Source organism: Kitasatospora phosalacinea (genome assembly GCF_000716545.1).
Taxonomy (GTDB): domain Bacteria; phylum Actinomycetota; class Actinomycetes; order Streptomycetales; family Streptomycetaceae; genus Kitasatospora; species Kitasatospora phosalacinea.
In genome coordinates, this window is record NZ_JNWZ01000017.1 from 56,509 (window position 1) to 114,179 (window position 57,671).

Here is a 57,671-nt window from a genome sequence, read left to right on the forward strand (position 1 = left end):
CGCGGCGCCCTCGGCGCGCTCGTCCTGGTCGACACCCGCCGGCTCGCCGACGCCTTCGACGCGATGGACCTGGTCGAGGAGGCCGGCCTGCCCTACACCGTCGCGGTCAACCGCTTCCCCGACACCCCGCCGATCGCCCTCGACGCCGTCCGCGCCGCGCTCGACCTCGACCCCGCCACCCCGCTGGTCGAGGTCGACGCCCGGGAGCGCGAGGGCTGCGTCGACGCCCTGATCGCGCTCACCGAACACGTCCTGGACCGCCTGCCCCAGGAGACCGCCCCGTGACCGCCCGCACCGCCCTCTACGGGCCCCGGTTCGCCGCCGACCCGCACGCCCACTACGCCCGGCTGCGCGACCGGGGGCCGCTGGCCCCCGTCGAACTCGCCCCCGGCGTCGACGCCTGGCTGGTCACCGACTACCACGTCGCCCTCGAAGTCCTCCGCGACACCGACACCTGGACCCGCGACCCGCGCCGCTGGCAGGCCACCCAGCCCGCCGACTCCCCGCTGCTGCCGCTGTTCGGCTGGCGCCCCACCGCGCTGTTCTCCGACGGCCCCGCCCACACCCGCTACCGCCAGGTCATCACCGACAGCGTCGGCATCCTCGAACCCCACCTGCTGCAGCGCGACACCACCGCCGTCGCCGAGCAGCTCATCGCCGAGTTCGCCGGCACCGGCAGGGCCGACCTGCTCGCCGAGTACGCCTACCGGCTGCCGCTGCTCATCCTCACCTCCTGGTACGGCGTCCCCGACCCGGACATCGACCGGATCAGCACCGCGATGAACCGCGCCTTCGAGACCTCCTCCGGCGCCGCCGCCGCGTACGCCGACCTGGTCGCCGTCATCACCGAACAGGTCGCCGAACGCCGCGCCGCGCCCCGGCACGACCTGATCTCCGCCTTCCTCGGCCACCCCGCGCACCTCGCCGACGACGAGGTCGTCCGGCACATCACGCTCACCCTGATGGCCGGCCACGAACCCACCGCCAACCTGATCGCCAACGCGCTGCTGCGGATGCTCTCCGACGACCGCTACGCCGGCTCGCTGCACAGCGGCGCGATGACCGCGCACGACGCGGTCAACGAGGTGCTCTGGAACGACCCCCCGCTGTCCAACTTCTCCCCGCACTACCCCCGGCACGAGATCGTCTTCCACGGCACCCCGCTCACCCCCGAGCAGCCGGTGCTGGTCTCCTACGCCTCCGCCAACGCCCAGGCCGCGCTCACCCCCGCCGAGAGCGAGACCCTCGGCGGCTCCTACGCCCACCTCGCCTGGGGCGCCGGACCGCACCGCTGCCCGGCCCGCCAGCCGGCCGTCCTGATGGCCGTCACCGCCGTCGAGTACCTGATCAGCCGCCTCACCGACCTCCGGCTGGCCGTCCCGGTCGCGGACGTCCTGTGGCGCCCGGGCCCGATCCACCGCGCCCTCGTCTCCCTGCCGGTCGAGTTCACGGCGGTGTAGGACCGGGGGGCGCGGTTCCCCGCGCCCCCCGGTCCTACTACAGCCCGAAGCGGCGGCCGAGGTCGCCCAGGTTGCCCAGGTTGCCCAGCCCCGGGGCGCCGCCGTGCTGCTGGTGCGGGACGCCCGCGCCCGGGACGCCGGCCTCGGCCGCGACGACGCCGACCGAGCGGTCGGCCATCAGCGTCTCGGAGGACTGCATCAGCACCTGTCCCGCCCCGATGAACTCGAACTGGTGCTCCTCGCCGCTCGCGCCGCCGATCCCGGTCAGGTGCCGGAGGCCGCCGATGACGCCGTGCAGGTAGCTGTGGTCGTAGTGGTGGCAGGGCGCGGGGCAGTCCGCCCAGCCGACCAGGGCCTGCGGGTCGACCCGGATCGGCGGCTCGACGAAGTGCACCGGCCCGTTGGACGCGGCGACGAACTTGCCGGTGCCGATCAGGGTCAGGAAGCCCGGGATGATCGACTGCTTGAGCCGCAGCGTCGGTTCGAAGGCGAGCAGGTTGCCCGAGCGCACCGTCAGGTTGCCGTCCTCCAGGTCGTACGAGTTGAGGTCGTACGACCGGTCGGCGAGCAGCAGCTTGCCGCGTCCCTCGGCGACCACCCAGTCGGAGGCGTGCAGCGGGGAGTTGAAGTTCTGCTCCAGGACGCGGTCGAGGACACCGCGGCCGATCCCGGAGAAGCGCATCTCGCCGTAGTAGGCGATCATCTTGCCCTTCTGCAGGTAGTACGCGCCGTTCAGGTCGACCGAGAAGCAGTACGGGTTGACGTTGTCGTCGGCGGGCAGCGTGCCGGCGTCCCAGACCTGCGGGGCGTCGCCGCCGGGCGGCTGGAACACCGGCGCGCCGAACTGCCCGGCGGGGGACGCCTGGTAGGGCGGCGGCGGGACGTGCATCCCGGCCTGGGTGGCCTGGTGGGACTGCTCGTACTGGTGCTGGGAGTACCCGGACGGGGGCCCCTGCGGCGGGTACGGCGGCTGCTGGCCGTACGGCTGCTGCCCGTAGGGCGACTGCGGGGGCTGCGGGGGGTAGGACATCAGAGCTTCACCTCGCTGGCCTGGACGTACACGGCGCCCTGCCCGGACAGTTCGAGTTGGAACGCCTCGCCGGAGCCGCGGCCGACCATGTCGCGCCAGCCGAGGGCACTGGAGAGCTTGTTGGTGACCTCGCCCCGGTGGGCGACGTACGCCTGCGGGTCGACGTGGACGGGCTGGCCGGGGAAGATCGGCAGTTCGATCACGCCGCCGTGGGCCAGCACGGCGACGGCGCCCTTGCCGGTGAGCTTGGTGGTGAACAGTCCCTGGCCGGTGACCTGGCCGCGGACCACGCCCATCAGGCCGCCCTGCTGGCCCATGAACATGGTGGACTGCTGGAGGCTGCCCTCGAAGGCGAGCAGCCGGTCGGCCTCCACGTAGAGGGTGTCGCCGACCAGGTCGATCACGTGCACGTGGTGGCCGCCGTGGCCGAACATCACGGTGCCGTGGCCCTCGACGGTCATCAGCGGGGTGTCCTCGTTGGCGACCCGGCGGCCGATCATCGACATCACGCCGCCCTGGCCGCCCATCAGGTTGGGCTGGAAGGTGACCTCGCCGGTGTAGCCGAGCATCGAGCCGCGCTGGGAGAGGATCCGCTGCCCGGGCACGATCTGCGCGGAGATCATCTTGTTGTTGATCCTGGTGAAGGCCATCAGACCTCGCCCCCCAGCGTCATCCGCTCGGAGGGCTGGACGTAGACCAGGCCCTCGCCGGTGAACTCGACCTGCATCGCCTCGCCGCCTCCCTCGCCGATCAGCGTGGACCAGCCCGCCCCGGACTTGAGCGCCCGGTGCAGGTTGCCGGTGTGCGCGACGTACGCGCCGGGGTCGACCCGCAGCGGCAGGCCCTGGGCGACCCGGAGGATCACCGCCGGGCCGTTGGAGGTGACCGCCGCCCAGCCCTGGCCCTCGACCTTGGTGGTGAACAGCCCGTTGCCGCTCGCCATGCCGTTCAGGCCGGTGAAGGAGGTGCCGGTGCGCAGCGTCGCCTCGGTGCAGAGCAGGTTGTCGGATTCGACGAACAGCGTCTCGCCGTTCAGCCGGACGAGGTTGATCTCGGTGGCCTTGTCGGCGAAGTAGCAGGTGCCCTGCCCCTTCACCTCCATGACCTCCATGCGTTCGCCGGTGAGCCGGCGGGTGACCATGCCGCGCAGGCCGTCGCCGCCGCCGGAGAGCTTCTTGAAGCCCATCTGCCCGGTGTAGGCGACCATCGAGCCGTTGCGTGCCTTGACGGTGTCCCCGGCGAGATCGACGGCGAGGACTCTGGACCCCTGGAGTCGGAACTGTGCCACGTCCGGGAATCTAGCGGCCCCCTCCCCCGGGTGGGGAGGGGGCCGGGGGTGCTGGTACCCGTTCGGTACGAAACCCGTACACCGGACATACCGTCATTGGGGCATAACGGACAAAACGTCAGACCGCCTGCGGCAGCGCCCCCGCGGAGGCCTCCACCTCCAGCAGCGAGGCCGAGTGCCGCTCGGCCTCGAACGCGGCGCGGCCGCCGCGCAGGCCGAACAGGCGCTTGGAGAGCATGATCCAGAGCACCGCGGCGATGTTCAGCAGCAGCGTGCAGATCTTCAGCGCGCTGACGTGCTCGGTGAGCTCGTAGCCCTCCAGCGGGAGGAAGGCGGCGGTGGCGACCACGGTCAGGTACTCGGCCCAGCGGTGGCCCCACCACAGGCCGAACGCCTCGACGATCTCGATCAGCGCGTAGACCACCAGCGCCGCCGCCACGTAGACCAGGGTGGAGTGCTTGTAGTCGAAGGTCTTGCGGACGGTGTCGACGATCGGCGAGTGCTCCAGGTCGAAGTGGAAGTGCTCGGTGACGGGCTTGAAGACGGTCAGGTTCTCGTCGAAGATCCGGCGCACCGCGTCCTGGCTGTTGGAGAACTTCCACACGCCCCAGGCGATGACCACGATCAGCAGGCCGCGCAGGAACCGCTCGACGGCCAGGAAGCGCAGGATGAACAGGTCGCGCAGGGCCTTGCCGCGGGGCACCAGCGGCGCGTCCTGGGCCGGGCCGGAGCCGTGCGGCTCGCCGAGCGCGAAGTCGCCGCAGCGCAGGCAGCGCCAGACGGTGCCGACGGCGGTGGCGGCGTGCAGCCGTTCGCGCAGGCCGGGCTCGTCGGGCGCGTAGGTGATGTGGCCGCGTTTGGCGCAGGTGTGGCGGTCCCAGTCCCTCTTCAGCATGGTGCGCTCCCCCCGTGGGTCCGCGCGGTCCGACCGTCGGAGCGCGCGCAGCACAGCAGGATAGGGGGTCCCCGGTCGGCGGCGGCGTCGGGTCGGTGATAATGGGCACGGCTTGTGCATCCGTTCACAAGCCCAGCCGTCCGCCGTGCCCCCGTGAGGAATCCCCGTGAAGAGCGTCGCCGCCGTCCACCGCCTGCGCCTGGTCTCCGGCCCCGAGGGGCTGTCCTTCATCCTGCTGCTGGTCTGCTCGGTGCTCAAGCGCACCACCAGCTTCAACGGCGTGCCGGTGATGGGCACGGTGCACGGCGTGCTGTTCATCCTCTACCTGGTGTTCCTGGTGCAGGCGTACCAGGCCCGCCGCTGGGAGCCGAAGCGCGGCCTCGTGCTGTTCGTGCTGTCGGTGCTGCCCACCGGCGGCTTCTTCGCCGAGCGGATGCTCGCCAAGGAGGAGCGCGGCGAGCTGGACGCCCCCGCGCCGGCGGCCACCGCCTGACCCGCCCGGAACGTGGTGCGCGGCGGCCGGGCCTCCTCGTGGGAGGCCCGGCCGCCGCGGGCTTTCCGGCTACCGGGTGGGCGTCAGTTGACGTTCACCCCGGTCCACGCCGCCGCGACCGCGTTGTACTCGGCCGAACCGGAGCCGTACAGGTCCTTCGCCGCGTTCAGGGTCGCCGTGCGGGCGCCCTTGTAGTTGGTGGAGGAGGTCATGTAGACGGTCAGCGCCCGGTACCAGATCTGGGCGGCCTTGGCCCGGCCGACGCCGGTGACCGCCGCGCCGTTGTAGGTGGGCGAGTTGTAGCTGACGCCGTTGACGGTCTTGGCGCCGCTGCCCTCGGCCAGCAGGTAGAAGAAGTGGTTGGCGACGCCCGAGGAGTAGTGGACGTCCTTGTTGCCGACGGTGGAGGACCAGTAGTCGGCGGACGCGCCGTCCTTGGAGGGCTTGTCCATGTAGCGCAGCGGCGTGCCGTTGCCGTTGATGTTGATCAGCTCGCCGATCAGGTAGTCCGGGTTGTCCTTCGGCAGGTTGGCGTAGAACTCGACCAGGGTGCCGAAGATGTCGCTGGTGGCCTCGTTGAGGCCGCCGGACTCGCCGGAGTAGTTCAGGCCCGCCGTGTTGGACGTGACGCCGTGGCTCATCTCGTGGCCGGAGACGTCGAGTTCGGTCAGCGGGTGGGTGTTGGAGGCGCCGTCGCCGTAGGTCATGCAGAAGCAGCTGTCGTCCCAGAACGCGTTGACGTAGTTGCTGCCCGTGGTGGTGTACTGGCCGCCGCGGGTGGCGTCCTTCAACTGGTACGCCGAGCCGGTGTAGTTGGTGGTCAGCGAGACGCTGCCGACGAAGACGCCGTTGCCGGAGCCGGTCGCGTTGGAGGTCTGGATCTCCTCGTGGCTGGAGAGCACCGCGCCGCTGTCGGCGTCGGTGACCAGCAGCTGGCGGCTCGGGGTGCCGTCGGCCCGGACGCCCTCCACGGTGGTGCGGTAGGCCAGCCGCGGGGCGCCGTCGGCGGCCCAGATCACCAGCTGGGCGTCGCCGCTCGCGCCGGAGACCGAGGTGAGGGCGGCCTCGTCGGCGTCCTTGCTGATGCCGACGGTGGCCTGCACCGCGCCGGTCGCCTTCGAGGCGGCCTGGCCGGCCGACAGCTTCGGGCTCAGCGAGGCGGGGGCCAGGCTGCCGGACGCGGCCTTGTCGCTGGACTTGACCTTGCCGTTGGCGGCCTGGTGCACGACCAGGTCGCCGCCGAGCACCGGCAGGCCGCCGTAGGTGCGCTCGTAGCGGAAGTGGCGGGTGCCGTCGGCGTCGACGACGGCGTCCTTGACGACCAGCTTCTCCTGGGCGCCCAGGCCCAGGGCCTTGGCGGCGGCGGGCGCCTGGGCGGCGGCCAGGGCGAGCTGGTCGGCCCGGCCGAGGGCGGTCGGGTTGGGGGCGGCGTACGCCAGGCCGGCGCTCACCTGGATCGCACCGGCCAGCAGGGCCGAGGCAGAGAGAACGGCTCCGACAGCGAGCTTTCGCTTCACGTACGGGTTCCTTCCGGATCAACCGCGTGTGTGCGGTCGCACCTCGCTCCGGGGCACCGGGGTCAGTGCCTGCTGGGGCGGAACGGGTGCTGACGTGCAGCTCCGTGCGGTCAGGCGACAGCAGCCGGTGGGGTGGGGCCGGCGGTGTCGAACGGGGCTGGCCAGAAGCATGACGAGGACACGACGACCGGGAAAAGCGGTTCGGCAACTATTGGCAAACTCTCGCCAGCGGTGCGGTAACGGGAGGCCCGGGAAATCGGAGGTTTCGCTGCGAACCATGCCGTGCGGGCTGCGCGGAGGCCCAACTCCGGTGCAATCACTGAATATTGCCGGAATATGCACGGTAAAGAGCCGCCGCCGGGCCGTTCTCGTCTGTTTGGCGTGATCCCGCCAAGTGGGGTGGCTTGTCCACCATCGTGGACACCTGCTACCCCCGCCCGCCCCCGCGGGTACGGTGGGGGCGTGCCCAAGCCCCTCGCCCTCGACTTCGACCCGATCGCCCGCGCCGACGAGCTCTGGACCCGCCGCTGGGGCAAGGTGCCGTCCATGGTGGCGATCACCTCGGTGATGCGCGCCCACCAGATCCTGCTGTCCCGGGTCGACGCGGTGGTCAAGCCCTACGGCCTCACCTTCGCCCGCTACGAGGCCCTGGTGCTGCTCACCTTCAGCCGCTCCGGCGAACTCCCGCTCTCCAAGATCGGCGAGCGCCTGATGGTCCACCCCACCAGCGTCACCAACACCGTCGACCGCCTGGAACGGGCCGGCCTGGTCACCCGCCGCCCCAACCCGCTGGACGGCCGCGGCGTCCTCGCCGCCATCACCGACCGCGGCCGCCAGGTCGTCGAACAGGCCACCCGCGAACTCGTCGCCGTCGAGTTCGGCCTGGACGGCTACGACGCCGACGCCTGCGCCGAGGTCTTCGAACTGCTCCGCCCGCTGCGGATCGCCGCCGGCGACTTCGCGGCGCCCGCCGACGAGGGGCCCGACCGGGAGCGGGCGTAGGGGCGGTTACCCTCGACTGCATGAAGCAGAGTGTGCTGACCCGCTACCGCACCATGGCCTACGTCACCGGTGTGCTCCTGATCCTGCTCACCCTCGGGGTGGTCGCCAAGTACGTCCTCGACATCTCGGGCGCGTCCGGCTTCACCACCGCCGTCGGCATCGCGCACGGCTGGCTGTACGTGGTCTACCTGGTGTTCGCCTTCGACCTGGGCACCAAGGCCAAGTGGCCGATGGGCAAGCTCGCCTGGACGCTGCTGGCCGGCACCGTCCCCACCGCCGTGTTCTTCGTCGAGCGCCGGGTCAGCCGCGAGGTCGCCCCGCTGATCACCGCTCCGGAGCCCGTCGCCGCCTGACCGCGCCCGCACCAGCGCTCTGCCGGGGCGCCCCTTCCGCCGGAAGGGGCGCCCTTCGCGCGTCCGGGGGTCCGGCGTCGACAGGTACTAGGACGTCCGAGTAAATTAGTAGGACATCCAAGCAGTTCTTCCGCCGCCCCACGAGGACGGCCGCACGGAGCGGGAGTCGGAGCCGATGGACGCCGAGCAGATCGAGGCCGGACGGCAGCGCTGGCAGCAGCGGTACGACGCGGCGCGCAAGCGCGACGCCGACTTCACCACCCTCAGCGGCGAGGAGGTCGACCCGGTCTACGGCCCGCCGCCCGGCCAGGACGTCGAGGGCTTCGAACGGATCGGCTGGCCCGGCGAGTACCCCTACACCCGCGGCCTGCACCCCACCGGCTACCGCGGCCGGGCCTGGACCATCCGCCAGTTCGCCGGCTTCGGCAACGCCGAGCAGACCAACGAGCGCTACCGGATGATCCTGGAGGCCGGCGGCGGCGGCCTCTCGGTCGCCTTCGACATGCCGACCCTGATGGGCTACGACTCCGACGACGCCCGCTCGCTCGGCGAGGTCGGCCACTGCGGCGTCGCCATCGACTCCGCCGCCGACATGGAGGTGCTGTTCCGCGGCATCCCGCTCGGCGAGGTCACCACCTCGATGACCATCAGCGGCCCCGCCGTCCCGGTCTTCTGCATGTACCTGGTGGCCGCCGAGCGCCAGGGCGTCGACCCGGCCGTCCTCAACGGCACCCTGCAGACCGACATCTTCAAGGAGTACATCGCGCAGAAGGAGTGGCTCTTCGCCCCCGAGCCCCACCTGCGCCTGATCGGCGACCTGATGGAGCACTGCGCGGCCGGCATCCCCGCCTACAAGCCGCTCTCGGTCTCCGGCTACCACATCCGCGAGGCCGGGGCCACGGCCGCCCAGGAACTCGCCTACACCCTCGCCGACGGCCTGGCCTACGTCGAGCTCGGCCTCTCCCGCGGCCTGGACGTCGACGTGTTCGCGCCCGGCCTGTCCTTCTTCTTCGACGCCCACCTCGACTTCTTCGAGGAGATCGCCAAGTTCCGCGCCGCCCGCCGGATCTGGGCCCGCTGGATGCGCGACCACTTCGGCGCGAAGACCGAGAAGGCGCAGTGGCTGCGCTTCCACACCCAGACCGCCGGCGTCTCGCTCACCGCCCAGCAGCCGTACAACAACGTGGTCCGCACCGCCGTCGAGGCGCTCTCCGCCGTCCTGGGCGGCACCAACTCGCTGCACACCAACGCCCTCGACGAGACGCTCGCCCTGCCCAGCGAGCAGGCCGCCGAGATCGCCCTGCGCACCCAGCAGGTGATCATGGAGGAGACCGGCGTCACCAACGTCGCCGACCCGCTCGGCGGCTCCTGGTACGTGGAGGCGCTCACCGACCGGATCGAGGCCCAGGTCGAGGCGGTCTTCCGGCAGATCCTGGACAAGGGCGGCGCCGAGCACCCGATCGGCCCGATGACCTCCGGCATCCTGCGCGGCATCGAGGAGGGCTGGTTCACCGGCGAGATCGCCGAGGCCGCCTTCCGCTACCAGCAGGGCGTCGAGAAGGGCGACAAGCGGGTGGTCGGCGTCAACTGCCACCCCCGCAGCGTCACCCCCGAACTGGAGATCCTCCGGGTCAGCCACGAAGTCGAACGCGAGCAGGTCCGCGTCCTGCGCGAGCGCAAGGCGCGGCGCGACGAGAGCGCCGTCCGGGCCGGCCTGGACGGGATGCTCGCGGCGGCCCGCTCCGGCGCCAACATGATCGAGCCGATGCTGCGGGCCGTCCGGGCCGAGGCCACCCTCGGCGAGATCTGCCACGCCCTGCGCGAGGAGTGGGGCACCTACCGGGAGAACGCCAGCTTCTAGGCGGCGGAGGTCGGGAGCAGGGGCCCGGGAAGGACGGCGGGAGGCACCACCAGGGGCCGCCGTTCCCCCGGGCCCCCGATTCAGGCCCCCTCACCGCCCCGCGAGGAAGTCCTCCCGGGTGCGGGTGGCGCGCACCGCGCCCGCAACGGCGCGGCGGCCGAGGGCGCCGATGCGGCCGGTGCCGCCGGTGACGAGGACGTTCATGACGCGTGCCCCGTTCCGACTGCCGGGATGATCGTCCGGCCTGCCACAGTGGGGGTCTGCCGTGTTGACCCCGACGGGGAAAGGGATGTGACGGATGAGCGGGGGAACTCTTCTCGCCGAACGCTTCGAGGCGCACCGGCCCAGGCTGCGGGCGGTGGCGTACCGGATGCTGGGCTCGCTCGGCGAGGCCGACGACGTGGTGCAGGAGACCTGGCTGCGGCTGGACCGGCACGCCGAGGAGGTGGACAACCTCGGCGGCTGGCTGACCACCGTCGCCTCCCGGGTGTGCCTGAACGAGCTGCGCGGCCGTCAGCGGCGGCGCGAGGAGGAGCTGGACACCTCGGTGCCCGACCCGGTGCTGGCCGCGCCGGAGCGGGACGACCCGGAGGCGGCGGCGCTGCTGGGCGACCGGGTGGGGACGGCGCTGCAGGTGGTGCTGGGCACGCTGGGCCCGGCGGAGCGGCTGGCGTTCGTGCTGCACGACCTGTTCGCGGTGCCGCTGGAGGACATCGCGCCACTGCTGGACAAGTCCCCGGCGGCGGTGCGCCAGCTGGCGAGCCGGGCCCGCAAGCGGGTCAAGGAGCGGGCGCCGGAGCCGGACCGCGACCCGGCGGCGCAGCGGGCCGCCGTGGAGGCCTTCCTCGCGGCGTCCCGGGACGGCGACTTCGAGGGCCTGGTGGCGGTGCTGGCCCCGGACGCGGTGCTGCGGGCGGACGGCGGGACGGCCATGGCGGCGCTCAGCAAGGTGATCCGGGGCAACACGGTGATCGCGTCCTCGGCGCGGCAGGCCCGCAAGCTGGCGCCGTTCGGCCGCCTGGTGCTGGTGAACGGCGCCTACGGGGTGCTGACGGTGATCGACGGCAAGCCGGTGTCGGTGATGGCGTTCACCGTGGTGGACGGCCTGGTCGCGCAGATCGACGTGCTGGTCGACCCGGACCGGCTGGCGGCGCTGCCCCTGCCGTACTGAGGGCTCAGCGCAGCAGCCCCGGGAGGGGCCCCAGCAGCAGCGTGGTGAAGCGGCGGATCCAGTCCGCGGTGACGGGTTCGCCGCTCACCAGCAGCCGGTGCTCGACGGTGCCGGCGATGGTGTCGAAGATGATCCCGATCTCCTCGTCGGCGGTGGCCGGGTCGAGGTCGGGGTCCATCTCGCCGCGGGCCTGGGCGTTGGCCCGGCCGTGTTCGACCAGCACCTTCTGCGGCTGGACGATGCGCTCCCGGATCCGCCGGCGCAGCTGCGGGTCGCGGGAGCCCTCGGCGAACAGGGCGAGCAGCGCGGTCTGGGTCTCGGGCAGGGTGAGCAGTTCGGCGAAGCGGGCGACCACGGCCTCGATGTCGGCCTGCAGGCTGCCGCGGTCGGCGCACTCCAGCTGGTCGAAGAGGCTGGCGATGGCGTCGACGACGAGTTCGCTCTTGGACGGCCAGCGCCGGTAGAGGGTGGTCTTGGCGACGCCGGCCCGCTGGGCGACGTGGCCCATGGTGAGCCCGCCCCAGCCGAGTTCGGCGAGCGCCTCGCGGGTGGCGTCCAGGATGGCCTGGTCGGCGGTGGCGCTGCGGGGGCGGCCCTTGCCGCGGACGAGCGGGGTCTTGCCGGCCGGCGGGTCCGGGTGCTCGGCGGGCTGCCGGGTGGTGGGGGCCACCTCGCCTCCAGACTGTTTACTCAGAAGTAACTTTGCGGTCCCACGGTAGCGACCGGGTGCCCGGACCGGCACCCGCCCGGTGGCGGAAAGTGGGACAGCTCACGCTCCCGGAGGGGGTGTGGGGCTTGCGGGGGGAGCCCGGGAGGCAGATACGCTACGACCAGTAGCGAAAGAGCGACGACCAATCGCGCCCCGCCCTCTGGGATCGGGCGGGCGCACGGCACCGGTGGGGACCGGTGCCGAACGGTTCGGCCCCCGCCGGGGAGGCGGGCGGCTCGCTCCGGTTTTTTCCGGGCGGATGGCGCCCGGCACCGGCTCCGGCGGGGGAGGATAGAGCCATGCAGTCACGGAATTCGCGTCTCAACAGCTCCGCCCTGCGCGGTGCGGTGGACCTCGCCGCGGTGAAGGCGGCCGGAGAGGCCGCCCAGAAGGCCGAGCAGGCCCGGGCCGAGCGGGCCCGGCAGGCGGCGGCGGGCGACGGCCCGGCGCTCGCGGACCACCCCCTGGTGCTGGACGTCACCGAGGAGACCTTCGAGTCCGAGGTGGTCCAGCGCTCGGCCGAGGTCCCGGTGGTGGTGGACTTCTGGGCCGAGTGGTGCGGCCCCTGCAAGCAGCTCAGCCCGGTGCTGGAGCGCCTCGCCGAGGAGTACGCGGGCCGGATCGTGCTCGCCAAGATCGACGTGGACGCCAACCCGCTGATCGCCCAGCAGTTCGGGATCCAGGGGATCCCGGCCGTGATGGCGGTGGTGGCGGGCCAGTTGGTGCCGCTGTTCCAGGGTGCCGAGAACGAGGCCAACGTCCGCAAGATCCTGGACCAGCTGATCGCGGTGGCCGAGCAGCGCTTCGGCATCGTCGGCGGCGCGGCGGGCGGCGGCGAGGCCGCGGCGGCCGAGCCGCGGGTGCCGGCCGACCCGGCGCTGGAGGCGGCCCACGACGCGCTCGACCGGGGCGACCTGGCCGGCGCGGTGCGGGCGTACCAGAACGTGCTGAGCGACCGGCCCGGGCACGTCGAGGCCAAGCTCGGCCTGGCCCAGGCCCAGCTGCTGCAGCGGGTGGAGCAGCTCGACCCGCAGCAGGTGCGCGCCGACGCGGCGGCCGACCCGAAGGACGTGCCGGCCCAGCTCCGCGCCGCCGACCTGGACCTGGTCGGCGGGCACGTGGAGGACGCCTTCGGCCGCCTGGTGGACACCGTCGCCCGGACGTTCGGGGACGACCGGGACACCGCCCGGCTGCGGCTGCTGGAGCTGTTCGAGGTGATCGGCCCGGAGGACCCGCGCACCGTGGCGGCCCGCCAGGCGCTGGCCCGGGTGCTGTTCTGACGCACCGCCCGGCGGTGTCCGGAGGCACCCGGTGACACCTCGGGTGACCTGCGGTGTCGTCGGTGATTTGACGACTTTCGGGTGCCTTCGGGGCACGTTTACCAAATCTTGACATCACCCCTCCCTCCTCACCGTATGTGAGGGCGGAGGGGTGTTTCGTTGGTGTTTCCGCGGGTGAAAATCAGCCGGACATGCGATTTCGGTCACCCTCCGTTGCGGAGCCTCTGATTCCATGATCAGCCCTGGTTGCTGTTGGATTACCCGTCAGTAACGGACCTCTTGTGCTCAGCCCTGGATTGGACCACGATCGGCGACGCCCGGTCCCTCGGCGACGAGGGGTCCCCGCCGGGTTGAGGGCAGGGGGGTAACCGCAGATCCCACGCGGCGGTTCCTGGCCTCGCAACGGCCGCGCAGCCCGCGCGGCCGCGGTTGTCGCTCGGGGGGACCGCCGCCGCCGTCCCCACGGCGCAGGCGCTCTCCGCTACCGAGGACGTAGCTCTCTCCCATCCCGGGCCGGACCGCGTGCGGGACGCACCGGAACGGCCGGAGATGTACGTCCTAGAAGGAGGACACGCATGTCCCAGTCCTACGGCAAGATCCGCTGGAAGCGCTTCGCCCTGGTGATGGTGCCCAGCCTCGCGGCCACCGCCGCGATCGGCGTCTCGATGGCCAACTCCGTGCTGGCGGCCTCGTTCTCGATCTCCGGCCAGCAGTTCAAGGTCACCGTCGACGACCTGAGGGGCGACCGCTTCTCGCAGTTCGGCGGCGTCGACGCCGAGTCGAACAAGACCCCGCACCCGGTGGCCATCTCGGCCTTCGACACCGCCCACCTGAAGGGCCTGTGCCAGTCGGTGGTCACCGACCTCGGCCCGCTCGGCAAGTGGACCCTGGTGCTCAAGGCCGGCGACAGCACCGACGTGGACAAGCAGGTCTACGCGGAGAACCTGCTGATCGACCTGAACCAGCTGAACGCGGACGCCGAGTTCACGAACATCAACATCGGCCAGGACGCCAACACCCTGCAGGGCAGCGCGCTGGACGACCTGCGCAAGGCCAACGCGCTGCCGAGCGGCGCGCACGGCTTCTCGCAGACCGCCGAGAAGGCCCACCTGAGCAACGTCCAGCAGACCGCCTGGGCCACCTCGGCGGGCACCTTCAAGCTCCCCGGTCTGAAGCTCAGCCTCAACCACCAGGAAGACGGCAAGTCCTACGAGTGCTACTGATCCGCGCCTGAGGGCCCGACCACCGGGCCCGACCGCGGACCGGCGGTCCGGGGGAGCGGCGGCCCGCCGCCCCCTCGGACCGCACCCCGGCATCCCCGGGGCCATCCGTCTTCCTCCCCTCGGACCCACCATCGAGGAGTCGCACCATGTCCAGCGCAACCGTCGAGGCCGGGCCCGTGGGCCCGACCGCTCTGGTCAGCCGCATCCGGCGGGGGTTCCGCGCGTGGCGGCGCACCCGCCCGTTCTGGGGCGGGCTGTTCGCGATCGCCGCCAGCGTGCCGATCCTGTACCTCCCGTACGGCAACATCAGCCTGGGCGGTCTGACGATCGCGCTGGCCACCACCGCCGGAGCCGGCTCGCTGATCATCGGCCTGATGCTGATCGCGCTGGGCCTGACCGCCTGGTTCCAGCCGATGGTGCGGGTCTTCTGCGGGGTGGCGACCACCGTCCTGGCGCTGGTCTCCCTCCCGATCTCCAACTTCGGCGGTCTCGGCCTGGGCCTGGTGCTCGGCCTGCTCGCCGGCGGGATGCTGGTCTCCTGGGCGCCGCTGCAGGCGGAGCCCGAGACGGCCGAGGCCACCGCCACCGCCGCCGAGGGCGACGCGCCCACCGCCCAACTGCCCGCGCAGGCCGCCCCCGAGCAGCCGCTCCAGTACGGCGCCGTCCCGAGGCCCTCCGCCGAGGAGGAGCAGCGGTGACCGGCCCCGAGCAGCCGGCCGTCCCGGGCCCCCGGCACGCGGCGCCCCGGGAGGGCGTGCGGGCCCGGCTGCGCGGACGGGCGCTGGCGATCGCCGCCGTGCCGACCGCGCTGCTGGTCGGCGCGGCCTACGCGCCGACGCTGGCGGTCGCCGCCGACCCGCAGGCCGGCAACTGCGCCCCGGACACGGTGCTCGAGGAGACGCCCGTCCCGAAGAGCGAGATCAAGGTGCTGCCGGACTCCTCGGTCTCCCGGGCCTCGGCCGCCGGGCGGGCGCCCGCGGGCAGTGCCGCCGCCGTCCCCGCGACGCTCGCCGGCACCGGTGCCGGCACCGTGCGGTCCGCCGTGTACACCGTGCCGAAGGCGGGCGCGGCGGCCCCCGCCGGGGTCCAGCAGGCCGGGTCGATCGAGGACTGGTGGGACGGCCTGTTCCACCCGAGCCCCTCGCCGACCCCGACCCCCACCCCGTCCGCGAAGCCGGGCCCGTCCGCCGACGCCGCGCCGTCCCCCTCGGCGACGCCCGCCCCGCCCGCCGCCACGCCCCCGGCCGCCGCCACGCCCCCGGCCCCGAAGAGCACCGCCCCGCAGGGCACCGCCCCGAAGAGCGGTGCGCCCAAGGGCGGCGCCTCCCCGTCCGCTTCGGCCTCCGCGTCCGCGTCCGCCTCCGCTTCGGCCTCGGCGGACCCGAACTGCCTGGTGAGCACCAAGGGCCTGAGCGCCAAGGCGGCCCCGTCGGGCCACGTGGTGCCGGACCAGAACTGGGTGCTGCACTCGACCCGGCTGGCGCTGCACGGCTCGGTCTTCAACGGCGTCTACGACGTCACCACGGCGAGCGGCACCAAGCGGGTGCTGAAGTTCACCACCGCCAGCGTCGACATCGAGAACCTGGACATGTCGACCATCCAGATCCCCGGCCTGACCTTCCACGTGAAGAGCCGTCAGGGCTCGACCTCCACGATGCGCAACGGCCCGATCACCATGTACGTGGAGAGCCTGTCGGGCGACCTGGCGGCGGTCTACGGCCTGCCGATCCCGATCGACCTGGGCCGGATCACGCTCACCCCGGACACCCTGCCCAAGTGGCTGTGGGACCTGCTGGGCGCGGTGCCGATCCCGCTGGACCTGACCCTGACCGACGCCAAGGCGGTCCAGGCGGGCCAGTTCGGCGGCGACCTGACCATCCCCGGCATGCGGCTGTTCAACGACAAGGAGCCGTACGACGGCTGACCGGCCGCCACCGAACGCCGCAGGGGCGGGACCCGGTCCTCGGGTCCCGCCCCTGCGGCGTTCGGGCGTTCAGGCGTTCGTGCGGGGTGCTCAGCTCTCCGAGCGGGCGCCCAGGTGGTGCACCTGCACCATGTTGGTGGTGCCCGGGATGCCGACCGGCACGCCGGCCGTGACGATCACGGTGTCGCCCTCGGCGAGGCGGCCCATCTTGAGCAGCTCGCGGTCGACCTGCTCGACCATCTCGTCGGTGGTGGCGACCTGCTCCGAGACGTACGCCTCGACGCCCCAGCTCAGCGAGAGCTGGTTGCGGGTGGCGACGTCCGGGGTGAAGGCGATCACCGGGATCGGCGAGCGGTAGCGGGACAGGCGGCGGGCGGTGTCACCGGACTTGGTGAACGCGACCAGCGCCTTGCCGTCGAGGAAGTCGCCGAGCTCGCACGCGGCGCGGGCGACCGAGCCGCCCTGGGTGCGCGGCTTGCGGCCCGGGTTGAGCGGCTGGAGGCCCTGCGAGAGCAGCTCCTCCTCGGCCTTCTCGGCGATCCGGCTCATGGTCTTGACGGTCTCGACCGGGTACTTGCCGACGCTCGACTCGGCGGACAGCATGACCGCGTCCGTGCCGTCCAGGATGGCGTTGGCGACGTCGGAGACCTCGGCGCGGGTCGGGCGCGAGGCGTGGATCATCGACTCCATCATCTGGGTGGCGACGATGACCGGCTTGGCGTTGCGGCGGGCCAGGGTGACCAGCTGCTTCTGGACCAGCGGCACCTTCTCCAGCGGGTACTCGACCGCGAGGTCGCCGCGGGCCACCATGATCGCGTCGAAGGCGAGGACGATCTCCTCCATGGCCTCGACGGCCTGCGGCTTCTCGATCTTGGCGATGACCGGCACACGAATGCCGACCTCGTCCATGACCTTGTGCACGTCGTCGATGTCCGCGGCGTTGCGGACGAAGGACAGCGCGACCATGTCGACGCCCAGCTGGAGGGCGAAGCGCAGGTCGTCCTTGTCCTTCTCGGACAGCGCGGGGACGTTGACCGCCGCGCCGGGCAGGTTGATGCCCTTGTTGTTGGAGAGCACACCGCCCTCGACCACCACGGTCTTCACCCGCGGGCCGTCGACGCTGACGACCTCCAGGGCGATGACGCCGTCGTTGATCAGGATCGGGTCGCCGGGCTTCACGTCGCCGGGCAGGCCCTTGTAGGTGGTGCCGCAGATGTGCTGGTCACCGGGGACGTCCTCGGTGGTGATGGTGAACGTGTCGCCGTTGTCAACGGTCACCGGGCCGTTGGCGAAGGTCGCCAGACGGATCTTGGGGCCCTGCAGGTCGGCCAGCACCCCGATGGTGCGGCCGGTGTCCTCCGAGACCTGGCGGACGCGGCGGTACCGGTCCTCGTGCTCGGCGTGGGAGCCGTGGCTCATGTTGAGGCGGGCGACGTTCATGCCCGCTTCGACGATGGCCTTCAGCTGTTCGTAGGAGTCCGTCGCGGGACCCAGGGTGCAGACAATTTTCGCTCGGCGCATATCCGTCAGTCTATCCGTTCGTGTTATCGGTGCATTCAGCTCGAATCGTCAGATATCGCCAACGAACATTCCGAGGGGTGGGATACTGACGGGTAGTCATCCCGCGCCGGGCCTACACCTCACGGACCAGCGCGAACGCCTGCTGGGCGATCTCCAGCTCCTCGTCGGTCGGCACCACGGCGACGGTGACCCGCGAGTAGGACGGCGAGACCGTCCGCGCCTCCCGGGAGCGCACCGCGTTCAGCTCCGGATCGACCGAAATGCCCAGCTCCTCCAGATTGGCACAGACCGCGGCCCGCACCTCGGCGGAGTTCTCCCCGACGCCCGCCGTGAACGCCACCGCGTCCACCCGCCCCAGCACCGCGTAGTACCCGCCCAGGTAGCGCCGGATCCGGTGCACGTACGAGTCGAACGCCAGCTTGGCGTCCTCCTCGCCGTCCTGGGCCCGGCGCACCACCTCGCGCATGTCGTTGTCCCCGCACAGGCCCAGCAGGCCGCTGCGCCGGTTCAGCAGGTCGTCGATCTCGTCGATGTCCATCCCGCCCACCCGGTGCAGGTGGAACACCAGGCCCGGGTCCACGTCGCCCGAACGGGTGCCCATCACCAGGCCCTCCAGCGGGGTGAGGCCCATCGAGGTCTCCACGCACACCCCGCCCGCCACCGCCGAGGCCGAGGCGCCGTTGCCCAGGTGCAGTACGATCACGTTCAGCTCCGCCGGGTCCCGGCCGAGCAGCCGGGCGGTGGCCCGCGAGACGTACCGGTGCGAGGTGCCGTGGAAGCCGTAGCGGCGCACCCGGTGCTCGTCGGCGGTCCTCCGGTCGATCGCGTAGCGGGCCGCGTGCTCGGGCAGCGTGGCGTGGAACGCGGTGTCGAACACCGCGACCTGCGGCAGGTCGGGGCGCAGCCGCCGGGCCACCTCGATGCCGGTGATGTTCGCCGGGTTGTGCAGCGGCGCGACCGGGATCAGCCGGCGGATCTCGGCCAGCACCGCGTCGGTGACCAGCGTCGGCCGGGTGAAGCGCAGCCCGCCGTGCACCACCCGGTGGCCGATCGCCGCCAGCTCCGGCGAGTCCAGGCCCATCAGGTCCTTCGCCAGCTCCTCCGCGACCGCCTCCAGCGCCACGTCGTGCCCGCCGAAGCGGCGCAGCGTCTCGCGCGGCTCCCCGGTCGGCGGCAGGTGCAGCAGCCGGCCGCGCTCCTCGCCGATCCGCTCCACCAGGCCGGACGCCAGCTTCGAACCGTCCAGCATGTCGATCAGCTGGTACTTCACCGAGGACGACCCGGCGTTCAGCACCAGGACTCGGGTACCTGTGGTCACTGGGCGCCTCCTGCGGCGGGGGTGTCGACGGCGGTCTGGGCCTGGATCGCGGTGATCGCCACGGTGCTCACGATGTCCTCCACCAGGGCGCCCCGGGACAGGTCGTTCACCGGCTTGTTCAGCCCTTGGAGCACCGGTCCGACCGCGATCGCCCCGGCCGAGCGCTGCACCGCCTTGTACGTGTTGTTGCCGGTGTTCAAGTCCGGGAAGACCAGCACGGTGGCCCGCCCGGCCACCTCCGAGCCCGGCAGCTTGGTCGCCGCGACGCGCGCGTCCACCGCCGCGTCGTACTGGATCGGCCCCTCCACCAGCAGGTCCGGGCGCAGCTCGCGGACCAGCTCGGTGGCCTTGCGGACCTTGTCCACGTCCGCGCCCGAGCCCGAGGCACCGGTCGAGTACGACAGCAGCGCCACCCGCGGCTCCACCCCGAACTGGGCCGCCGTCTCCGCCGACTGGATCGCGATGTCGGCCAGCTGCCGGGCGTCCGGGTCCGGGTTGACCGCGCAGTCGCCGTACACCAGCACCCTGTCGGCCAGGCACATGAAGAACACCGAGGAGACGATCGCCGCCCCCGGCGAGGTCTTGATCACCTCGAAGGCCGGGCGGATGGTCGCCGCCGTCGAGTGCACCGCGCCCGAGACCATGCCGTCCGCGATGCCCTCCTGCACCATCAGGGTGCCGAAGTACGAGACGTCGGTGACCACGTCCAGCGCCCGCTCCACCGTCATGCCCTTGTGCGCCCGGGCCTTCGCGTACAGCTCGGCGAAGTGCTGGCGCAGCGGGCTGGCCGCCGGGTCGACGATCCGGGCCTGCGCGCCCTCGTCGCCGGGCTGCGGGAACTCGATGCCCAGCGCGGCGATCCTGCGGTGCACCGCGTCCGGGTCACCGAGCAGGGTCAGGTCGCAGATGTTGCGGCGCAGCAGCACCTCGGCGGCGCGCAGCACCCGGTCCTCGGTGCCCTCCGGCAGCACGATGTGCCGGCGGTCCGCGCGGGCCCGCTCCAGCAGCGCGTGCTCGAACATCATCGGGGTCACCCGCTCGGACCGGCTCAGTTCGATCCGGCTGGTCAACTCGGCGGTGTCCACGTGCAGTTCGAACAGGCCGAGGGCGATCTCGGCCTTCCGCGGGCTGTTCGGGCCGATCCGGCCCTCCAGGTGGGTGAGCGCCGCCGCGGTCAGCCAGGAACCCTCCTCCACCTCCGCCACCGGCGTCCCCGGGGCCAGCCGGGAGGCCAGCGCCATCACGTTCGGGCCCGGGTGCTGACCGAGCGTCAGCAGCACGCCGGCGATCGGCGGGGAGCCCGCCGCGTGCGCCGCCAGCGCCCCGATCACCAGGTCCGCCCGGTCGCCCGGGGTCACCACCAGCGCCCCCTCGGTCAACGCGTTCAGGAAGGTCGGCAGCATCGCCCCGCCGAACACGAAGCTGCGCACGTCCCGGGAGAGCCCCGCCGCGTCGCCCAGCAGCACCTCCGCCCCGGTCGCCTCCACCAGCTGCGCCACCGTCGGCGCCGCCAGCGCCGGCTCCTCCGGGATCACGTACACCGGCACCGGCAGCTTCTCGGTCAGCGTCCGCTGCACCCGCTGCTTGGCGCCCGGGCGCACCCGGTTGGCCACCATCGCCAGGATCGAGCACCCCAGGTCCCGGTACGCCCGGTGCGCGTTGCGCACCTCCGCGACCACCGCCTGCGGGTCCTCGTGCCGGCCGCCGACCACCGGCAGCACGCCCGCCCCGAACTCGTTCGCCAGCCGGGCGTTGAAGGCCAGCTCGTCCGGGATGTTGGTCTCCGAGAAGTCGGTGCCCAGCACCAGCACCGCCTGGCAGCGCCGCTCCAGCTGGTGGAACCGGTCCACCAGGGCCGAGACCAGCTCGTCCTGCCCGTGGGCCGCCTGCAGCGCCGCCGCCTCGTCGTACGTCAGCCCGTACAGCTCCGACACCGGCAGGTCCAGCCGGTACCTGCCGCGCAGCAGCTCCACCACGTGGTCGCTGCCGCCGGCCCCGTCGCCGCCCGGCGCGTGCACCAGCGGACGGAACACGCCCACCCGGTCCACCTGGCGGGTGAGCAGTTCCATGACCCCGAGCTCCACGGCCTGCCGGCCGTCCCCCCGGTCGATCCCGGTCACGTACACGCTGCGCGCCACGGTGGAGCTCTCCGTCCGGTCGTCCCAGGCATCGGTCATACCGACCATACCTTCGGACGACACGGGGAACTCGCCGCGGGCGCCGCGGCTACCGCCGCACGGGTCGGTGCCGCGCGGCGGTGGCGCGGGGGCTCAACGGACCGGGCGGAGCCAGACGGTGGCCAGCGGGGGGAGGACCAGTTCGGCCGAGCGCGGCTGGGCGTTCCACTCCTCGGACTCGGACTTGATCGGGCTGGAGTTGGCCACCCCGCTGCCGCCGTACCGCTCGGCGTCGGTGTTGAGCGCCTCCTCCCACAGCTGCCCGGCGCCCTCCAGCCGGGGCAGGCCGACCCGGAAGCCGTGCCGCACCACGGGGGAGAAGTTGCAGACCGCGACCAGCGGGCTGCCGTCGGCCGCGAACCGCACGAAGGACAGCACGTTGTCCTCGGCCGCGCCGCCGTCCAGCCAGGCGAAGCCGGCCGGGACGGTGTCCTGCTCGTACAGCGCCGGGGTGTCCCGGTAGACGTGGTTCAGGTCGCCGACCAGGCGCTGCACGCCGCGGTGGTCGGCGTGCGCCGGCCAGCCCTCGTCCAGCACCCACCACTGCGGGCCGTGCTCGTGGTGCCACTCCGCGCCCTGGGCGAACTCCTGCCCCATGAACAGGAGTTGCTTGCCCGGGTGGGCCCACATGAAGCCCAGGTAGGCGCGGTGGTTGGCGCGCTGCTGCCACCAGTCACCGGGCATCTTGGAGACCAGCGACTGCTTGCCGTGCACCACCTCGTCGTGCGAGATCGGCAGGATGTAGTTCTCCGAGTAGGCGTACACCATCGAGAAGGTCATCTCGTTGTGGTGGTACTTGCGGTGCACCGGCTCCTTGGAGATGTACACCAGCGAGTCGTGCATCCAGCCCATGTTCCACTTCAGGCCGAAGCCCAGGCCGCCGCTGTCGGTCGGCCGGGTCACCCCGTCCCAGGCGGTGGACTCCTCGGCCACCGTCAGCACGCCCGGGCAGCGCCGGTAGACGGTGGCGTTCATCTCCTGCAGGAAGGAGGCCGCGTCCAGGTTCTCCCGGCCGCCGTACTGGTTGGGCGTCCAGGCGCCGCCCTCGCGGGAGTAGTCGAGGTAGAGCATCGAGGCGACCGCGTCCACCCGCAGGCCGTCCACGTGGAACTCCTCGCACCAGTACACCGCGTTGGCGACCAGGAAGTTGCGCACCTCGGTGCGGCCGTAGTCGAACTCCAGCGTCCCCCAGTCCGGGTGCTCGGCGCGCAGCGGGTCGGCCGGCTCGTACAGCGGCTCGCCGTCGAACCGGGCCAGCGCGAAGTCGTCCTTCGGGAAGTGCGCGGGCACCCAGTCGACCAGCACGCCGATGCCGTGCCGGTGCAGGGCGTCGACCAGGAAGCGGAAGTCGTCGGGGGTGCCGAGCCGGGCCGTCGGGGCGTAGAAGCCGGAGACCTGGTAGCCCCAGGAGCCGCCGAACGGGTGCTCCATCACCGGCATGAACTCGACGTGCGTGAAGCCGAGTTCGCTCAGGTAGCCGGGCAGCACCTCGGCGATCTCCCGGTAGGACGACAACTCCGGGCGCCAGGAGGCCAGGTGCAGCTCGTAGACCGACATCGGGGCGCGGTGGTGCACGGTGCGGGCGCGCCGCTCCATCCACTCGGCGTCCTGCCACTCGTGGCGGGAGACGGTCACCACCGAGGCGGTGTCCGGCGGGCACTGGGCGGCCCGGGCCAGCGGGTCGGCCTTCTCCAGCCGCTGCCCGTGCCGGGTGAGGATCTGGTACTTGTACCGCTCGCCCTCGCCGATGCCCGGCAGGAACACCTCCCACACGCCGGAGGAGCCCAGCGAGCGCATCGGGTGCGCGGTGCCGTCCCAGTGGTTGAACGAGCCGATCACCCGCACGCCCACCGCGTTCGGCGCCCACACCGCGAACGCCGTGCCGCTCACCCCGTCGACGGTGCGCACGTGCGAGCCCAGCGCCCGCCACAGCTGCTCGTGCCGGCCCTCCCGGATCAGGTGCAGGTCCAGCTCGCCCAGCGTCGGCGCGAACCGGTAGCCGTCCTCCTGGACCAGCGGCCCGCCGCCCGGGTACGTCACCGCCAGGGTGTAGCGCGGGAAGTGCTGCCCGGTCAGCAGGCCGGTGAACAGGCCGCCCTGCTGGTGCGTCAGCTCCGCCGGGCCGAGCTCGGTCTCCACCACCACCCGCTCCGCGAACGGCCGCAGCACCCGGATCGCGGTGCCCTCGGGCAGCTCGTGCGCGCCCAGCAGGGCGTGCGGGTCGTGGTGCGCGCCGGAGACCAGCCGGTCCACCTCGGCGGGCGGCAGCGGGGCCTCCGGCAGCCGCAGCGCGCCCCCGCCGGCCTGCGGCCGCGCCGGGGCGGCACCCGCCCCGGCCGCCCGGGCGGCCGGCTTCGCCGCGGCGGCCTTCGCCGGAGCCTTCGCCGGGGCCTTGGCGGGGGCCTTCGCGGGAGCCTTCGCAGCGGGCCGCCCGGCGGTGGCCTTGCTGCGCGGACCGCTGCGGAACGTGGCCGGGACGGCCGGTTGGCGGTCGGCGGACGGGTCGAGCGGACCGAGCGGGGTCACGGCGGAATCCTCCAGGATCGGGGTGCCTTGCGCGGGGGACGCGGGAACTGGCTTGGGGAGAACGGGAGTCGAGGGGCGGGCCCGGCGGGTGGTGCGGGCGGTGCGGGCGGTGCGGGGAACGCGGTTCGCCCGGCCGCCCCCGCAGGCGGCCGGGCGCGGGTCAGACGGTGTCGGCCAGGCGGTTGATCGCCGCCAGCGGGATCGGTAGCCAGCTCGGCCGGTGCCTGGCCTCGTAGACCACCTCGTACACCGCCTTGTCGATCTCCAGGGCGCGCATCAGCTCCGGCGTGCCCGCCGGGTCGACGCCGCCGCCCGCGGTGTAGCCGGCGCAGAACGCGGCCCGGTTGCGGGCGGCCCAGGCGGAGGCGAGCAGGGCGAGCTCCGGGTCCTGGCCGGGGGCGCCGGCCAGCAGGTGGGCGGCCGCGTAGTCGAAGGAGCGGAGCATCGCGGCGACGTCCCGCAGCGCGGGCTGCGGGAGGCGCCGCTCGGCCAGCGGCTTGGCCGGCTCGCCCTCGAAGTCCAGCAGCACCCAGCCCTGCGGGGTGCGCATCGCCTGGCCCAGGTGCAGGTCGCCGTGGATCCGCTGGACGGTCAGCCCGTCCAGGTGGGCCTCGGCGAGCTGCTGGAACGCGGCGCGCAGCGCCGGGCGGTAGCGCATCAGGCCGGGCACGGCGGTGACCGCGGAGTCCAGCCGGTCGGCCATCGCCCCGGTCAGCTCGGCGACCCGGGCCCGGTCCAGCCGGGCGGTCGGCATCGAGCGGGCCAGCACCCGGTGCACCTCGGCGGTGGCCCGGCCGAGCCGGTGCGCCTCGATCGCGAAGTTGCCGGGCGAGGGATCGCCCTTGAGCCGGGCGACCTGGTCGAGGGCCAGCTCCCAGCCGTCCTCGGCGTCCGGCAGGTAGCGCTGCAGCAGGCCCAGGGTGGCGGGCTCGGAGCGCTCCAGCCGGCACTCGAACCAGGCGGCGACCCGGGGGATGCGGGTCGAGCCGGCCCGGGACAGCGCCAGCGACAGTTCCAGGTCGGGGTTGGTGCCCGGACTGATCCGGCGGAACAGCTTGAGGATGAACTCGGTGTCGTAGATCACCGAGGAGTTGGACTGCTCGGCGGTGGACGCCCGCCCCGGCAGGTTGCCCGGCAGGCCGGGGCCCGGGGTGCGGCGGAACGACAGCGAGCCGAACCGGTCGCCGGTGGCCAGGTGCTCCAGCAGCCGGCCGGTCAGCTCCGGGTCGTGCACCGCGTCGTACAGCGTCGCCCCGTCGTAGGTGCCGCCCGTCAGCCGGCCCAGCACCGCCATCGGGCCGACCGAGGCCGGCTGCTCCGAGCGGATGCCCAGCAGCAACTGGTAGACGTCCCCCGGGCCGGCGGAGGAGCCGCCGTGCTCGACCCGCAGCAGCAGGTGCAGCAGGGCGGGGTCGCCGACCTGCAGCGGGGTCCCGACCACCGGGGTGAGCGCGGCGATCGGCCGGCCCTTGCCGGCGTACCAGCGCTGGGTGGGCAGCCACTCGGCGATCAGCGGCAGCGCCGCCTGGACCAGCTCGCTGACTCCGGCGGCGGTTCTCCGGACCCCCGGCGTGCGCGTCCCCACCGGCCCGGTGGCGGCGTCGGAGGGCTCACGGTGCACGTGGGCTTGAGAACGGGAGGGTTCGGACATGACTCCCTTTCCCCGGAAGCGGGCGGCTGCCCGACGAATCGTGGCCGGGCCCAGCAGTCTTCCGGATTTCGGCGGCGCGGCGGCGACGGCACGCGAGCAGCGGCTCGGTGTCACGCCTTCGTGTGGGTGGCCGTTGGGCTGTTCTCCGTACGCGGTGGTGCGAAGACCCCCGGGGGCGCGCGAGGCTTCCCGCGCGCCCACGGAGGGTGACGTCCCGTTCGGGGCCTGAGGGATCGTTACTTCGTGGACGTGCTGCGGCGCTCCGGCCGCTACCGCGTCCCGGACGGCTTCGTCCGGTCCTGGCGCAGCTGGAACCAGTAGAACCCGTGGCCGGCCAGCGTCAGCAGGTACGGCCACTCTCCGATGGCGGGGAAGCGCACGCCGCCGATCAGCTCGACCGGGTACCGCCCCCCGTACTGCCGCAGGTCCAGTTCGGTCGGCTGCGCGAACCGCGAGAAGTTGTTCACGCACATGACCAGGTCGCCCTCGTACTCGCGCACGAAGGCCAGCACCGCGGGGTTGCTGGAGGGCAGCTCGGTGTAGCTGCCGAGGCCGAACGCGGGGTTGAGCTTTCGGATCTCGATCATGCGACGCGTCCAGTGCAGCAGCGAACTCGAACTGCTCTGCTGCGCCTCGACGTTGGTCACCTGAAAGCCGTACACCGGATCCATGATGGGCGGCAGACTGAGCCTGCCCGGGTCGGCGGACGAGAAACCCGCATTGCGGTCCGGCGTCCACTGCATGGGGGTGCGGACGCCGTCCCGGTCGCCGAGCCAGATGTTGTCGCCCATGCCGATCTCGTCGCCGTAGTACAGCACCGGCGAACCGGGCAGCGAGAGCAGCAGCGCGGTGAACAGCTCGACCTGGTTGCGGTCGTTCTCCAGCAGCGGGGAGAGCCGGCGGCGGATGCCCACGTTGGCCCGCATCCGCGGGTCCTTCGCGTACTCCGCGTACATGTAGTCGCGCTCCTCGTCGGTGACCATCTCCAGGGTCAGCTCGTCGTGGTTGCGCAGGAAGATGCCCCACTGGCAGCCCGAGGGGATCTCCGGGGTCTTCGCCAGGATCTCGGAGACCGGGTAGCGGGACTCCCGGCGGACCGCCATGAAGATCCGCGGCATCACCGGGAAGTGGAACGCCATGTGGCACTCGTCGCCGCCGGAGCCGAAGTCGCCGAAGTAGTCCACCACGTCCTCCGGCCACTGGTTGGCCTCGGCCAGCAGCACGGTGTCCGGGTAGTTGGCGTCGATCTCCTTGCGGACCCGCTTGAGGAAGTCGTGGGTCTCCGGCAGGTTCTCGCAGTTGGTGCCCTCGCGGGCGTACAGGTACGGCACCGCGTCGAGGCGGAAGCCGTCGATGCCGAGGTCCAGCCAGAACTTCAGCGCGGCCATCACCTCCTCCTGCACCCGCGGGTTGTCGTAGTTCAGGTCCGGCTGGTGGCTGAAGAAGCGGTGCCAGTAGTACTGCTTGCGGACCGGGTCGAACGTCCAGTTGGAGGACTCGGTGTCGACGAAGATGATCCGCGCGTCCGGGTACTGCTTGTCGTCGTCGGCCCACATGTAGAAGTCGCCGTACGGCCCGTCCGGGTCGCTCCGGGAGGCCTGGAACCACGCGTGCTGGTCGCTGGTGTGGTTGACCACGAAGTCGATGATCACCCGCATGCCGCGGGCGTGCGCCGCGTCGACGAACTCCACGAAGTCGGCCAGGTTGCCGAACTCGGGGAGTACCGACTGGTAGTCCGAGACGTCGTAACCGCCGTCCCGCAGGGGGGAGTTCATGAACGGGGGCAGCCAGAGGCAGTCCACGCCCAGCCACTGGAGGTAGTCGAGCCGCGAGGTGAGCCCCTTGAGGTCACCGACGCCGTCCCCGTTGCTGTCCTGGAACGAGCGCACCAGCACTTCGTAGAAGACCGCGCGTTTGAACCACTCGGGGTCGCGGTCCCGGGCGGGGGTGTCGGCGAAGGTGTCGGGGACGGGCTCGTTGACTGTCACTGCGGGTTCCTCCGAACCGTGAGGAGGTGGGCCGGCCCGGAAGAGGGATCGAGCCGGACGTAGTTGTGACGGCCCCAGGCGTAGGTGGCGCCGGTCAGCTCGTCGTGCACCGTCAGCGGCCCCGGCGCGTCGAGCGTCACCGTGGCCTCCTGGACGTGGTGCGGGTCCAGGTTGACCACGCAGATCACGTGGTCCTCCAGGCCGTCCTCGGTGACGGCGGTCTTGGAGAACGCGATGATCCGCTCGTTGTCGACGGGGTGGAAGCGCAGGTCCCGCAGCTGCTGGAGCGCGGGGTGCCGGCGGCGCAGCCGGTTCAGGGCGGTCAGCAGCGGCGCCAGCGAGTCCTGCCGGGACCAGTCGCGCGGGCGCAGCTCGTACTTCTCCGAGTGCAGGTACTCCTCCGAGCCGGGCGCCGCCGCCTCGTTCTCGAACAGCTCGAAGCCCGCGTACACCCCGAAGCTGGGGGAGAGCGCCGCCGCCAGCACCGCGCGCACCGCGAACGCGGCCCGGCCGCCGTGCTGGAGGTACTCGGGCAGGATGTCCGGGGTGTTGGCGAAGAAGTTCGGCCGCATGTAGGCGGCCGCCTCGCCGGTCAGCTCGGTCAGGTACTCGGTCAGCTCGGCCTTGGTGTTGCGCCAGGTGAAGTACGTGTAGGACTGGTGGAAGCCCACCTTGCCCAGGGTGTGCATCATCGCCGGGCGGGTGAACGCCTCCGCCAGGAACAGCACGTCCGGGTCGGTGCGGGCGATGTCCGCGAGCACCTTCTCCCAGAAGTTCACCGGCTTGGTGTGCGGGTTGTCGACCCGGAAGATCCGCACCCCGCGGGCCATCCAGAAGCGCAGGATCCGCACCGTCTCGCGGACGATCCCGTCGAAGTCCTGGTCGAAGTTGACCGGGTAGATGTCCTGGTACTTCTTCGGCGGGTTCTCGGCGTACGCGATGGTGCCGTCCGCGCGGTGGCTGAACCACTCCGGGTGCTTGTGCACCCACGGGTGGTCCGGCGAGCACTGGAGCGCGAAGTCCAGCGCCACCTCCAGGCCCAGCGCGCCCGCCTCCGCCACGAAGTGGTCGAAGTCCTCCAGGGTGCCCAGGTCCGGGTGGACGGCGTCGTGGCCGCCCTCCGGGGAGCCGATCGCCCACGGCGAGCCGACGTCGCGCGGACCGGCCGTCAGCGCGTTGTCCGGGCCCTTGCGGTGGGCCCGGCCGATCGGGTGGATCGGCGGCAGGTACACCACGTCGAAGCCCATCGCGGCCACCGCGGGCAGCCGCTCGGCGGCCGTCCGGAAGGTGCCGGAGACCGGCGGCTCGACGCCCGACGGGTCGACCACCGCGCCCTCCGAGCGCGGGAAGAACTCGTACCAGGAGCCGAACAGCGCCCGCTTGCGGTCCACCTGGAGCGGCTGCGGGCGGGTCGCCGAGACCAGCTCGCGCAGCGGGTGGCGGGCCAGCAGCGCCGTCACCTCCGGGTCCAGCGCCGCCGCGTAGCGGCTCAGCGGCGGCAGGCCGGTGTCGCGCAGCGCGTCCACCGCGGCCAGCACCTGGGCCCGGCCGTCCTTCTTCGGCACCCCGGCGGCGGCGCGCTCCAGCAGCTGCGCGCCCTCCTCCAGCACCAGCGCGGTGTCGATCCCGGCCGGGAGCTTCACCGCCGCGTGCTTCTTCCAAGTCGCCACCGGGTCCGACCAGGCCTCCACCAGGTACGACCAGCGGCCCGGCGCGGTCGGGGTGACGTAGGCGCCCCAGCGGTCGCTGCCCTCGGACAGCTCGCGCATCGGCGTCCACGGGCCGCTGCGGCCGCGCGGGTCGCGCAGCACCACGTTGGCGCCGACCGCGTCGTGGCCCTCGCGGAACACCGTCGCGGAGACCAGGAAGCGCTCCCCCTCCACGGCCTTGGCCGGACGCCGGCCGGCGTCGACGAGCGGGGTCACGTCAAGCACGGGGATGCGGCCGATCACGGTGTCGCTCTCTGTCGTCTTGCGGGCGGGACGGGCGGCGGCGCGCTTGGCGGCCGGACGCGCGGACGTCCCGGCGGGGTCGGTGGGCGCCGCGGCGGTCTTCCGGGCGGTCTTCCTGGCGGGTCCGGCGGCCACCGCCCCGGCCACCGCGCCGGCTGCCTCGCCGACCGCGGCGGTGGCGGCGGTGGTGGTGGACCTGACGGTGGTGGTCCGTTTGGCCGCGGCCTTGCGGGGGGTGCCCGCCGCGCGTTTGGCGGCCGGTTCGGCGGCCTTCCGACGGGCCGCCCCGGTGCGCGGGGCCGGTACCGGGGGTTCCCCGGCCGCCGGGGTGCCCGACGGCGCCCCAGGGGTCGACGAGGTCGACGGGGTGTCGGGTGCGTCGTCCGTCGGCACCGTGGACTGGTCCCGCGTGTCGCCGTGCATGCCAATGCTCCTGCCCGAGATCGGCGGCAGCTCCCGAGGCAGCGGCGCCGAGGGAGTACCGGGAGGACTACAGGGGTGAGGAAGGACGTGCGACCGGAGCCTGCCCGTGCCGACGGCCCGGGCAATCCCGCCCACCGGTGCACGGCCGCGCGCCGACGCGCCGAGCCGGACGCGCGTGTCCCGGCGCGCGCTGCTCGGTGCACGCCCCCCGCGTGATCCAACCCACCGGAAAACGACCCGGCAGGGAACAAGGACACGCGAAGACGCGGCGACTGGGGCCGAATGGGCTAAGGAATGTGAGGGTTCGTCAACAAGGGCATGCAGCAGCCGAGGCAGCAGGGGGCGACCACCCGATCGCGCACCAGCGGCACTCACGACCTTGTTGCATCCTCGCACCACCGGCAAGGGCTACGTGTGGGTAGGCGCGCGGTTTCAGCCGGTATGCAACAGTGAAACAGACACCCGAAACACCTCCGTTCCCAGAAGTTCACACCTGGCGGCGCGACTTTTCCCAGCGTGCGCCCCCTGCGCGCCGGGATTTGCCACCACGCGCCCGGAACGATCTCAACACTGCTCCGAACGGGTGTGACGCCCGCCGGTTGACGCCCCTTCAGGCGCTCGTCCGGGGCTACGCTCCTTGGCGTGAAGGCAATCCGCAGGTTCACCGTCCGCACCGTCCTGCCCGAACAACTGCAACCACTGCACGAGCTCGCGCTGAACCTCCGCTGGTCCTGGCACCCCGAGACGAGGGAGCTGCTGCGCTCCGTCGACCCGGACGTCTGGGCCGCCGTCGGAGAGGACCCGGTCCGACTGCTCGGCGAAGTCCCCGCGACCAGACTCGCCGCGCTCGCCGGCGACCGGCGCTTCCTGCGCCGCCTAGGCGACCTCTCCGACGACCTGCGCGACTACCTCACCGGCCCGCGCTGGTACCAGGGCGCCACCGACCCCGACGAACCCGACGGCGCGCTGCCCGCCGCCATCGCCTACTTCTCGCCCGAGTACGGCATCGCCGCCGCCCTGCCGCAGTACTCCGGCGGCCTCGGCATCCTGGCCGGCGACCACCTCAAGGCCGCCTCCGACCTCGGCGTCCCGATCATCGGCGTCGGCCTGTTCTACCGGCACGGCTACTTCCGGCAGTCCCTCGACCGGGACGGCTGGCAGCAGGAGCGCTACCCGCTGCTCGACCCCGACGCGCTCGCCGTCACGCTGCTCCGCGAGGAGGACGGCACCCCCTGCCGGATCGACCTCGCCCTCCCCGGCGGCCGCACCCTCGCCGCCCAGGTCTGGCGCGCCCAGGTCGGCCGCGTCCCGCTGCTGCTGCTCGACTCCGACGTCGAGGCCAACAGCCCCGCCGAACGCGACGTCACCGACCGGCTCTACGGCGGCGGCAGCGAGCACCGGCTGCTGCAGGAGATACTGCTCGGCATCGGCGGCGTCCGCGCCGTGCGCACCTACTGCCGACTCACCGGCCACCCCGAGCCCGAGGTCTTCCACACCAACGAGGGCCACGCCGGCTTCCTCGGCCTGGAGCGGATCGGCGAACTCACCGCCGCCCACCCCGGACTCGGCTTCGCCGACGCCCTGGAGGCCGTCCGGGCCGGCACCGTGTTCACCACCCACACGCCCGTCCCGGCCGGCATCGACCGCTTCGACCGCGAGCTGGTCGCCCGGCACTTCGGCGGCGACGCGGCGCTGCCCGGCGTCCCCGTCGACCAGGTGCTCGCGCTCGGCGCGGAGAGCTGGAGCGGCGGCGACCCCAAGCTGTTCAACATGGCCGCCATGGGCCTGCGGCTGGCCCAGCGCGCCAACGGCGTCTCCACCCTGCACGGCGCCGTCAGCCGGGAGATGTTCCGCGGCCTGTGGCCCGGCTTCGACGCGCCCGAAGTCCCGATCACCTCGATCACCAACGGCGTGCACGCCCCCACCTGGATCGACCCCGCCGTCGTCCGGCTCGGCGCCACCGAGATCGGCCAGGAGCGCGCCGAGGCCGCGATGGCCGTCGGCACCGCCGGCCAGTGGACCGGCCTGGAGCGGATCGGCAACGCCGAGGTCTGGGAGCTGCGCCGCTCGCTGCGCGCCCAGCTGGTCGAGGAGGCCCGCGTCCGGCTGCGCGCCTCCTGGCGGCAACGCGGCTCCGGGGAGGCCGAGTTGGGCTGGACGGAGAGCGTCCTCGACCCCGACGTGCTGACCATCGGCTTCGCCCGCCGCGTCCCCTCGTACAAGCGGCTCACCCTGATGCTGCGCGACCCGGCCCGGCTGCGGGCGCTGCTGCTCGACCCCGAGCGGCCGGTGCAGATCGTCATCGCCGGCAAGGCGCACCCCGCCGACGACGGCGGCAAGCGGCTGATCCAGAAGCTGGTCGCCTTCGCCGACCACCCCGCGGTGCGGCACCGGATCGTCTTCCTGCCCGACTACGACATGGCGATGGCCAAGACGCTGTACCCCGGCTGCGACGTCTGGCTGAACAACCCGCTGCGCCCGCTGGAGGCCTGCGGCACCTCCGGGATGAAGGCCGCGCTGAACGGCTGCCTCAACCTGTCCATCCTCGACGGGTGGTGGGACGAGTGGTACGACGGCCAGAACGGCTGGGCCATCCCCACCGCCGACGGCGGCACCGGGGAAGGCGTGGTCGACCCGGAGAGCAAGGAGGCCGAGCGGCGCGACGACATCGAGGCCGCCGCGCTGTACGACCTGATCGAGCACCAGGTCGCCGCCAGGTTCTACGACCGGGGCGCGGACGGCCTGCCGCACCGGTGGATCTCCATGGTCCGGCACACCCTGGTCACGCTCGGCCCGAAGGTGCTGGCCGGCCGGATGGTCCGCGAGTACGTCGAGCGGCTGTACGCCCCGGCGGCCGCGGCCAAGCGGCGGCTGGAGGGCCCGGCGGGCGACTACGCCGCGGCGAAGGACCTGGCGGGCTGGAAGGCCCGCGTCCGGGAGGCGTGGCCCGCGGTGCGGGTCGAGCACGTCGAGGCGGACGGGGTGGGCGAGGCCCAGGAGCTCGGCGCGACGCTCGCCCTGCGGGTCCAGGTCAACCTGGGGCGGCTGCGGCCCGAGGACGTCGAGGTGCAGGTGGTCTCCGGGCGGGTCGACGAGAGCGACCGGATCTCCGAGGCGACCACGCTCGCGCTCAAGCCGGCGGGCGGCGGCACCGACCTCGACGGGCGGATCCGCTACGAGGGCCACCTCGAACTCTCCCGCACCGGCCCCTTCGGGTACACCGTCCGCGTCCTGCCCACCCACCCGAGGCTGGCCTCGGTGGCCGAGCTGGGGCTGCTGGCGGCGCCGGCCGAGACCGGCGGGATGGACGCGGGGGTGCTCAGGTAGCCGTCCGGCACGAGGGACGGGCCCGGCGGGGGTCCGGAGCGGCGCGCGGCCGTTCCGGGCCCCCGCCGGCGGTTTCAGGCGGTGCGCCAGGTGTGCCAGAGGGCGGCGTAGGGGCCCCCGGCGGCCAGCAGGTCCTCGTGGGAGCCCAGGGCGGTGAGGCGGCCCTGGGCGAGGACGGCCACCCGGTCGGCGTCGTGCGCGGTGTGCAGCCGGTGGGCGATGGCGATGACGGTGCGGCCGGCGAGGGCGGCGGCCAGGGCGCGCTCGGTGTGGCGGGCGGTGGCGGGGTCGAGCAGGGCGGTGGCCTCGTCCAGGACCAGGGTGTGCGGGTCGGCCAGGATGACCCGGGCGAGGGCGAGCTGCTGGGACCGGGCGCCGTCGAGGTGGACCGCGGTGGGGCCGAGTTCGGTGTCCAGGCCGTCGGGCAGGTCGTGCTGCCAGCCGACGGAGTCCAGCGCGGCGGTGAGCGCCGCGTCGTCGGCCCCGGGGGCGGCGATCCGCAGGTTGTCCCGGAGGGTGCCGAGGAAGACGTGGTGCTCCTGGGTGACCAGGACGACCTGGCGGCGCAGCCGCTCCGGGGCGAGGTCGGCGAGCGGGACGCCGCCGACCGTGACGCTGCCGCTGCGGGGGCGGTCGACACCGGCCAGCAGCCGGCCGAGGGTGGTCTTGCCGGAGCCGGAGGGGCCGACCACGGCGAGGCGCTCGCCCGGCGTCAGGTCGAGGTCGAGGCCGTGCAGGACGTCCGGCCCGTCCGGGTAGGCGTAGCGGACGCCGGTGACCCGGATCCGGTCGTCGGCGGGCCCGTGCTCCCCGGCGGGGTCCTCGGCGCGGGTCTGGGCGGGGACGGGCGCGGGAGCCAGGCCCTCGACGCGGGCGTACGCGGCGGTGCTGCTCTGCAGGCCCTCCAGCAGGATGACGATGGTGTCGAGCGGGTCCGTGACGCGCTGCAGGTACAGCGCGGTGGAGACGGCCGCGCCCAGGGTCACCGCGTGGTGGGCGACCAGGACGGCGCCGAGCGGGAGGACCAGCACGGCCGGCAGGGTGTAGGAGAGGTTGATGGCGGCGAAGTAGCGCAGCCGCAGGTACAGGGTGCGCATCCGGGCCAGGTGGGCGGTGGTGACGGCCTCGCGGCCGGCGGCGAGGCGGCGCTCGCCCAGGCCGAGGGCGTCGACGGTGCGGGCGCCGTTCGCGGTGGCGGAGAGCGTCTCGGCCAGCCCCGCGGTCGCGGCGCGGTCGGCGAGGTAGGCCGGGCGGGAGCGGCGCAGGTACCAGCGCGAGCCGAGGGCGGTGCCGAGGACGGCGAGCAGTCCGCAACCGCCCAGCAGCGGGCTGACGACGAGGATCGCGCCGAGGATGAACACGACCTGGGCGCCGGCCACGAGCAGTTCGGGGGCGGCGTCCCGGAGCGTCTCGCCGACGGCGGTGGCGTCGGCGGTGCCGCGTGCGGTGAGGTCGCCGGTGCCGGCGCGCTCGGCGGTGGCGGCGGGCAGCGCGAGGACCCGGTCGAGCAACTGCTCGCGGACCTTGGCGGCGGAGCGCTCGCCGAACCGGTGCGCCAGGTAGCGGGCCTGCCGGCTGAGCAGGATCTGCGCGACGGCGCAGCAGAGCAGCAGCAGGCCGAGCCGGTCGACCTCGGCGGTGGTGGCCCGGGCGACCCGGTCGATGATCCGGCCGAGCAGCCAGGGCCCGGCCAGGCCGAGCAGGGCGGCCGCGGCGTTCAGCGCGAGGACGGCGGCGAAGGCGCGGCCGTCGGCCCGGACCAGTGCGACGGCGGCCCGTCGGACCTGGCGGGTGCCGGCGATCGGCAGGGTGCTCAACTGTCCTCCTCGGCGGGGCGGTGGGTGCGGCCGGTGCGGCCGGTGCGGCCGGAGCGGTGGGTGCGGCCGGGGCGGTGGGCGCGGGCGGTGCGGGCGGCGGCCGACTCCGGTGCGCGGCGCGGGTGTTCGGCGGGGCTCGCCGGTCGGGCCGTCAACTGGGCTCCTCGGCGGGGGAGTCGGCGTCGCGGGCGACCAGGGCGCGGTAGCCGGGGTGGGTGCGGAGCAGCTCGCGGTGGGTGCCGGTGGCGGCGACCTTGCCGTCGACCAGGTAGTGCACGGTGTCGGCGCGGTCGAGGAGGAGCGGGGAGGTGCTGGTGAGCAGGGTGGTGCGGCCGGCCCGGGCGGCGCGCAGTCCGGCGGCCATCGCGGCCTCGGTGTGGGCGTCGACCGCGGAGGTGGGTTCGACGGCCAGCAGGAACTCCGGGTCGGCGGTCAACGCGCGCGCCAGGCGCAGGCGTTGGCGCTGCCCGCCGGAGATGTCGCGGCCGCCGGCGGCGATCGGGGCGTCCAGGCCGCCGGGGAGGGCGTCGTGGACGTCCCGGGCGGCGGCGGCCCCGATCGCGGCGAGCAGGGTGGCGTCGTCGGCGTCGGTGCGGCCGCGGACGGTCTCGCGCAGGGTGCCGGCGAACAGGGCGGCCTCGTTCTCGGCCAGGGTGATCCGGTCGCGGACGACGGCCGTCGGCAGGTCGGCGAGCGGGGTGCCGCCCCACTCGGCGGTGGTGCCGGGGGCGATCCGGGCGAGCCGTTCGGCGACCGCGGCGCTGTCGGCGGGGCGGGCGCAGGCGAGCACGTCGAAGGCGCCGGGGAGCAGCCGGACGCCGGACTCCGGGTCGGTCAACCCGGCCTGCCCGGACGGCGGTCCGGCGGTGCCCGGGTCGGGTTCGGGGGCGAGCGAGAGGAAGTCGACCACCCGGCGGGCGCAGACCAGGGCGCGGGCGATGTCCTGGCCGCTCTCCAGCAGGAAGTAGACCGGGGCGACCAGCACCGCCGTGTACCCGAAGGCCGCGGCCAGCTGGCCCGGGGTGAGCTGGCCGGAGACGGCGAGGCGGGCGCCGAGCCAGGTGACGGCGGCCAGCAGCAGGACGGGCAGGCCGCCGGCGAGGGCCTGGATCCAGCTGGTGACGGCGCCGACCCGGTAGCCCTCGGCGCGCAGCAGCCGGGAGTCGTCCCGGTAGCGGGCGGCGTACACGTCCTTGCCGCCGAGGCCGTTCAGCACCCGCAGGCCGCCGGCCAGGTCCTCGAAGCGGGCGGTCAGCCGGGACTGGCGGTCGCGGTAGCGGTTCTCGGCGGCGCGCTGGCGGGCGAACAGCGGGCGCACCGCCAGGCCGAGCAGCGGCAGGCCGAGCAGGACGGTCAGTGCCAGCAGCGGGGAGAGCGCCAGCAGCAGCGCGGCGATCGTCAGGTAGCAGACCACCGCGCCGACGCCGGGGCCGACGAAGGTCAGCGCCAGGGACATCCGGGCCACGTCGGAGATGCCGATGGTGACCACCTCGCCCGCGGTCACCTGCCGGGGCAGCGCCGCGCCCAGGCGGGTGCTGTGCCGCAGCACCACGGCGACGGTGCGGAAGGTCGCGTCGCTGCGGACCAGCGTCATGGTGCGGTGCCGGCCCCAGGCGAGCGCGGCGCTGAGCAGGCCGAAGCCGAGCATCGCGGCGGACCAGCCGAGGACCGGTCCGGTCCGGCCGGCGCGCAGGCCGTCGTCCACCGCGCGGGAGAGCAGGTAGGGCTGGACGGTCAGCCCGAGCATCCAGGCGGTGCCGAAGAACGTCCCGGCCAGCGAGCGGCGGAGCTGGCTGGTGGCCAGCCAGCACAGGTAGCGCAGCGGGCTGCGGACGTCGGGTTCGCCGGGGTCGCCGGCCGTCGGGTCGTTCACGGAGCGAGGCTAGTGGCCGGGCCGGGGGCGCGGCGAGGGGTTTCCCCCCGTCGCGCCCCCGACCCGGCGGAGCTCCCGGCGGCGCCGGACCCCGGGAGCGCCGTCACGGCGGACTACGAGGCGTAGACCTGGAGTTCGGCGACCTGGCCGGCCGGCCAGCCGGTGTTGGCGGTGAAGACCAGGCGGACGTGGCGGGCGGTGGTGCCGGTCGGGAGGGTGAGCGTCGCGGTGTTGCCGCCCGCCGGGTCGAAGACGTGGCCGGCGGGGGCCAGCAGGCGGGTGAAGGCCGTCCCGTCGGTGCTGCCCTGCACCTCGACGGTCTGGGTGCGGGTGGCCCAGGCGGCGGCGGGCGGGACGGACAGGACGATCCGGCGCACCGGCAGGGCGGTGCCCAGGTCGGTCTGGAGCCACTGCGGGAAGGCGTTGTTGGGGCTCTCCCAGTAGCTGTTCGGGTCGCCGTCCACCGCGTTGCCGGAGCCGTAGACCTGGGTGTGGCCGCTCTCCGCGGTGGGCCGGTGCAGCGCCAGGTTGCCGGTGGGGACGGTGGTGGCGGAGGTGGTCGCCGTGACCTGGGCGGAGGCGGGGGAGACGTTGCCCGCCGCGTCCAGCGCCTGCACGTCGAAGGTGTAGGCGGTGGACGCGGACAGGCCGGTGACGGTGCAGGAGGTCGCGGTGGTGGTGGCCGCGGGCGCGCCGCCGAGCCGGACCCGGTAGCCGGTGACGCCCACGTCGTCGGTGGCGGCGTTCCAGGCCAGCGAGACCGTGGTGGCGCTCTGCCCGGTCACCCGCAGGCCGCCCGGCGCGCTCGGGGCGGTGGTGTCCGGCGCGGTCGGGAACGGCTGGGTCGGGCGGGCCGCCGTCACCGGCAGTTGCCCCTTGAGCATCCGGCCGCCGTCGCCGGTCAGCCGCAGGTAGTAGTCCGAGGAGCAGGCGGTGCCGTCCTCGTCCAGCGCCAGGAACCCGGATCCGGCGGGCACCCAGGCCCGGGACTCGGCGGTCTTGGCGATCTGGTTGCCCTCGTTGTACTCGTCGAACATCGAGACGTACGCGGACGCCACCCCGGCCCGGGCCATGTTGTAGAACTGCCGCCACATGAAGTCGCCGTGCGCCCGCTGCCGGTCGCCGACCCCGCCGGGCAGCACGCAGGGCTGGTAGTCGATGCCGTGCGCGGCGCACTCCGCCAGGTCGGGGAGGGTCGCCACGTTGTAGAAGTTGTCGGCGTCCGCCGCGGTGCCGATCCGGCCGACCATCCAGGGCGAGAGCATGTCGAAGGAGCGGTAGACGTCCGAGAAGCCCGGACGGGAGTCCCGGTCGCCGGTGCGCCACCAGGTCGGCACCCCGCCGATCACGTAACACCCCTGCGCCTTGAACCAGTCGACCACGTCCTGGCACTGCGCCGGGGTGAACGGGCGCTGGTCGTCGTTGAAGCCGAAGCCCCAGACGCACACCACCGGCCTCCCGTTCTGCCGGGCGTACGCGGGTGAGGCGGTGTGGGCGCGCATCTTGTTCGTCCAGTCGGTCTTGATCTCCGACTGCATGCCCGTCCAGTCCGAGACGTCGTACATGACGTAGAACTTCACGCCCTGCGACTCCGCCGCGCCGCGCACCTTGGCCGCCATCGCGTCCCGGGTCGGGCCCTCGCCGCCGGTCGGGTTGAAGCGCTGCAGGGCGGCGGTGTCGATGCCGTACTGCTTCATCCAGCGGAAGTGCAGGTCGACCGTGGACTGGTCGTAGGAGGAGAACAGGGCGGCCTGCTGCCCGTTGTCCAGGTCGGCGAAGGCCGTGGCGTACGTCCTCGGGTACTCGCGGACGTCCGGCCAGGCGACGATCGCGCTGTTCGCGGGGGAGGGGGCGGCGCCCCAGTTGCGGGCCCAGTGCCACCAGCCGTTGATCGGGGCGCCGTCGCCCGGGCAGGCGAACCAGCCCTGGTAGCCGACCGTCACCTTGCCGACCACGTCGCCCGGCGCGCTCGCGGCGCGGGCCGCGCCCGCCGTCAGGCCCTCGCCCAGGCCCACCGCCCCGAGCGTGCCCGCTGCCGCGGCCGCCTGTAGGAACACCCGTCGCGATACCACCATGCCGTTGCCTCCGCCCGGTTGACGACGTCCTGTCAGGTCCGCGACCCGACGACCCGGGATCGTAACGACGCCGATATTCGGCAGCAATATGTTCAACAGGGATTGCAAGAATTGGACGAGCTGGTTGAAAGGGGCCGACTGGTGGGTGGTCGGTGAGAGCTCAGCGGCGTCCGGCCAGGTGGGCGGCCCAACCGCCGGACGCCGTGACGTCCACCGCGCCCGCCAGCGCGGCCGGTTCGCAGAGGAAGCCCGGCGCGGTCGAACCGTCCGCCAGCCGGACCGAGCCCAGCGTCATCGGGTGCGGCAGCGCGGCCAGCAGTGCGCCCAGGCCGGCGGCGGGCAGTTCCCAGAGCTCGCCCGCCAGGCCCGCCCCGCCCTCCGCCACCCGGACCAGGCCGGGCTTGGGCGGGACGGTGTCCAGCGCGTACATCCAGTACTCCGGGGCGGTGCGCACCTCGGCGGCGAACCGGCCGCCCAACGCGGTCAGTTGGCCGTTCAGCGGCTGCCCGGTCAGGTGGGCGCCGAACACCGCCAGGCGCACCGGCGGAGCGGTCGGCGGCCGGGCGAGCGCGGCCGGCCGCTCCTCGGTGCGGGCCGGGCCGACCAGCATCACGCCGAACGGCAGGCCGCCGACAGCCGGCGCCACCCCGGCAGCGCACCGTCGCGGGCCATCGAGAACACCATCCGGGCGCCCGCCGTCTGCATCGCCAGGGTGCCCACGCACACCGCGACCGCGACGTCCGCGAGCAGCACCCGGCCCAGCCCGTCGCCCAGCCGGCTGGTCAGCACGTACAGCAGTCCCTCCGCCGCCAGCCGCCCGTGGGTCAGGCTCGGGGCGGCCGGCACCCCGCCGAGCAGCAGCAGCCCGCCGCTCAGACCGGCGGCGGCCAGCGCGGCCAGGATCGTCCGGGGCGCGGTCCGGCGCGGGGCCACGGTCTCCTCGGAGAGCTCGCCCGCGCTGTCGAAGCCGATCATCACGTACGCCGCGGTGAACGCCCCCACCAGCAGCGCCCAACCGCCGCCGCCGTCCGGCGCGGTGCGCAGCAGCGCGCTCGCCGGCTGCTCGGCGTGGCCGAACAGCGCCGCCACGATCAGCGCGATGCCGACGATCTCCGCCGTCACCCCGACGCCGTTGACCAGCGTCAGCACCCGGTTGTCGACGGCGTTGACGAGCGTGGTCAGCGCGATCAGCGCGGCGCCGAGCAGGACGGCGTTCGCCGCGCCGCTCGCCGCGGCCGGGGAGGGGTCGCCGCCCAGCAGCTGGAAGCCCGGCCACAGGGCGGGCAGCACCACCTGCAGCGCGAGGGCCGCCGCGGCCACCACCACGACCTGGCCCAGCACCATCAGCCAGCCGTGAACCACCCGTACACCGGGCCGGCCATCCGGCTCGCCCACTGGTAGATCGCGCCGGAGAACGGGTGGCGGGCGGCGAGTTCGGCGAAGCACGCGGCCACCAGCAACTGGCCGAGCAGCACGGCGGGCCAGGTCCAGGCGAAGGCGGGGCCGGCCGCGCCGTAGCCGAACGCGAAGAGCTGGAAGACCGTGGTGAGGACCGAGATGAAGGAGAAGCCGGCCGCGAACGAGCCGAACCGGCCGATGGTGCGGTGCAGTTGCTGGGGGTAGCCGACTGCCCCGGTGGCGACCGGGAGGGCGGGCGTCGTGCTGGTGGTCATGGGGTACCGGCCTTCCGCAGGCTTTTTCTGTCGGGTGACAGAAATTAGGGCGCCGCGGATTCCCGGGTGTTGCCCGGGAGTTGCCCGGTGGTTGCCGTCTCCTCACGCCGGCCCTCCGGCGGGCGAGGTGGGCCCGACCGCTACACCAGGCTGTCCTTCCACGTCCGGTGCAGGGTGGCGAAGCGGCCCTCGCCGGCGATCAGGGCGGCGGGGGTGCCGTCCTCGACGACGCGGCCCCGGTCCATGACGAGGACGCGGTCGGCGATCTCCACGGTGGACAGGCGGTGGGCGATGATCACCGCGGTGCGGCCGGCCAGGACCGTCCGCATGGCGTGCTGGACGGCCTGCTCGCCGGGGACGTCGAGCGAGGAGGTGGCCTCGTCGAGGATCAGCACGGCCGGGTCGGCGAGCAGGGCGCGGGCGAAGGCCACCAGCTGGCGCTGGCCGGCGGAGATCCGGCCGCCGCGCTTGCGGACGTCGGTGTCGTAGCCGTCGGGGAGGGCGGCGATGAACGCGTGGGCGCCGATCGCCCGGGCCGCGGCCTCGATCTCGGCGCGGGTGGCGTCGGGCTTGCCGACGGCGATGTTCTCGGCGACCGTCCCGGAGAACAGGAAGGACTCCTGGGTCACCATCACCACGTTGGCCCGCAGGTCGGCGGTGGACAGCTCGCGCAGGTCGACCCCGTCGAGCGTGACGGAGCCGGCGGTCGGGTCGTAGAACCGGGCGAGCAGTTTGGCCAGCGTCGACTTGCCGGCGCCGGTCGCGCCGACCACGGCGGTGGTCCGCCCGGCGGGCAGCCGCAGGTCGAACGGGGGGAGGACCTGCTCGCCGTCGGCGTAGCCGAAGGCGGCGGCGCGGAAGACCACCTCGCGGCCCTTGCCGGCGGCGGCGGGCAGCTCGGCGGGCTCGGCGGGCTCGGGCACCGACGGCTCGTGGGCGAGCAGGCCGGAGATCTTCTCCAGCGCGGCGGCCGCGGACTGGTAGCTGTTGAGGAACATCGCCAGCTGGTCGATCGGGTCGTACAGCCGGCGCAGGTAGAGCACGAAGGCGGTGAGCACGCCGAGTTCGAGGCTGCCGTCGGTGACCAGGAAGGCGCCGAGGACGACCACGCCGGTGATCCACGCGTTGGCCGTCAGCCGGGACAGGAAGACGTACCTGGCCATCTCCAGCAGGCCGTCCGCGGTGGCGGTGGCGGACTGCCGGTTGACGGCGCCGAACGCCTCGTCGTTGGCGGCCTCGCGGCGGAACGCCTGCACCGGGCGGATGCCGTTCATGGTCTCGGTGAAGCGGACGATCAGCCCGGCGCTGACCGTGCGGGAGCGGCGGTAGACCTGCTGGGAGCGGCGCCGGAAGGACCTGATGACCAGGTACATCGGCAGGAAGGAGGCCAGCGCGGCCAGGCCCAGGCGCCAGTCGACGACCACCAGCACGACGGTGATGTAACCGACCGACAGGCAGACCATCAGCAGCTCCTGCAGGCCCTCGGAGAGCAGCTCGCGCAGGGTGTCCACGTCTCCGGTGGCGCGGGAGATGATCCGGCCGGAGGTGTAGCGCTCGTGGAAGTCGAGGCTGAGCCGCTGGGCGTGCCGGAAGATCCGGCCGCGCAGCTCCAGCAGGACGTCCTGGTTGATCCGGGCGGCGAGCCGGATGAACGCCCGCTGCAGCAGCGTCGCGGCCAGCGCGCAGCCGAGGTACGCGGCGGTGACGGCGACCAGCGGCCCCCAGTCGTGCCCGCGCAGCGCCGGGACGCCCCGGTCGATGGCGTAGGCGACCAGCAGCGGGCCGGTCTGCAGCGCGGCCTGCTGGAGCAGGACGGCCAGCACCGCGACGGCGATCCGGCGGCGGTGCGGGGCGAGCAGCGAGCCGAGCAGGGCGCGCGGGGCGCCGGGCGGGACGGGGATGTCCTGGTTGTCGGCGGCCGGGGGGAGGAGGTCGTCCTCCTCGGTGACGGGTTCGGCGACGGCGGTGGTCATCGGGCCAGCGCCCCTTCCAGCTCGGGCTCGCCGGACATCAGGGCCCGGTAGGCGGGACAGGAGCGCAGCAGCTCCTGGTGGGTGCCGACGGCGGCGATCCGCCCGTCGGCGAGCAGCGCGACCCGGTCGGCGAGCAGCACCGTGGACGGGCGGTGCGCGACGACCAGGGCGGTGGTGCCGGACAGGACCTCCCGCAGGGCGCGCTCGACCAGCGCCTCGGTGTGCACGTCGAGCGCGGAGAGCGGGTCGTCCAGGACCAGGAAGCGGGGCTCGCCGACCACGGCGCGGGCCAGCGCGAGGCGCTGGCGCTGGCCGCCGGACAGGCTCAGGCCCTGCTCGCCGACCTCGGTGTCCAGGCCGGCGGGGAGCTTGTCGACGAAGCCGGCCTGCGCGGTGGCGAGGGCGGCGGCGACCTGCTCGGGGGTGGCGTCGGGGGCGCCCATCAGGACGTTCTCCGCGACGGTGGCGGAGAACAGCGTCGGGTCCTCGAAGGCGACGGCGACCTGGCGGCGCAGCTCGGCGCGCGGTACGTCCCGGATGTCGGTGCCGTCCAGGGTGATCGACCCGGCGGTGGGCTCGTACAGGCGGGGGAGCAGCGCGGTGAGCGTGGTCTTGCCGCTGCCGGTGGCGCCGACCAGGGCGAGCGTCTCGCCGGGGCGGACGTGCAGGTCGACGCCGGCCAGCAGGTCGGGGGAGCCCTCCGGCGCGTCCGGGTAGCGGAAGCGGACGCCGGTGAAGCGGATGCCGAGGTCGGCGGAGGGGGCGCGGCCGGACGGGGGGTCGACGGGCTCCGGCTCGTCCATCACCTCGAAGTAGCGGTTGGCGGCGCTGGCGGCCTCGGCGGCGAAGCCGAGCAGCCAGCCGATCGACTCGACCGGCCAGCGCAGCGCCATCGCGGTGGACAGGAAGGCGACCAGGGTGCCGACCGAGAGCTGGTCGTGGGCGACCAGGACGGCGCCGGCGGCCAGCACGCCGCCCAGCGCCAGTTCGGGCAGGCCGACGATGACCGCCCACAGGTCGCCCAGCAGGCCGGCCTTGCGCAGCTCGGTCTCGCGCAGGGCGGCGCTGCGGTCGCGGAACTCCTCGGCCATGGTGCGGTGCCGGCCGAAGGCCTTGAGGATCCGGATGCCGAGCACCGACTCCTCGACCACGGTCGCCAGGTCACCGTTCTGGTCCTGGGCGAGCCGGGAGGCGGCCGAGTACCCGGCCTCGAAGCGGCGGGTGAAGAACATCAGCGGGATCGCCGGGAGCAGGGTGATCAGGGCGAGCCGCCAGTCCAGCACGAACATCAGCGCGGTGCCGGTCAGGAAGACCGTGGAGTTGACCACCAGGAAGACCAGCGGGAAGGCCAAGAACAGCCGCAGCACGAACAGGTCCGAGGTGGCCCGGGAGAGCAGCTGGCCGGAGGGCCAGCGGTCGTGGAAGGAGATCGGCAGCCGCTGCAGCTTGGCGAACAGCTCGCCGCGCAGCCTGGTCTCGACCCGGGCGAGCGGGCGGGCCACGATCACCCGGCGGACGCCGAACAGGACGGCCTCGGCGACGCCGAGCAGCAGCAGGGCGCCGGCCAGCGGCCACAGGCCGGACAGGTCGCGGTGGGCGACCGGGCCGTCGACGATCCGGCGCAGCACGACCGGGACGGCCAGCACGCTGAGCGAGGCGATCCCGGCGGCCGTCATCGAGCCGAGGATCCGCCAGCGGGCCTCGCGCGCGTAGGGCCACAGGCGCAGCAGCGAGCGCACCGCGGACCGGGGTGCCGGTACGGGTGAACCTGTCGGGCCGCCTGTTGACGGGGTGTTCGGATCCGCGGGGGTGGGCGGAGCTGAGGTCTGGTTCTCGGCCATCGCCGAGAGGGTAGGCCGTGCCGCTGACATTTCTCACCCGGTTTTTTGCCCCTGTCGGCGGGAACCGGCCAGGCCGGGTGCGCCGGGTGCGCCGGGTGCGCCGGGTGCGCCGGAGAACGCCGAGGCCGGCCGCCCGGTGCCCTGAACGCCCCGCCGGGCCCCGCGCGTTCACCCCGCCGTCAGCAGCACCGCCGAACGGCCGGTCAGCAGCACCTCCGTCACCGGCGCCGCGTCCGGCTCGCCGGCCAGCGCGGTGTCCAGCACCGGGACGTGCGGCGCGGGCAGGGTGAAGCGCCGGGGCTCGGCGGCGGCGTTCAGCAGCAGCAGGAAGTCGGCGTCCCGCACCTCGCGGCCCCGTTCGTCGCGCTCGGAGATCGCGCCGCCCGACAGCCGCATCGCCAGCGCCTGCCCCGGCGAGAACCAGTCCCCGTCCGTCATCTCCCGGCCCGCCGGGGTCAGCCAGGTCAAGTCCCGCTGACCGTCCGGCCCGGCCGGGCGGCCGGAGAAGAACGCCCGCTGCCGCAGCACCGGGTGCGCCCGGCGCAGGTGCACCAGCTTGGCGGTCAGCTCGGCCAGCGAGCGCCAGTCCGGGTCGTCCAGCAGTGACCAGTCCAGCCAGCTCGTCGCGTTGTCCTGGCAGTACGCGTTGTTGTTGCCGCCCTGGGTGCGCCCCATCTCGTCGCCCGCGGTCAGCATCGGCACCCCGCTGGAGAGCAGCAGCGTGGTCAGCAGGTTGCGCAGCTGGCGCACCCGCAGCGAGCGGACCGCCGGGTCGTCGCTGTCGCCCTCCGCGCCGTGGTTCCACGAGCGGTTGTCGTCCGTGCCGTCCCGGTTGTCCTCGCCGTTGGCCCCGTTGTGCTTGCGGTCGTAGCTGACCAGGTCGCGCAGGGTGAAGCCGTCGTGCGCGGTGACGAAGTTGACCGAGGCGTACGGGCGGCGGCCGCCGCGCTGGTACAGGTCGGAGGAGCCGGACAGCCTGGTCGCCAGCTCCCGCACGTCCGGCCGGGCGCCGCGCCAGAAGTCCCGGACGGTGTCCCGGTAGTGGTCGTTCCACTCGCCCCACAGCGGCGGGAAGCCGCCCACCTGGTAGCCGCCCGGGCCGACGTCCCACGGCTCGGCGATCAGCTTGACCCGGCTGAGCAGCGGGTCCTGCGAGACGGCGGCCAGGAACGGGTGCTCCATCTCCACGCCGTCCCCGCCGCGGGCCAGCGCGGCCGCCAGGTCGAACCGGAAGCCGTCCACGCCCATCTCGGCGACCCAGTACCGCAGCGAGTCGGTGATCAGCCGGATCACCTGCGGGCGGCGGGTGTCCAGCGTGTTGCCGCAGCCGGTGTAGTCGGCGTAGCCGCGGCGGGAGCGGTCCGGCCGGTAGTAGCCGGCGTTGTCGATGCCGCGGAAGGACAGCGTCGGGCCCATCACGCCCTGCTCGGCGGTGTGGTTGTAGACCACGTCGAGGATCACCTCGATGCCCGCCGCGTGCAGCGCCCGCACCATCCGCTTGAACTCGCCGACCTGCTGGCCCCGGCTGCCGCTCGCCGAGTAGCCGGCGTGCGGGGCGAAGAAGCCGAGCGTGTTGTAGCCCCAGTAGTTGACCAGGCCGCGCGCCTGCAGGTGGTCCTCGCTGACGTGGTGGTGCACCGGCAGCAGCTCCACCGCCGTCACCCCCAGCCGCGTCAGGTGCGCGAGGGCCGCCGGGTGCGCCAGCCCCGCGTAGGTGCCGCGCAGTTCGGGCGGCACCTCGGGGTGGCGCATCGTGAAGCCGCGCACGTGCAGCTCGTACAGCACCGTCTCGGCCCACGGGGTCTTCGGCCGCTGGTCGTCGTACCAGTCGTCGGCGTCGTCCACCACCACGGCCTTGGGCACGTACGGCGCGGAGTCCCGGTCGTCCCGGACGGTGTCCGCCACGTCCCGCTCGGGCCAGTTGCGCACGGCCCCGCAGGTCGCGTCGTGGGCGGTGTAGGCGCCGTCGATCGCCCGGGCGTACGGGTCGAGCAGCAGTTTGGCGGGATTGTGCCGGACGCCGGTCCACGGGTCCCACCGGCCGTGGACGCGGAAGCCGTAGCGGGTGCCGGGCAGCACGCCCGGCAGGTAGCCGTGCCAGGTCTGGTACGTCTGCTCGGACAGCCGGTGCCGGCTCTCCCGGCCGCGCTCGTCGAACAGGCACAGGTCGACCGCCTCGGCGCCCGGTGCCCAGAGCGCGAAGTTGGTGCCCCGGCCGCCGTCCGGGTCGGTGCGGAACCGGGCGCCCAGCGGCTGCCAGCTGCCCGGCCAGGGCGGGGCGGCCTCGGGCCGGGGCGCCGAGCCGTTCCACCGGGCGGCCGACCGCGCCTCCCGGGCCGTGCCCGCACTCAGCTCCTGCCACGCCGTCATGGCGACCCTCCCAGCGATCCGGGGGCCCGTCCCCGTTCTTCCGGTTGTTCCCTGTCCGACGGCCCTCGTCACCCCAGGTCGGGCGGTGTGACGCACCGTGATCGATCATGTGCCCAGCGGAGCCGGGTGCGGAAACCATTCGGCCGTGTCCGGTGAGTGGAATCGATCGTTGTGTCCGGTATCGGGTGGTAGCTGACGAACGCGGGAGGACGGCATGCGTGCCGCGGGACGGCTCTGGGCACGGCCGGCGGCCGCCGTCGCCCTGGTGCTGCTGGCCGGCTGCTCGGGCGGCGGCGGCCCGAACGGCGACGCGGCCCCGGCGGGCTCCCGGGCCCAGCTGTCGGTGGAGCCCGGCGACGGCGCGCAGGACGTCCCGGTGGACGGCCGGGTCGCGGTCTCGGTGGCCGGCGGGCGGCTGCTGACCGTCCGGCTCGCCGACGACCGGGGCGCGCCGGTGCCCGGCACGCTCAGCGCCGACCGCACCGGCTGGACGGCCGACCGCCGGCTGGCCACCGCCACCGCGTACACCCTGGACGCGGTCGCCGAGGACGGCGCCGGGCTGCGCGCCGCCCAGCACGCCGGCTTCACCACCGCCGCCCCCGCGCACACCTTCGTCGGCTTCTTCACCCCCGAGGACGGCTCCACCGTCGGCGTCGGCATGCCCGTCTCGCTGCGCTTCTCGCGCCCGATCGAGAACCGGGCCGCGGTCGAGCGGGCCGTCGCGGTCGTCTCCGACCCGCCGCTGGAGATCGCGCCGCACTGGTTCGGCGACCGGCGGCTGGACTTCCGCCCCCGGGAGTACTGGCCGGCCGGCACGAAGGTCACCCTGCTGCTGCGGCTCAAGGACGTCGAGGGCGCGCCCGGCCACCTCGGCACCCAGGACAAGGACGTGCACTTCACCGTCGGCCGCTCGCTGGTGGCCGCCGTCGACCTGGACGCCCACACCATGACGGTCCGCCAGGACGGCCGGGTGCTGCGCACCCTGCCGGTCAGCGGCGGCAGCCCCGAGCACTCCACCTACCTGGGCGCCATGGTGGTCTCCGAGCGCTTCGAGGAGACCAGGATGAACTCGCAGACGGTCGGGCTCGGCGACGAGTACGACATCAAGGACGTCCCGCACGCGCTGCGGCTGACCGCCTCCGGCACCTTCGTGCACGGCAACTACTGGAGCGACCGGGCGGTCTTCGGCGCCGCCAACACCAGCCACGGCTGCATCGGCCTGCCCGACGCCAAGGGCGGCTCGGACGGCTCCCCGGCCGGCTGGCTCTACCGGCACACCATGGTCGGCGACGTGGTGGAGGTGCGCGGCTCCCGCGGCGAGCGGGTCGCCCCCGACAACGGCCTCTCCGACTGGAACCTCGACTGGGCGCGCTGGAGGGCGGGCGGCGCGGTTCACTGAACCGGCACCCGGCTCCCGCCGGACCTTCACCCGACCGGGCCGGTTATCCTGACCGCGCGCGACCGGAACCCCGTCCGAACGGGGCCCGGACCGCGGGCGGCCCGGCGTGACGGATACCGGGCGCCGGCACGGGTATTCGCCGGGAGTACCGGGAGGGGAGCAGCGCGGTGGAGACGGTTCGTACGACCGGAGCGGTGGCGGGGCGCGGGCGGCGGGCCAGGCGGTCCGCGGCGGCCCTGCTGGTGGGCGGCGCGCTGCTGCTCTCCACCGCGGCCTGCAACGACGACGGCGGTGGCAAGGGCTCGACGGACGCCAAGGGCGGCGCCTCGGCCGGGGCCCCGGCCGACAGCGGCTCCCCGGCCGACGGCGGCGGCGTCCCGAAGGCCTCGGCGGCCCAGCTGACCGTCACCCCGGCCGACGGCGCGGCCGACGTGCAGCCGAAGGACGGCCTGCGGGTGGCGGTGACCGGCGGCAAGCTCACCACCGTCACGGTGACCGACAAGAACGGCAAGGCGGTCGACGGCAAGATCTCCGACGACGGCCTGAGCTGGAAGCCCGGCGGGCAGCTCGGCGTCGGCACCACCTACACCGTCTCCGCCCAGGCGGTGGACGCCGAGGGCCTGGTGGCCGCCTCGACCAGCACCTTCACCACGCTGACCCCGGCGAAGACGGCCGGCACCAGCGACAACATCGCCGACAACGGCACCTACGGCGTCGGCATGATCGTCTCGGTGACCTTCGCCAAGCCGATCAAGAACAAGGAAGCGGTGCTCGGCGGCATCACCGTGACCAGCTCCGACGGCAAGACCGCCCGGGGTCACTGGTTCGGCGACAAGCGGGTGGACTTCCGCCCGGAGGACTTCTGGACGCCGAACACCAAGGTGACGGTCAAGTACCGGCTCAAGAACGTCGAGGTGTCCCCCGGCGTGTACGGCGACGTCGACAAGGACGAGCCGTTCGGCATCGGCCGCTACCAGGTCTCGACGGTCGACGCGGCGGCCCACACCATGACGGTGGACAGCGGCGGCGGCAGGACCGAGACCGTCCCGATCACCGCGGGCAACGACGAGAACCCCTCCTGGAACGGCACCATGCTGATCTACTCCAAGGAGGTGGTGACCCGGATGAACTCGGCCACCGTCGCCAACGTGAAGGGCGCCGAGTACGACGTCCAGGACGTGCCGCACGCGATGCGGCTGACCCGGACCGGCACCTACGTGCACGGCAACTACTGGGGCGGCAACGTCTTCGGCCGGACCAACGCCAGCCACGGCTGCGTCGGCCTGGCCGACGTCAAGGGCGGCAGCGACACCTCCAACGGCGGCAAGTTCTTCAAGTCCTCGATCATCGGGGACGTGGTGAAGATCAAGAACTCCAAGGGCAAGACCGTCGACGGCGACAACGGCCTGAGCGGTTGGACCATCCCGTGGAGCAAGTGGTAGCCCGCGGCGTGCGGACCGCGACGGCCCGGTGGTCACCCGACCGCCGGGCCGTCCGCCGTTCGTGACCGTACCGGGACACTTCTCACGCAACGTTTCCGCCCGCCGACCCGTCATATCAACCGAAAGACCTGTCACCCGACGGGCCGGTGTGTGGGGAGAGCGAACGTGAAGGCGAAGCGCGGGGGATACGCGGTGGTGGGGGCGCTCGCGGGCGCCCTGGTGCTGATGACCACGGCCGGGTGCAGCACGGACACGGCGAAGGCGGACAGCCCCAAGGGCTCGGCCAGCGCCGCCGCCGGTGCGGGCTCCGGCGACGCCGTGCCCGCGGTCTCGGCCGCGACCATCGCGATCGAACCGGCCAACGGCGCCACCGGGGTCAAGCCGACCGGCGCGATCAAGGTGACGGCCGGCAACGGCAAGCTCACCTCGGTCAAGGTCACCGGCCCGGACGGCGTCGAGGTGCCGGGCGAACTGACCTCCGACGGCACCGGCTGGGCGCCCAAGGGCAGCCTGACCGTCGGCACCGCCTACACCGTGGACGCGCTGGCCGAGGACGGCAAGGGCGTGGTCGCCAACGCGCGCTCCACCTTCACCACGCTCACCCCCGACAAGGAAGCCGGCACCAGCGACAACATCGCCGACAACGGCGAGTACGGCGTCGGCATGATCGTCTCGGTGCGCTTCGACCGGGCGGTGAAGAACAAGGACGCGGTGCTGGGCGGCATCACCTTCGAGGCCTCCGACGGCACCACGGTCAAGGGCCACTGGTTCGGCGACAAGCGGGTCGACTTCCGGCCGGAGAACTACTGGAACCCCGGCACCAAGGTCACCATCCACTACAAGCTGAAGAACGTGGAGACCGCGCCCGGCGTGTACGGCGACGTGGACAAGGACGAGCCGTTCACCATCGGCCGCTCGCAGGTCTCCACCGTCGACGTCAACACCCACAAGATGGCGGTCGTCCGGGACGGCCAGCAGGTCGACACCGTCGAGTTCACCGCCGGCAAGGCCGGGTACGACACCTGGAACGGCGTCATGGTGGTGGAGGCCAAGGAGGGCACCACCCGGATGACCTCGGCCGGCGTCACCAAGGAGGGCTCCGGCGACGAGTACGACCTGGTGGTTCCGCACGCCATGAGGTTGACGGACTCCGGCACCTACGTGCACGGCAACTCGTGGAGCGCGGGCGTGATCGGCCACTCCAACGGCAGCCACGGCTGCATCGGCGTGACCGACACCAAGACCGGCAGCCCGAGCGCCCCGGCGGGCAAGCTCTACGACTCCAGCCTGGTCGGGGACGTGTTCAAGGTGGTCAACTCCAAGGGCAAGGTGGTCGACCCGTCCAACGGCCTGGGCGGCTGGAACACCCCCTGGGCGCAGTGGTGACCCTCGGGCGTCCGTTCGGTTGCTGACGGCATATGCCAAACGAATAGTGATCGTTTGCTCATTGTCCGTACGCGCCTGCTCGCGTTCCGCAATGATGGGGCGCATGGCGGCATGGGGCGAAGCAGAGCGGTCATCACTTCCACTGGCCGGCACCAGAGGTGACGGATCGTCAGGGTTCGGCGCCCCAATGGTGCTGGCCGACCTGGAGCGGTTGACGCCGGAGGAGATGGAGCACCTCTTCTTCGGCGTCCTCAGCGATCCCGACGCCGCGGAGGAGGTGCGGCTGCCCTCCCGCCCGCAGTCGGCGGGGGTGGCCCGGCGGCTGGTGCTCTCGGTTTTACGGACGTGGAAACTCCATCAGCCCATGGAGGCGGTGGAGTTGCTCACCGGTGAACTGGTGGCCAACGCCGTCCGGCACACCGGCGGTCGGATGATCGGACTCAAGGTGACCCGCCGCCCCGGCTGGCTGCGGGTCGAGGTGCGCGACTCCTCGCGCGCCCTGCCCTGCCTGATCCAGGCCCCCGAGGTCGGCTACCGCAACGGCCACGGCCTGCGCCTGGTCGAGTCGATCGCCGACCGCTGGGGCGCCGACCTGCTGCCGCGCGGCAAGGGCGTCTGGTTCGAGATGAAGATCCGCGACCGGGCCGCCGCCACGGCCTGAACCCGCCCCCGCCCGCCCGCCTGGCATCCGAAGGTGAAATCGACCACACGCCTTGGTTTCGATTTTGTCCCCCGCCCATGGCGTGCGATAGTCATCCAAGTCGGGCGGCACAACCCGGCACTTCCCCTCCGGCGGCACGCACCCCCTTGGCCCCCGGAGGACGCACAGGGGCCCCGGACCGCGAACAACCGCGGACAGGGGCCCCGTACCGTTTCCGGGGGCGATCAGGAGCGGTCAGGGGCGGGCGGGCCTCAGCACTCGATGACGTTGACGGCGAGGCCGCCGCGGCTGGTCTCCTTGTACTTGACCTTCATGTCGGCGCCGGTCTCCTTCATGGTCTTGATCGCCTTGTCGAGGGAGACGTGGTGCCGGCCGTCGCCGCGCAGGGCCATCCGGGCGGCGGTGACGGCCTTGACCGAGGCCATGCCGTTGCGTTCGATGCAGGGGATCTGGACCAGGCCGCCGACCGGGTCGCAGGTGAGGCCGAGGTTGTGCTCGATGCCGATCTCGGCGGCGTTCTCGACCTGTTCGGGGGAGCCGCCGAGGACCTCGGCGAGGCCGCCGGCGGCCATCGAGCAGGCGGAGCCCACCTCGCCCTGGCAGCCGACCTCGGCCCCGGAGATGGAGGCGTTCTCCTTGAAGAGCATGCCGATCGCGCCCGCGGCGAGCAGGAAGCGGACGATGCCGTCCTCCTTCTCCCATTCGGGGGCGGATGCCGGGACGATGAAGTTCAGGTAGTAGTGCAGGACGGCGGGGATGATGCCCGCGGCGCCGTTGGTGGGGGCGGTGACCACCCGGCGGCCGGAGGCGTTCTCCTCGTTGACGGCCATCGCGTAGAGGGTGACCCACTCCATCGCGTTGCCCGGGTTCACGCCCTCGGCGCGCAGGGCACGGGCCGCGGACGCGGCGCGGCGGCGGACCTTGAGGCCGCCGGGGAGGATGCCCTCGCGGGCCATGCCGGCCGCGACGCACTCCTTCATGACGGCCCAGATCTCCAGCAGGCCGGCCCGGATCTCGGCCTCGGTGCGCCAGGCCTTCTCGTTCTCCAGCATCAGGCCGGAGATGGACAGGCCGGTCTCCCTGGTCAGCCGCAGCAGCTCCTCGCCGGTGCGGAAGGGGTGGCGCAGCACGGTGTCGTCGGGCTTGACCCGGGCCTCGCCGATCGCGTCCTCGTCGACCACGAAGCCGCCGCCGACCGAGTAGTAGGTCTTCTCCAGCAGCGTCTCGCCGGAGGCGTCGTACGCCCACAGGACCATGCCGTTGGCGTGGTACGGGAGCGACTTGCGGCGGTGCAGGACGAGGTCGCCGTCCGGGTCGAAGGGGATCTCGTGGCGGCCGAGCAGGCTGAGCCGCTTCTCGGTGCGGATCCGTTCGACGTCGAGGTCGGCGCGGTCGACGTCTACCGTGCGGGGCGAGTGGTTCTCCAGGCCGAGCAGGACGGCCTTGGGGGTGCCGTGGCCGTGGCCGGTGGCGCCGAGCGAGCCGTACAGCTCGGCCCGGACGGTGGCGACCCGCTCCAGCAGGCCCTCGGAGCCCAGGCGGCGGGCGAACATCCGGGCCGCGCGCATCGGGCCGACGGTGTGCGAGGAGGAGGGGCCGATGCCGATGGAGAAGAGGTCGAAGACACTGATGGCCACGGGGTGACGTCCTTGTCCGGTCTCGTGGTGGTGCTGGGTCCCGTCTCGTGGACGGGGCGCGGCATGGGACGGGGCACCGCGCGCACGTCTTCCAGTGTGCGCGGTGCCCCGGGAAAGCTCGGACGGGCCGCCGGTCGGGCGGGCGGACGAGCGGGGGAGTGTTACAGCTCCGGGTAGAGCGGGTGCTTGGCGGCCAGGGCGGTCACCCGGGCCTTGAGGGCCTCGGCCTTGGCCTCGTCGAAGCCCGGGAGGAGCGCCTCGGCGATGACGTCGGCGACCTCGCGGAAGTCCTCCGCGTCGAAGCCGCGGGTGGCCAGCGCGGGGGTGCCGATGCGCAGGCCGGAGGTGACCATCGGCGGGCGCGGGTCGTTCGGGACGGCGTTGCGGTTGACCGTGATGCCGACCTCGTGCAGGCGGTCCTCGGCGTCCTGGCCGTTGAGCTCGCTGTTGCGCAGGTCGACCAGGACCAGGTGCACGTCGGTGCCGCCGGAGAGCACGGAGGCGCCGGAGGCGGCCACGTCGTCCTGGAGCAGGCGCTCGGCGAGGATCTTCGCGCCCTCCAGGGTGCGGCGCTGGCGCTCCTTGAACTCCTCGGAGGCCGCGACCTTGAACGCGACGGCCTTGGCGGCGATCACGTGCTCCAGCGGGCCGCCCTGCTGGCCGGGGAAGACCGCGGAGTTGATCTTCTTGGCGTGCTCGGCCTTGGAGAGGATGACGCCGCCGCGCGGGCCGCCCAGGGTCTTGTGGGTGGTGGTGGTGACCACGTCCGCGTACGGCACCGGGGAGGGGTGCAGGCCGGCGGCGACCAGGCCGGCGAAGTGCGCCATGTCGACCATCAGCAGGGCGCCGACCTCGTCCGCCACCCGGCGGAACTCGGCGAAGTCCAGCTGGCGGGGGTAGGCGGACCAGCCGGCGATGATCAGCTTGGGCTGGTGCTCCTTGGCGAGGCGCTCGACCTCGGCCATGTCGACCTGGCCGGACTTCTCGTCCACGTGGTAGGCGACCACGTTGTAGAGCTTGCCGGAGAAGTTGATCTTCATGCCGTGGGTCAGGTGGCCGCCGTGGGCCAGGTTCAGGCCCAGGATGGTGTCGCCCGGCTGGATCAGCGCGAACATCGCCGCGGCGTTCGCCTGCGCGCCGGAGTGCGGCTGCACGTTGGCGTGCTCGGCGCCGAACAGCTCCTTGATCCGGTCGATGGCGATCTGCTCGACCACGTCGACGTGCTCGCAGCCGCCGTAGTAGCGGCGGCCGGGGTAGCCCTCGGCGTACTTGTTGGTGAGCACCGAGCCCTGGGCCTCCATGACCGCCACCGGGGCGAAGTTCTCGGAGGCGATCATTTCCAGGGTGGTCTGCTGGCGGTGCAGCTCGGCGTCGACCGCGGCGGCGATCTCCGGGTCGAGCGCGTGCAGGGACTGGTTGAGAACCGTCATCAGGGGGGTCTCCCGGTCAGGCGCCGGTGAAGGCGGTGTAGCCGTCGGCGTCGAGCAGCTCGTCGGTCGCCTCGACCCGGACCTTGAACAGCCAACCGCCCTCGAAGGGCTCCGAGTTGACCAGGGCCGGCTCGTCGATGACCGCCTGGTTGACCTCGGTGACCTCGCCGGTGGCGGGGGAGAAGAGGTCGCTGACCGACTTGGTGGACTCAAGCTCGCCACAGGTCTCACCCGCGGTGACGGTGTCACCCACCGTCGGGAGCTGGACGTAGACGATGTCGCCGAGGGCGTCGGCCGCGTGCGCGGTGATGCCGACCGTCGACACCCCGTCCACGGCGGCGGTCAGCCACTCGTGCTCCTTGGTGTACTGCAGGTGCGTGGGGTTGCTCATGGCGTCATTCTCCAGGATCGCGGGAGGGGAGGGCGCGGCCGTCCGCTGGGCGGACGAACCGGAGGAGGACTGTTCGGAAACGGGAGGGGGGCTCAGCGGGCGCGCTTGTAGAACGGCAGCGCGACGACCTCGACCGGTTCGGGCCTGCCCCGGACGTCCACCGCGACGGCGGTGCCGGGCTCGGCGTGCGCGGCGTCCACGTACGCGATGGCGATCGGCTTGCCCAGGGTCGGGGACGGCGCGCCGGAGGTGATCCGGCCGATCACCGCGCCCTCGGCGTCCACCACGGCGTACTCCGCGCGCGGGACGCGCCTGCCCTCGGAGACCAGGCCGACCAGCTTGCGCGGCGCCTCGGCCCCGGCCCGCGCCGCGGCCTTCTCCAGCGCCTCGCGGCCGACGAAGGCACCGCCGTTGGTGGTCTTGTCGAAGCGCACCACCCGGCCCAGGCCCGCGTCGAACGGGGTCAGGTCGGTGGACAGCTCGTGCCCGTACAGCGGCATGCCCGCCTCCAGGCGCAGCGTGTCGCGGCAGGACAGGCCGCACGGGACCAGGCCCTCGGCGGTGCCGGCCTCCGTCAGCGCCGTCCACAGCTGCTCGGCGTCGGCGGGGGCGCAGAACACCTCGAAGCCGTCCTCGCCGGTGTAGCCGGTGCGGGCCAGCCAGACCTTCCGGCCGGCCACGGTGGCGGGCAGCAGGGCGTAGTACTTGAGGCCGGGCAGGTCGGCGTCGGTCAGCTTGGCCAGGATGCCGTTGGCCTCCGGGCCCTGGACGGCGAGCAGCGCGTAGGCGTCGCGGTCGTCGCGGACGACGGCGTCGAAGCCGGCCGCGCGCTCGGTCAGCGCGTCCAGCACCACCTGGGCGTTGGAGGCGTTGGCGACCACCAGGTACTCGTCCTCGGCGGTGCGGTAGACGATCAGGTCGTCCAGGATGCCGCCGTCCTCGCGGCAGATCATGGTGTAGCGGGCGCGCAGCACGCCCAGCGCGGAGACGAAGCCGACCAGCGCGTGGTCGAGCAGCTCGCCGGCCTGCGGGCCGGAGACGGTGATCTCGCCCATGTGCGAGAGGTCGAACAGGCCGGCCCGGGTGCGGACGGCGAGGTGCTCCTCGCGCTCGCTGCCGTAGCGCAGCGGCATGTCCCAGCCCGCGAAGTCGGTCATGGTGGCACCGAGCGAGCGGTGCAGCGCGTCGAGCGCGGTCAGGCGGAGGGACACGACAGGACTCCCGGGATCTGGAAACGGGCAGGCTGGGGCGAATCTCCCCATCTGTCGTCGAACCTGAGAGCTTCACCGCCTTCCAACAGGATGGCGGCTTGCACCGTGGGTGGGCGCACGGCGCGGCCGTGTCCACTTTCCAGATCTGCCTCGCCCGGGCGGTAGGGGTGCCTGAGAGATTCCGGGGAGGACTTGCTCCTTCGGCGCCGGTCGCGGCCCAGCGGGCCGTTCCGGCTCTCCCGCGCGGGTTCGAGCGGCCGGTATGAAGTTTGGGCGGGCCCATCATGGCATGCCGGGGGCCGCCCGCGGGAGAGGGGGCGGACCGCCGGCGCACCGGAGCGCCCCCGCGCGCCGCTAACCTGAACGCAACTGCGTACGTGGAGGGGCGACATGGGGTTCCCGCTGGGTGGGGTTCCGGAGGGCGGGGCCTGGCCGGCCAACGAACTGGAACGGGTGCTGACGGCCGCGCTCGGCGACCCGGGGGCGACGCCCCGGGTGATCGAGGTGCTGGCCCGCAGCCAGGTGTGGATCCCGCTGCCGTCCGGCACCGCGCCGGACGCCGAGGCGCTCGACCTGCCCACGCTGGAGCTGGCCGGCGCGCCGTACGTCCCGGTGTACTCCTCGCAGGAGCAGTACCTCCAGCACTGCCCGGGCATCCCGTTCGCGATCGCCCCGATGTGGGAGTTCGCCCGCGGGCTGCCGCTGGGCATCGGCATCGCGGTCAACCCGGAGGCGCCGGTGGGCATCCCGGTGCCGCCGGAGGGCGTCGGCGAGCTGCGGCGCGGGCCGCGCGGCGAGGAGTGGGAGGCGCGGGGCGTCACCGAGGGCGCCCGGGTGGCGCTCAAGGAGCCCGAGCCGCACCAGGAGCCGTTCGCCTTCCTGGCCGCCGCGACCAGCGAACTCGTGGCGCTGCCGGGCGTGCTGTCGGCCCGCCGGGCCCTGGCCAGGGTGGAGGGCGAGCCGACCCTGCTGTACGTCGGCGTGCAGCTGGACCCGGCGGCCCCCGCCGACCCGGCCGAGGTCAACACCGCGCTGGGCCGGGCGCTCGGAACCGCGCCGCCGAGCTGGGGCGTCCACCTGGTGCTGCTCGACCTGGTCGCCGATCCGGTGGTGGACTGGCTGCTGGGGCGGGTACAGCCGTTCTACGTGCGCCCGTGACGGCGGTCCCCCACCGGGACCGGTCCCGCTCCGCCGGACGCGCGCGGTACGGCGGCATGACGACCGTCGGGTGCGCCCCATAGGGTTGCCCCGGCACACCGGAGCGCGGTGGAGAGCGGACGAGAGAGTAGGGCGGCGACGTGACGGGAGCAGCCGGCGACCCGGGGGCGGTCGAGCGCGCCCTCGCAGCGGTCGCACCGGAGCGCTGGGAGGCGTACGAGGGCCTGCTGCGCGCCCTGGCCGGC

43 protein-coding genes, 1 pseudogene and 2 riboswitches (2 of these 46 only partly in view) are annotated in these 57,671 nt (G+C 73.3%); of the genes and pseudogenes, 18 read left to right on the forward strand and 26 right to left on the reverse strand.

Going from position 1 to position 57,671, the window contains the following annotated elements:
* On the forward strand, positions 1-285 hold the 3' portion of the coding sequence (locus OO48_RS11125) for a GTP-binding protein (RefSeq protein ID WP_425338532.1). It extends 357 nt beyond the left edge of the window; 285 of the gene's 642 nt are visible here — the last part of the coding sequence; the start codon falls outside the window, past its left edge; it ends in the stop codon at positions 283-285.
* Positions 282-1,460, forward strand: a complete 1,179-nt coding sequence (locus OO48_RS11130) for a cytochrome P450 family protein (RefSeq protein WP_033214748.1) — start codon at positions 282-284, stop codon at positions 1,458-1,460. Before OO48_RS11125 ends, OO48_RS11130 begins: the two co-directional genes overlap by 4 nt.
* A gap of 37 nt (positions 1,461-1,497) precedes the next feature.
* On the opposite strand, the gene OO48_RS11135 is transcribed toward OO48_RS11130, so the two are convergent.
* The 4 genes from OO48_RS11135 to OO48_RS11150 all read right to left on the reverse strand — a co-directional run bounded on the left by OO48_RS11135 (position 1,498) and on the right by OO48_RS11150 (position 4,670).
* Positions 1,498-2,292 carry an AIM24 family protein gene (locus OO48_RS11135; RefSeq protein WP_033214892.1) on the reverse strand — a complete coding sequence of 265 codons (795 nt, stop codon included), beginning with the start codon at positions 2,290-2,292 and terminating at the stop codon, positions 1,498-1,500.
* 197 nt (positions 2,293-2,489) lie between these two features.
* The gene (locus OO48_RS11140) at positions 2,490-3,140 is read right to left on the reverse strand and encodes an AIM24 family protein (RefSeq protein WP_033214750.1); all 651 of its coding nucleotides are present in this window, start codon (positions 3,138-3,140) and stop codon (positions 2,490-2,492) included.
* A complete protein-coding gene (locus tag OO48_RS11145; protein WP_033214751.1) occupies positions 3,140-3,778 on the reverse strand; it encodes an AIM24 family protein in 639 nt (212 codons plus the stop codon). The genes OO48_RS11140 and OO48_RS11145 overlap by 1 nt, the downstream gene beginning before the upstream one ends.
* A 118-nt stretch (positions 3,779-3,896) precedes the next feature.
* Positions 3,897-4,670: a DUF2127 domain-containing protein gene (locus OO48_RS11150; protein ID WP_033214894.1), complete on the reverse strand. Its 774-nt coding sequence runs from the start codon at positions 4,668-4,670 to the stop codon at positions 3,897-3,899.
* A gap of 163 nt (positions 4,671-4,833) precedes the next feature.
* Between OO48_RS11150 and OO48_RS11155 the strand changes: the two genes are divergently transcribed.
* On the forward strand, positions 4,834-5,166 hold the full coding sequence (locus tag OO48_RS11155) for a DUF3817 domain-containing protein (RefSeq protein WP_033214753.1): 333 nt from the start codon (positions 4,834-4,836) through the stop codon (positions 5,164-5,166).
* Between the two features lie 83 nt (positions 5,167-5,249).
* Here OO48_RS11155 and OO48_RS11160 read toward each other — a convergent pair whose 3' ends face one another.
* Positions 5,250-6,683 (reverse strand): M4 family metallopeptidase, encoded by a 1,434-nt coding sequence (locus tag OO48_RS11160; RefSeq protein WP_033214755.1) that lies wholly within the window; start codon positions 6,681-6,683, stop codon positions 5,250-5,252.
* Positions 6,684-7,145: 462 nt separating this feature from the next.
* Between OO48_RS11160 and OO48_RS11165 the strand changes: the two genes are divergently transcribed.
* The 4 genes from OO48_RS11165 (at position 7,146) to OO48_RS11180 (ending at position 11,070) form a co-directional block, all read left to right on the forward strand.
* Positions 7,146-7,685 carry a MarR family winged helix-turn-helix transcriptional regulator gene (locus tag OO48_RS11165; RefSeq protein WP_033214756.1) on the forward strand — a complete coding sequence of 180 codons (540 nt, stop codon included), beginning with the start codon at positions 7,146-7,148 and terminating at the stop codon, positions 7,683-7,685.
* A 20-nt stretch (positions 7,686-7,705) separates the two neighbouring features.
* The gene (locus OO48_RS11170; RefSeq protein WP_033214758.1) at positions 7,706-8,038 is read left to right on the forward strand and encodes a DUF3817 domain-containing protein; all 333 of its coding nucleotides are present in this window, start codon (positions 7,706-7,708) and stop codon (positions 8,036-8,038) included.
* A 175-nt stretch (positions 8,039-8,213) separates the two neighbouring features.
* Positions 8,214-9,899 (forward strand): coenzyme B12-dependent isobutyryl-CoA mutase large subunit, encoded by a 1,686-nt coding sequence (gene icmA, locus OO48_RS11175; RefSeq protein WP_033214760.1) that lies wholly within the window; start codon positions 8,214-8,216, stop codon positions 9,897-9,899.
* Between the two features lie 298 nt (positions 9,900-10,197).
* The gene (locus OO48_RS11180; RefSeq protein WP_033214762.1) at positions 10,198-11,070 is read left to right on the forward strand and encodes a sigma-70 family RNA polymerase sigma factor; all 873 of its coding nucleotides are present in this window, start codon (positions 10,198-10,200) and stop codon (positions 11,068-11,070) included.
* A gap of 4 nt (positions 11,071-11,074) precedes the next feature.
* Here the strand turns inward: OO48_RS11180 and OO48_RS11185 are convergent, their stop codons facing one another.
* On the reverse strand, positions 11,075-11,740 hold the full coding sequence (locus tag OO48_RS11185; RefSeq protein ID WP_033214764.1) for a TetR/AcrR family transcriptional regulator: 666 nt from the start codon (positions 11,738-11,740) through the stop codon (positions 11,075-11,077).
* A gap of 338 nt (positions 11,741-12,078) precedes the next feature.
* Between OO48_RS11185 and trxA the strand changes: the two genes are divergently transcribed.
* From trxA to OO48_RS11205, 4 genes are all read left to right on the forward strand, one after another.
* Positions 12,079-13,059, forward strand: coding sequence for a thioredoxin (trxA, locus tag OO48_RS11190; RefSeq protein WP_033214766.1), 981 nt, complete (start codon positions 12,079-12,081; stop codon positions 13,057-13,059).
* 575 nt (positions 13,060-13,634) lie between these two features.
* Positions 13,635-14,282, forward strand: coding sequence for a DUF6230 family protein (locus tag OO48_RS11195; protein ID WP_033214767.1), 648 nt, complete (start codon positions 13,635-13,637; stop codon positions 14,280-14,282).
* Between the two features lie 146 nt (positions 14,283-14,428).
* Positions 14,429-14,980 carry a DUF6114 domain-containing protein gene (locus OO48_RS11200; protein ID WP_033214768.1) on the forward strand — a complete coding sequence of 184 codons (552 nt, stop codon included), beginning with the start codon at positions 14,429-14,431 and terminating at the stop codon, positions 14,978-14,980.
* Positions 14,977-16,206, forward strand: a complete 1,230-nt coding sequence (locus OO48_RS11205; RefSeq protein WP_033214769.1) for a hypothetical protein — start codon at positions 14,977-14,979, stop codon at positions 16,204-16,206. Before OO48_RS11200 ends, OO48_RS11205 begins: the two co-directional genes overlap by 4 nt.
* Before the next feature lie 90 nt (positions 16,207-16,296).
* Here the strand turns inward: OO48_RS11205 and pyk are convergent, their stop codons facing one another.
* The 7 genes from pyk to OO48_RS11240 form a co-directional block, all read right to left on the reverse strand.
* Complete coding sequence (gene pyk, locus OO48_RS11210; protein WP_033214771.1) at positions 16,297-17,727, reverse strand: pyruvate kinase; 1,431 nt, start codon at positions 17,725-17,727, stop codon at positions 16,297-16,299.
* A 112-nt stretch (positions 17,728-17,839) separates the two neighbouring features.
* Positions 17,840-19,045, reverse strand: coding sequence for an acetate/propionate family kinase (locus tag OO48_RS11215; protein WP_033214773.1), 1,206 nt, complete (start codon positions 19,043-19,045; stop codon positions 17,840-17,842).
* Positions 19,042-21,183 (reverse strand): phosphate acetyltransferase, encoded by a 2,142-nt coding sequence (gene pta, locus OO48_RS11220; protein WP_033214896.1) that lies wholly within the window; start codon positions 21,181-21,183, stop codon positions 19,042-19,044. Before pta ends, OO48_RS11215 begins: the two co-directional genes overlap by 4 nt.
* A gap of 132 nt (positions 21,184-21,315) precedes the next feature.
* The gene (glgB, locus tag OO48_RS11225) at positions 21,316-23,748 is read right to left on the reverse strand and encodes a 1,4-alpha-glucan branching protein GlgB (RefSeq protein ID WP_033214774.1); all 2,433 of its coding nucleotides are present in this window, start codon (positions 23,746-23,748) and stop codon (positions 21,316-21,318) included.
* Between the two features lie 160 nt (positions 23,749-23,908).
* On the reverse strand, positions 23,909-25,399 hold the full coding sequence (locus OO48_RS11230; RefSeq protein WP_245194592.1) for a maltokinase N-terminal cap-like domain-containing protein: 1,491 nt from the start codon (positions 25,397-25,399) through the stop codon (positions 23,909-23,911).
* A 269-nt stretch (positions 25,400-25,668) separates the two neighbouring features.
* A complete protein-coding gene (treS, locus tag OO48_RS11235; RefSeq protein WP_033214776.1) occupies positions 25,669-27,387 on the reverse strand; it encodes a maltose alpha-D-glucosyltransferase in 1,719 nt (572 codons plus the stop codon).
* Positions 27,384-29,339 carry an alpha-1,4-glucan--maltose-1-phosphate maltosyltransferase gene (locus tag OO48_RS11240; RefSeq protein ID WP_033214901.1) on the reverse strand — a complete coding sequence of 652 codons (1,956 nt, stop codon included), beginning with the start codon at positions 29,337-29,339 and terminating at the stop codon, positions 27,384-27,386. The genes treS and OO48_RS11240 overlap by 4 nt, the downstream gene beginning before the upstream one ends.
* A gap of 1,065 nt (positions 29,340-30,404) precedes the next feature.
* On the opposite strand from OO48_RS11240, the gene glgP reads away from it, so the two are divergent.
* Complete coding sequence (gene glgP / locus OO48_RS11250; RefSeq protein ID WP_033214778.1) at positions 30,405-33,089, forward strand: alpha-glucan family phosphorylase; 2,685 nt, start codon at positions 30,405-30,407, stop codon at positions 33,087-33,089.
* Between the two features lie 74 nt (positions 33,090-33,163).
* On the opposite strand, the gene OO48_RS11255 is transcribed toward glgP, so the two are convergent.
* The 9 genes and pseudogenes from OO48_RS11255 to glgX all read right to left on the reverse strand — a co-directional run bounded on the left by OO48_RS11255 (position 33,164) and on the right by glgX (position 46,711).
* On the reverse strand, positions 33,164-34,906 hold the full coding sequence (locus OO48_RS11255) for an ABC transporter ATP-binding protein (RefSeq protein WP_033214780.1): 1,743 nt from the start codon (positions 34,904-34,906) through the stop codon (positions 33,164-33,166).
* Positions 34,903-35,061, reverse strand: a complete 159-nt coding sequence (locus OO48_RS38190) for a hypothetical protein (protein ID WP_157845427.1) — start codon at positions 35,059-35,061, stop codon at positions 34,903-34,905. Before OO48_RS38190 ends, OO48_RS11255 begins: the two co-directional genes overlap by 4 nt.
* Positions 35,058-36,779, reverse strand: coding sequence for an ABC transporter transmembrane domain-containing protein (locus tag OO48_RS11260; RefSeq protein ID WP_033214782.1), 1,722 nt, complete (start codon positions 36,777-36,779; stop codon positions 35,058-35,060). Before OO48_RS11260 ends, OO48_RS38190 begins: the two co-directional genes overlap by 4 nt.
* A gap of 113 nt (positions 36,780-36,892) precedes the next feature.
* Positions 36,893-38,854, reverse strand: coding sequence for a discoidin domain-containing protein (locus tag OO48_RS11265; RefSeq protein ID WP_033214784.1), 1,962 nt, complete (start codon positions 38,852-38,854; stop codon positions 36,893-36,895).
* Between the two features lie 160 nt (positions 38,855-39,014).
* Positions 39,015-39,464, reverse strand: a complete 450-nt coding sequence (locus OO48_RS11270) for an allophanate hydrolase-related protein (protein WP_425338533.1) — start codon at positions 39,462-39,464, stop codon at positions 39,015-39,017.
* Positions 39,465-39,484: 20 nt separating this feature from the next.
* A pseudogene (locus OO48_RS34365) lies at positions 39,485-40,527 on the reverse strand (amino acid permease); the annotation flags it as partial.
* Between the two features lie 140 nt (positions 40,528-40,667).
* On the reverse strand, positions 40,668-42,500 hold the full coding sequence (locus tag OO48_RS11280) for an ABC transporter ATP-binding protein (RefSeq protein WP_033214786.1): 1,833 nt from the start codon (positions 42,498-42,500) through the stop codon (positions 40,668-40,670).
* Positions 42,497-44,341 carry an ABC transporter ATP-binding protein gene (locus OO48_RS11285; RefSeq protein WP_063830659.1) on the reverse strand — a complete coding sequence of 615 codons (1,845 nt, stop codon included), beginning with the start codon at positions 44,339-44,341 and terminating at the stop codon, positions 42,497-42,499. The genes OO48_RS11280 and OO48_RS11285 overlap by 4 nt, the downstream gene beginning before the upstream one ends.
* A 168-nt stretch (positions 44,342-44,509) precedes the next feature.
* Positions 44,510-46,711, reverse strand: a complete 2,202-nt coding sequence (gene glgX, locus OO48_RS11290; RefSeq protein WP_033214789.1) for a glycogen debranching protein GlgX — start codon at positions 46,709-46,711, stop codon at positions 44,510-44,512.
* A 214-nt stretch (positions 46,712-46,925) separates the two neighbouring features.
* Between glgX and OO48_RS11295 the strand changes: the two genes are divergently transcribed.
* The 4 genes from OO48_RS11295 to OO48_RS11310 all read left to right on the forward strand — a co-directional run bounded on the left by OO48_RS11295 (position 46,926) and on the right by OO48_RS11310 (position 51,599).
* Positions 46,926-48,110, forward strand: a complete 1,185-nt coding sequence (locus OO48_RS11295; RefSeq protein WP_033214791.1) for a L,D-transpeptidase — start codon at positions 46,926-46,928, stop codon at positions 48,108-48,110.
* A gap of 167 nt (positions 48,111-48,277) precedes the next feature.
* Positions 48,278-49,552, forward strand: coding sequence for a L,D-transpeptidase (locus tag OO48_RS11300; RefSeq protein ID WP_081952045.1), 1,275 nt, complete (start codon positions 48,278-48,280; stop codon positions 49,550-49,552).
* A 165-nt stretch (positions 49,553-49,717) separates the two neighbouring features.
* On the forward strand, positions 49,718-50,938 hold the full coding sequence (locus OO48_RS11305) for a L,D-transpeptidase (RefSeq protein WP_081952046.1): 1,221 nt from the start codon (positions 49,718-49,720) through the stop codon (positions 50,936-50,938).
* A gap of 226 nt (positions 50,939-51,164) precedes the next feature.
* The gene (locus OO48_RS11310) at positions 51,165-51,599 is read left to right on the forward strand and encodes an ATP-binding protein (protein WP_051732015.1); all 435 of its coding nucleotides are present in this window, start codon (positions 51,165-51,167) and stop codon (positions 51,597-51,599) included.
* 251 nt (positions 51,600-51,850) lie between these two features.
* On the opposite strand, the gene OO48_RS11315 is transcribed toward OO48_RS11310, so the two are convergent.
* The 4 genes from OO48_RS11315 to gcvT form a co-directional block, all read right to left on the reverse strand.
* The gene (locus tag OO48_RS11315) at positions 51,851-53,236 is read right to left on the reverse strand and encodes an L-serine ammonia-lyase (RefSeq protein WP_033214797.1); all 1,386 of its coding nucleotides are present in this window, start codon (positions 53,234-53,236) and stop codon (positions 51,851-51,853) included.
* 161 nt (positions 53,237-53,397) lie between these two features.
* Positions 53,398-54,666, reverse strand: coding sequence for a serine hydroxymethyltransferase (locus OO48_RS11320; RefSeq protein WP_033214798.1), 1,269 nt, complete (start codon positions 54,664-54,666; stop codon positions 53,398-53,400).
* Between the two features lie 16 nt (positions 54,667-54,682).
* A complete protein-coding gene (gene gcvH / locus OO48_RS11325; RefSeq protein ID WP_033214799.1) occupies positions 54,683-55,057 on the reverse strand; it encodes a glycine cleavage system protein GcvH in 375 nt (124 codons plus the stop codon).
* A 92-nt stretch (positions 55,058-55,149) separates the two neighbouring features.
* A complete protein-coding gene (gene gcvT / locus OO48_RS11330; RefSeq protein ID WP_051732010.1) occupies positions 55,150-56,319 on the reverse strand; it encodes a glycine cleavage system aminomethyltransferase GcvT in 1,170 nt (389 codons plus the stop codon).
* Positions 56,310-56,417, reverse strand: a riboswitch (glycine riboswitch). It overlaps the preceding gene by 10 nt.
* Positions 56,418-56,520, reverse strand: a riboswitch (glycine riboswitch).
* Between the two features lie 138 nt (positions 56,521-56,658).
* Here gcvT and OO48_RS11335 point away from each other — a divergent pair.
* A complete protein-coding gene (locus OO48_RS11335; RefSeq protein ID WP_033214802.1) occupies positions 56,659-57,426 on the forward strand; it encodes an enhanced serine sensitivity protein SseB in 768 nt (255 codons plus the stop codon).
* Between the two features lie 140 nt (positions 57,427-57,566).
* A protein-coding gene (locus OO48_RS11340) for an enhanced serine sensitivity protein SseB C-terminal domain-containing protein (protein WP_033214805.1) crosses the window boundary here: on the forward strand, positions 57,567-57,671 show its 5' portion. It continues 708 nt past the right edge of the window; the window shows 105 of its 813 coding nt (coding positions 1-105); the start codon lies at positions 57,567-57,569; the stop codon falls past the right edge of the window.

What these genes read in the sequence shown, in the direction of transcription:
- OO48_RS11140 (WP_033214750.1), bottom strand. Translation starts at nt 3,140, where the DNA reads ATGGCCTTCACCAGGATCAACAACAAGATGATCTCCGCGCAGATCGTG.
- OO48_RS11170 (WP_033214758.1), top strand. Translation starts at nt 7,706, where the DNA reads ATGAAGCAGAGTGTGCTGACCCGCTACCGCACCATGGCCTACGTCACC.
- icmA (WP_033214760.1), top strand. Translation starts at nt 8,214, where the DNA reads ATGGACGCCGAGCAGATCGAGGCCGGACGGCAGCGCTGGCAGCAGCGG.
- OO48_RS11180 (WP_033214762.1), top strand. Translation starts at nt 10,198, where the DNA reads ATGAGCGGGGGAACTCTTCTCGCCGAACGCTTCGAGGCGCACCGGCCC.
- trxA (WP_033214766.1), top strand. Translation starts at nt 12,079, where the DNA reads ATGCAGTCACGGAATTCGCGTCTCAACAGCTCCGCCCTGCGCGGTGCG.
- OO48_RS11195 (WP_033214767.1), top strand. Translation starts at nt 13,635, where the DNA reads ATGTCCCAGTCCTACGGCAAGATCCGCTGGAAGCGCTTCGCCCTGGTG.
- OO48_RS11200 (WP_033214768.1), top strand. Translation starts at nt 14,429, where the DNA reads ATGTCCAGCGCAACCGTCGAGGCCGGGCCCGTGGGCCCGACCGCTCTG.
- pyk (WP_033214771.1), bottom strand. Translation starts at nt 17,727, where the DNA reads ATGCGCCGAGCGAAAATTGTCTGCACCCTGGGTCCCGCGACGGACTCC.
- OO48_RS11230 (WP_245194592.1), bottom strand. Translation starts at nt 25,399, where the DNA reads ATGTCCGAACCCTCCCGTTCTCAAGCCCACGTGCACCGTGAGCCCTCC.
- OO48_RS11265 (WP_033214784.1), bottom strand. Translation starts at nt 38,854, where the DNA reads ATGGTGGTATCGCGACGGGTGTTCCTACAGGCGGCCGCGGCAGCGGGC.
- OO48_RS11270 (WP_425338533.1), bottom strand. Translation starts at nt 39,464, where the DNA reads ATGCTGGTCGGCCCGGCCCGCACCGAGGAGCGGCCGGCCGCGCTCGCC.
- OO48_RS11280 (WP_033214786.1), bottom strand. Translation starts at nt 42,500, where the DNA reads ATGACCACCGCCGTCGCCGAACCCGTCACCGAGGAGGACGACCTCCTC.
- OO48_RS11285 (WP_063830659.1), bottom strand. Translation starts at nt 44,341, where the DNA reads ATGGCCGAGAACCAGACCTCAGCTCCGCCCACCCCCGCGGATCCGAAC.
- glgX (WP_033214789.1), bottom strand. Translation starts at nt 46,711, where the DNA reads ATGACGGCGTGGCAGGAGCTGAGTGCGGGCACGGCCCGGGAGGCGCGG.
- OO48_RS11295 (WP_033214791.1), top strand. Translation starts at nt 46,926, where the DNA reads ATGCGTGCCGCGGGACGGCTCTGGGCACGGCCGGCGGCCGCCGTCGCC.
- OO48_RS11310 (WP_051732015.1), top strand. Translation starts at nt 51,165, where the DNA reads ATGGAGCACCTCTTCTTCGGCGTCCTCAGCGATCCCGACGCCGCGGAG.
- OO48_RS11320 (WP_033214798.1), bottom strand. Translation starts at nt 54,666, where the DNA reads ATGACGGTTCTCAACCAGTCCCTGCACGCGCTCGACCCGGAGATCGCC.
- gcvH (WP_033214799.1), bottom strand. Translation starts at nt 55,057, where the DNA reads ATGAGCAACCCCACGCACCTGCAGTACACCAAGGAGCACGAGTGGCTG.
- gcvT (WP_051732010.1), bottom strand. Translation starts at nt 56,319, where the DNA reads ATGGGGAGATTCGCCCCAGCCTGCCCGTTTCCAGATCCCGGGAGTCCT.
- OO48_RS11335 (WP_033214802.1), top strand. Translation starts at nt 56,659, where the DNA reads ATGGGGTTCCCGCTGGGTGGGGTTCCGGAGGGCGGGGCCTGGCCGGCC.